This window comes from Microvirga sp. M2 (assembly GCF_047497095.1).
GTDB lineage: Bacteria > Pseudomonadota > Alphaproteobacteria > Rhizobiales > Beijerinckiaceae > Microvirga.
Window position 1 is genome coordinate 112,669 of sequence record NZ_CP134063.1, and the last position, 55,973, is coordinate 168,641.

At 66.0% G+C, this 55,973-nt stretch carries 53 protein-coding genes, 1 tRNA gene and 1 pseudogene; 25 read left to right on the forward strand and 30 right to left on the reverse strand.

Annotated elements, in window-relative coordinates; all coding sequences use genetic code 11:
• The first annotated feature begins 35 nt into the window (after positions 1-35).
• The 3 genes from RE429_RS00560 to RE429_RS00570 are packed head-to-tail and all read left to right on the forward strand — an operon-like array spanning position 36 to position 3,077.
• Positions 36-1,043 carry an NAD-dependent epimerase/dehydratase family protein gene (locus RE429_RS00560; protein WP_414472475.1) on the forward strand — a complete coding sequence of 336 codons (1,008 nt, stop codon included), beginning with the start codon at positions 36-38 and terminating at the stop codon, positions 1,041-1,043.
• 1 nt (position 1,044) lies between these two features.
• On the forward strand, positions 1,045-2,139 hold the full coding sequence (locus RE429_RS00565; RefSeq protein ID WP_414472476.1) for an MraY family glycosyltransferase: 1,095 nt from the start codon (positions 1,045-1,047) through the stop codon (positions 2,137-2,139).
• Positions 2,136-3,077: an NAD-dependent epimerase/dehydratase family protein gene (locus RE429_RS00570; RefSeq protein WP_414472477.1), complete on the forward strand. Its 942-nt coding sequence runs from the start codon at positions 2,136-2,138 to the stop codon at positions 3,075-3,077. The genes RE429_RS00565 and RE429_RS00570 overlap by 4 nt, the downstream gene beginning before the upstream one ends.
• Here the strand turns inward: RE429_RS00570 and RE429_RS00575 are convergent.
• From RE429_RS00575 to RE429_RS00585, 3 genes are all read right to left on the reverse strand, one after another.
• Positions 3,010-4,977, reverse strand: a complete 1,968-nt coding sequence (locus RE429_RS00575) for an SDR family NAD(P)-dependent oxidoreductase (RefSeq protein ID WP_414472478.1) — start codon at positions 4,975-4,977, stop codon at positions 3,010-3,012. The two genes, RE429_RS00570 and RE429_RS00575, sit on opposite strands and share 68 nt — an antisense overlap.
• 63 nt (positions 4,978-5,040) lie before the next feature.
• Complete coding sequence (locus RE429_RS00580) at positions 5,041-5,853, reverse strand: ABC transporter ATP-binding protein (protein WP_414472479.1); 813 nt, start codon at positions 5,851-5,853, stop codon at positions 5,041-5,043.
• Complete coding sequence (locus tag RE429_RS00585) at positions 5,850-6,854, reverse strand: FecCD family ABC transporter permease (protein WP_414472480.1); 1,005 nt, start codon at positions 6,852-6,854, stop codon at positions 5,850-5,852. Before RE429_RS00585 ends, RE429_RS00580 begins: the two co-directional genes overlap by 4 nt.
• A gap of 134 nt (positions 6,855-6,988) precedes the next feature.
• On the opposite strand from RE429_RS00585, the gene RE429_RS00590 reads away from it, so the two are divergent.
• The 3 genes from RE429_RS00590 (at position 6,989) to RE429_RS00600 (ending at position 10,174) form a co-directional block, all read left to right on the forward strand.
• Complete coding sequence (locus RE429_RS00590; RefSeq protein WP_414472481.1) at positions 6,989-8,143, forward strand: aminotransferase; 1,155 nt, start codon at positions 6,989-6,991, stop codon at positions 8,141-8,143.
• Positions 8,144-8,278: 135 nt separating this feature from the next.
• Positions 8,279-9,364 (forward strand): polyamine ABC transporter substrate-binding protein, encoded by a 1,086-nt coding sequence (locus RE429_RS00595; protein ID WP_414472482.1) that lies wholly within the window; start codon positions 8,279-8,281, stop codon positions 9,362-9,364.
• Positions 9,365-9,436: 72 nt separating this feature from the next.
• Positions 9,437-10,174, forward strand: coding sequence for an SIMPL domain-containing protein (locus tag RE429_RS00600; RefSeq protein WP_414472483.1), 738 nt, complete (start codon positions 9,437-9,439; stop codon positions 10,172-10,174).
• Positions 10,175-10,219: 45 nt separating this feature from the next.
• On the opposite strand, the gene RE429_RS00605 is transcribed toward RE429_RS00600, so the two are convergent.
• From RE429_RS00605 to RE429_RS00645, 9 genes are all read right to left on the reverse strand, one after another.
• Entirely contained in the window at positions 10,220-12,211 is a 1,992-nt protein-coding gene (locus tag RE429_RS00605) for a methyl-accepting chemotaxis protein (RefSeq protein WP_414472484.1), read from the reverse strand.
• A gap of 78 nt (positions 12,212-12,289) precedes the next feature.
• On the reverse strand, positions 12,290-12,748 hold the full coding sequence (ptsN, locus tag RE429_RS00610; protein WP_414472485.1) for a PTS IIA-like nitrogen regulatory protein PtsN: 459 nt from the start codon (positions 12,746-12,748) through the stop codon (positions 12,290-12,292).
• Positions 12,749-12,831: 83 nt separating this feature from the next.
• Positions 12,832-13,407, reverse strand: a complete 576-nt coding sequence (gene hpf, locus RE429_RS00615) for a ribosome hibernation-promoting factor, HPF/YfiA family (protein WP_414472486.1) — start codon at positions 13,405-13,407, stop codon at positions 12,832-12,834.
• A gap of 89 nt (positions 13,408-13,496) precedes the next feature.
• On the reverse strand, positions 13,497-14,921 hold the full coding sequence (gene rpoN, locus RE429_RS00620) for an RNA polymerase factor sigma-54 (RefSeq protein WP_414472487.1): 1,425 nt from the start codon (positions 14,919-14,921) through the stop codon (positions 13,497-13,499).
• A gap of 135 nt (positions 14,922-15,056) precedes the next feature.
• Positions 15,057-15,902 (reverse strand): LPS export ABC transporter ATP-binding protein, encoded by an 846-nt coding sequence (lptB, locus tag RE429_RS00625; RefSeq protein ID WP_414472488.1) that lies wholly within the window; start codon positions 15,900-15,902, stop codon positions 15,057-15,059.
• A 78-nt stretch (positions 15,903-15,980) separates the two neighbouring features.
• On the reverse strand, positions 15,981-16,586 hold the full coding sequence (locus tag RE429_RS00630; RefSeq protein WP_370439155.1) for an LptA/OstA family protein: 606 nt from the start codon (positions 16,584-16,586) through the stop codon (positions 15,981-15,983).
• Positions 16,583-17,329, reverse strand: a complete 747-nt coding sequence (lptC, locus tag RE429_RS00635) for an LPS export ABC transporter periplasmic protein LptC (protein WP_414472489.1) — start codon at positions 17,327-17,329, stop codon at positions 16,583-16,585. Before lptC ends, RE429_RS00630 begins: the two co-directional genes overlap by 4 nt.
• 126 nt (positions 17,330-17,455) lie before the next feature.
• Complete coding sequence (locus RE429_RS00640; RefSeq protein WP_414472490.1) at positions 17,456-18,070, reverse strand: ribonuclease D; 615 nt, start codon at positions 18,068-18,070, stop codon at positions 17,456-17,458.
• 309 nt (positions 18,071-18,379) lie between these two features.
• Positions 18,380-18,772 carry a response regulator gene (locus RE429_RS00645; protein WP_414472491.1) on the reverse strand — a complete coding sequence of 131 codons (393 nt, stop codon included), beginning with the start codon at positions 18,770-18,772 and terminating at the stop codon, positions 18,380-18,382.
• A 406-nt stretch (positions 18,773-19,178) separates the two neighbouring features.
• On the opposite strand from RE429_RS00645, the gene RE429_RS00650 reads away from it, so the two are divergent.
• Entirely contained in the window at positions 19,179-19,730 is a 552-nt protein-coding gene (locus RE429_RS00650; RefSeq protein ID WP_414474263.1) for a sigma-70 family RNA polymerase sigma factor, read from the forward strand.
• Positions 19,731-19,951: 221 nt separating this feature from the next.
• Here RE429_RS00650 and RE429_RS00655 read toward each other — a convergent pair whose 3' ends face one another.
• From RE429_RS00655 to RE429_RS00665, 3 genes are all read right to left on the reverse strand, one after another.
• Positions 19,952-20,416, reverse strand: coding sequence for an Hsp20 family protein (locus RE429_RS00655; RefSeq protein WP_414472492.1), 465 nt, complete (start codon positions 20,414-20,416; stop codon positions 19,952-19,954).
• Positions 20,417-20,570: 154 nt separating this feature from the next.
• The gene (locus RE429_RS00660; RefSeq protein WP_414472493.1) at positions 20,571-22,436 is read right to left on the reverse strand and encodes a PAS domain S-box protein; all 1,866 of its coding nucleotides are present in this window, start codon (positions 22,434-22,436) and stop codon (positions 20,571-20,573) included.
• 128 nt (positions 22,437-22,564) lie between these two features.
• Positions 22,565-23,308: a Crp/Fnr family transcriptional regulator gene (locus RE429_RS00665; protein WP_414472494.1), complete on the reverse strand. Its 744-nt coding sequence runs from the start codon at positions 23,306-23,308 to the stop codon at positions 22,565-22,567.
• A 137-nt stretch (positions 23,309-23,445) separates the two neighbouring features.
• Between RE429_RS00665 and RE429_RS00670 the strand changes: the two genes are divergently transcribed.
• Positions 23,446-23,832 carry a response regulator gene (locus tag RE429_RS00670; protein WP_414472495.1) on the forward strand — a complete coding sequence of 129 codons (387 nt, stop codon included), beginning with the start codon at positions 23,446-23,448 and terminating at the stop codon, positions 23,830-23,832.
• 101 nt (positions 23,833-23,933) lie between these two features.
• Here the strand turns inward: RE429_RS00670 and RE429_RS00675 are convergent, their stop codons facing one another.
• Both RE429_RS00675 and hutX read right to left on the reverse strand, forming a co-directional pair.
• Positions 23,934-24,674 (reverse strand): HugZ family protein, encoded by a 741-nt coding sequence (locus RE429_RS00675; RefSeq protein ID WP_414472496.1) that lies wholly within the window; start codon positions 24,672-24,674, stop codon positions 23,934-23,936.
• Positions 24,671-25,308 (reverse strand): annotated as a pseudogene (gene hutX, locus RE429_RS00680) (heme utilization cystosolic carrier protein HutX). The gene RE429_RS00675 and the pseudogene hutX overlap by 4 nt, the downstream one beginning before the upstream one ends.
• A gap of 47 nt (positions 25,309-25,355) precedes the next feature.
• On the opposite strand from hutX, the gene RE429_RS00685 reads away from it, so the two are divergent.
• From RE429_RS00685 to RE429_RS00695, 3 genes are all read left to right on the forward strand, one after another.
• Positions 25,356-25,997 (forward strand): AraC family transcriptional regulator, encoded by a 642-nt coding sequence (locus tag RE429_RS00685; protein WP_414472497.1) that lies wholly within the window; start codon positions 25,356-25,358, stop codon positions 25,995-25,997.
• On the forward strand, positions 25,994-26,794 hold the full coding sequence (locus RE429_RS00690; protein WP_414472498.1) for an aldo/keto reductase: 801 nt from the start codon (positions 25,994-25,996) through the stop codon (positions 26,792-26,794). Before RE429_RS00685 ends, RE429_RS00690 begins: the two co-directional genes overlap by 4 nt.
• Before the next feature lie 106 nt (positions 26,795-26,900).
• Positions 26,901-27,191 (forward strand): hypothetical protein, encoded by a 291-nt coding sequence (locus tag RE429_RS00695; RefSeq protein ID WP_414472499.1) that lies wholly within the window; start codon positions 26,901-26,903, stop codon positions 27,189-27,191.
• Between the two features lie 141 nt (positions 27,192-27,332).
• On the opposite strand, the gene RE429_RS00700 is transcribed toward RE429_RS00695, so the two are convergent.
• Entirely contained in the window at positions 27,333-27,578 is a 246-nt protein-coding gene (locus tag RE429_RS00700; RefSeq protein WP_414472500.1) for a hypothetical protein, read from the reverse strand.
• 274 nt (positions 27,579-27,852) lie between these two features.
• Between RE429_RS00700 and RE429_RS00705 the strand changes: the two genes are divergently transcribed.
• From RE429_RS00705 to RE429_RS00725, 5 genes are all read left to right on the forward strand, one after another.
• Positions 27,853-28,344 (forward strand): hypothetical protein, encoded by a 492-nt coding sequence (locus tag RE429_RS00705; RefSeq protein WP_414472501.1) that lies wholly within the window; start codon positions 27,853-27,855, stop codon positions 28,342-28,344.
• Positions 28,345-28,488: 144 nt separating this feature from the next.
• A complete protein-coding gene (locus tag RE429_RS00710) occupies positions 28,489-28,887 on the forward strand; it encodes a hypothetical protein (RefSeq protein WP_414472502.1) in 399 nt (132 codons plus the stop codon).
• Positions 28,888-28,927: 40 nt separating this feature from the next.
• A complete protein-coding gene (locus tag RE429_RS00715; protein WP_414472503.1) occupies positions 28,928-29,728 on the forward strand; it encodes a gluconate 2-dehydrogenase subunit 3 family protein in 801 nt (266 codons plus the stop codon).
• The gene (locus RE429_RS00720) at positions 29,721-31,493 is read left to right on the forward strand and encodes a GMC family oxidoreductase (RefSeq protein WP_414472504.1); all 1,773 of its coding nucleotides are present in this window, start codon (positions 29,721-29,723) and stop codon (positions 31,491-31,493) included. Before RE429_RS00715 ends, RE429_RS00720 begins: the two co-directional genes overlap by 8 nt.
• Positions 31,490-32,179, forward strand: a complete 690-nt coding sequence (locus RE429_RS00725) for a c-type cytochrome (protein WP_414472505.1) — start codon at positions 31,490-31,492, stop codon at positions 32,177-32,179. Before RE429_RS00720 ends, RE429_RS00725 begins: the two co-directional genes overlap by 4 nt.
• A gap of 77 nt (positions 32,180-32,256) precedes the next feature.
• Here RE429_RS00725 and RE429_RS00730 read toward each other — a convergent pair whose 3' ends face one another.
• Complete coding sequence (locus RE429_RS00730) at positions 32,257-33,477, reverse strand: glycoside hydrolase (protein WP_414472506.1); 1,221 nt, start codon at positions 33,475-33,477, stop codon at positions 32,257-32,259.
• 19 nt (positions 33,478-33,496) lie between these two features.
• The gene (locus RE429_RS00735; RefSeq protein WP_414472507.1) at positions 33,497-34,810 is read right to left on the reverse strand and encodes a family 1 glycosylhydrolase; all 1,314 of its coding nucleotides are present in this window, start codon (positions 34,808-34,810) and stop codon (positions 33,497-33,499) included.
• Between the two features lie 222 nt (positions 34,811-35,032).
• Between RE429_RS00735 and RE429_RS00740 the strand changes: the two genes are divergently transcribed.
• Positions 35,033-35,260 carry a hypothetical protein gene (locus tag RE429_RS00740; protein WP_414472508.1) on the forward strand — a complete coding sequence of 76 codons (228 nt, stop codon included), beginning with the start codon at positions 35,033-35,035 and terminating at the stop codon, positions 35,258-35,260.
• A 40-nt stretch (positions 35,261-35,300) separates the two neighbouring features.
• Positions 35,301-37,175, forward strand: coding sequence for a glycoside hydrolase family 2 protein (locus RE429_RS00745; RefSeq protein WP_414472509.1), 1,875 nt, complete (start codon positions 35,301-35,303; stop codon positions 37,173-37,175).
• Here the strand turns inward: RE429_RS00745 and RE429_RS00750 are convergent.
• The 3 genes from RE429_RS00750 to RE429_RS00760 form a co-directional block, all read right to left on the reverse strand.
• Positions 37,129-40,362 (reverse strand): multidrug efflux RND transporter permease subunit, encoded by a 3,234-nt coding sequence (locus RE429_RS00750; RefSeq protein ID WP_414472510.1) that lies wholly within the window; start codon positions 40,360-40,362, stop codon positions 37,129-37,131. The two genes, RE429_RS00745 and RE429_RS00750, sit on opposite strands and share 47 nt — an antisense overlap.
• An 11-nt stretch (positions 40,363-40,373) precedes the next feature.
• Positions 40,374-41,645 (reverse strand): efflux RND transporter periplasmic adaptor subunit, encoded by a 1,272-nt coding sequence (locus RE429_RS00755; RefSeq protein ID WP_414472511.1) that lies wholly within the window; start codon positions 41,643-41,645, stop codon positions 40,374-40,376.
• Positions 41,646-41,846: 201 nt separating this feature from the next.
• Positions 41,847-45,290, reverse strand: a complete 3,444-nt coding sequence (locus RE429_RS00760; RefSeq protein ID WP_414472512.1) for a PAS domain-containing protein — start codon at positions 45,288-45,290, stop codon at positions 41,847-41,849.
• Between the two features lie 216 nt (positions 45,291-45,506).
• Here RE429_RS00760 and RE429_RS00765 point away from each other — a divergent pair, with 216 nt between their 5' ends.
• The 3 genes from RE429_RS00765 (at position 45,507) to RE429_RS00775 (ending at position 47,092) form a co-directional block, all read left to right on the forward strand.
• Positions 45,507-45,683, forward strand: coding sequence for a hypothetical protein (locus tag RE429_RS00765; RefSeq protein WP_414472513.1), 177 nt, complete (start codon positions 45,507-45,509; stop codon positions 45,681-45,683).
• Positions 45,684-46,151: 468 nt separating this feature from the next.
• On the forward strand, positions 46,152-46,634 hold the full coding sequence (locus RE429_RS00770) for an N-acetyltransferase family protein (RefSeq protein ID WP_414474264.1): 483 nt from the start codon (positions 46,152-46,154) through the stop codon (positions 46,632-46,634).
• Positions 46,635-46,816: 182 nt separating this feature from the next.
• Positions 46,817-47,092 carry a hypothetical protein gene (locus RE429_RS00775; RefSeq protein ID WP_414472514.1) on the forward strand — a complete coding sequence of 92 codons (276 nt, stop codon included), beginning with the start codon at positions 46,817-46,819 and terminating at the stop codon, positions 47,090-47,092.
• A 734-nt stretch (positions 47,093-47,826) separates the two neighbouring features.
• Here the strand turns inward: RE429_RS00775 and RE429_RS00780 are convergent.
• Positions 47,827-47,911 (reverse strand) — tRNA-Leu (locus tag RE429_RS00780).
• A 212-nt stretch (positions 47,912-48,123) separates the two neighbouring features.
• Between RE429_RS00780 and RE429_RS00785 the strand changes: the two genes are divergently transcribed.
• Positions 48,124-49,227: a complex I NDUFA9 subunit family protein gene (locus RE429_RS00785; protein ID WP_414472515.1), complete on the forward strand. Its 1,104-nt coding sequence runs from the start codon at positions 48,124-48,126 to the stop codon at positions 49,225-49,227.
• On the opposite strand, the gene RE429_RS00790 is transcribed toward RE429_RS00785, so the two are convergent.
• Complete coding sequence (locus tag RE429_RS00790; protein ID WP_414472516.1) at positions 49,153-49,890, reverse strand: sulfate transporter family protein; 738 nt, start codon at positions 49,888-49,890, stop codon at positions 49,153-49,155. The two genes, RE429_RS00785 and RE429_RS00790, sit on opposite strands and share 75 nt — an antisense overlap.
• A 57-nt stretch (positions 49,891-49,947) precedes the next feature.
• On the opposite strand from RE429_RS00790, the gene RE429_RS00795 reads away from it, so the two are divergent.
• Positions 49,948-51,267 (forward strand): flavin monoamine oxidase family protein, encoded by a 1,320-nt coding sequence (locus RE429_RS00795; protein ID WP_414472517.1) that lies wholly within the window; start codon positions 49,948-49,950, stop codon positions 51,265-51,267.
• Here the strand turns inward: RE429_RS00795 and RE429_RS00800 are convergent.
• The 3 genes from RE429_RS00800 to RE429_RS00810 all read right to left on the reverse strand — a co-directional run bounded on the left by RE429_RS00800 (position 51,259) and on the right by RE429_RS00810 (position 53,367).
• Entirely contained in the window at positions 51,259-51,552 is a 294-nt protein-coding gene (locus tag RE429_RS00800) for a hypothetical protein (RefSeq protein WP_414472518.1), read from the reverse strand. The genes RE429_RS00795 and RE429_RS00800 overlap by 9 nt on opposite strands.
• Complete coding sequence (locus tag RE429_RS00805; protein WP_414472519.1) at positions 51,553-52,275, reverse strand: Crp/Fnr family transcriptional regulator; 723 nt, start codon at positions 52,273-52,275, stop codon at positions 51,553-51,555.
• A 99-nt stretch (positions 52,276-52,374) separates the two neighbouring features.
• The gene (locus RE429_RS00810; RefSeq protein WP_414472520.1) at positions 52,375-53,367 is read right to left on the reverse strand and encodes a 2-hydroxyacid dehydrogenase; all 993 of its coding nucleotides are present in this window, start codon (positions 53,365-53,367) and stop codon (positions 52,375-52,377) included.
• Positions 53,368-53,531: 164 nt separating this feature from the next.
• Here RE429_RS00810 and RE429_RS00815 point away from each other — a divergent pair, with 164 nt between their 5' ends.
• Positions 53,532-54,065, forward strand: coding sequence for an SH3 domain-containing protein (locus tag RE429_RS00815; protein ID WP_414472521.1), 534 nt, complete (start codon positions 53,532-53,534; stop codon positions 54,063-54,065).
• Positions 54,066-54,273: 208 nt separating this feature from the next.
• On the forward strand, positions 54,274-54,420 hold the full coding sequence (locus RE429_RS00820; RefSeq protein ID WP_414472522.1) for a DUF3096 domain-containing protein: 147 nt from the start codon (positions 54,274-54,276) through the stop codon (positions 54,418-54,420).
• A 7-nt stretch (positions 54,421-54,427) separates the two neighbouring features.
• Here the strand turns inward: RE429_RS00820 and RE429_RS00825 are convergent, their stop codons facing one another.
• Positions 54,428-55,306 carry an EamA family transporter gene (locus tag RE429_RS00825; protein ID WP_414472523.1) on the reverse strand — a complete coding sequence of 293 codons (879 nt, stop codon included), beginning with the start codon at positions 55,304-55,306 and terminating at the stop codon, positions 54,428-54,430.
• Between the two features lie 57 nt (positions 55,307-55,363).
• A complete protein-coding gene (gene irr, locus RE429_RS00830; RefSeq protein WP_414474265.1) occupies positions 55,364-55,834 on the reverse strand; it encodes a Fur family transcriptional regulator Irr in 471 nt (156 codons plus the stop codon).
• Positions 55,835-55,973 lie beyond the last annotated feature (139 nt).

Sequence of the window (55,973 nt, forward strand, 5' to 3'; positions counted from 1 at the left end):
GCTCACGAAGAGAGCGAGCATCGGACGGATTTGGCATGTCGACACCCATCCTCGTGACCGGAGCGGCCGGTTTCATCGGATATCACGTGGCCGAACGCCTGATGGCGCAGGGGCGTCGGGTGGTGGGCGTCGATTGCTTCACGCCCTATTACGATGTCGCCCTCAAGGAAGCCCGCTTCGCCCGGCTCACCCCCCACGGCCTCTTTTCGGGCGAAAGGGTCGATCTCTCCGATCCCCAGGCCGCGCGCGACCTGTTCCGGCGCCATCGCTTCGAGCGCGTGATCCATCTCGCGGCCCAGCCCGGCGTGCGTTTCGTCGATCCCATGCCCTATGCCTCGTCCAATCTCGTAGGCTTCATGAACATGCTCGAAGCCTGCCGCCATTCGGGCGTCGGGCACCTGGTCTACGCCTCGTCGAGTTCGGTCTACGGCGCGAACCGCACGCTGCCCTTCTCCGAGCACGAGAGCACCGAGCATCCGATCAGCCTCTATGCCGCCACCAAGAAGGCCAACGAGATGATGGCGCATTCCTATGCCTCGCTCTTCGGCCTGCCCGCGACCGGGCTTCGCTTCTTCACCGTCTACGGACCCTGGGGCAGGCCAGACATGGCCGTGTACAAGTTCACTCATGCGATCGCCGAGGGCCGCGAGATCCAGGTGGCCAATGCCGGCAGGGTCTGGCGCGATTTCACCTACGTGGACGACATCGTGGAAGGCATCGTGCGGCTGGTCGACAGGGCGCCCGCGGCCAATCCGGCCTGGGATGCGGAGCATCCGGACCCGGCCACGAGCGCGGCGCCCCACCGGGTCTACAACATCGGCAACGACAATCCGGAAGAGGTGAACGATCTGATCGCCCTGATCGAGGATGCCCTGGGCCGACGAGCGAACCGCGTGGACATAGCCCTGCCGCCCGGCGACGTTCCGGAGACTCGCGCCGACGTGACGGACCTGCGCCGGGACGTGGGCTTCGCACCCTCGACCTCGCTCGCGGATGGCGTCGGCCGCTTCGTCCGGTGGTATCGCGAGTACCACGGGGCGTAAGATGGTTTACATCACCAACTTGGTCGCGACCATTTTTGGGCCGCTTGAACGTGCGCAACTGCTCGTCGTGCTGCTGATTCTATCGGGATTGCTGTCATCGGCTTCGATCATCCTGCTGATGCCGCTCCTCAAACGCTATGCGCTCGCTCGTCCGAATGCGCGGTCAAGCCACCGGGTTCCAACGCCGCAAGGTGGCGGTATCGCGGTCGTCATCGCAACCTGCCTCCCGCTTATGTTGATCCTCCTGTTCTCAAAATCGGACTTTAAATATGCGTGGGGAAGCGGGATTGGACTTCGGTTTCTCTGGCTTACATTCGCGGCTGCCATTGGGCTGGCAATCGTTGGCGCCATCGATGACCTCCGTCCGCTCCCGGTCCTGCCACGTCTTCTGTTTCAGCTCCTCGCCGTCGTCGCCGTTGCCGCATCCGGATCTGCCGGCAACTTCCTTCCCGTGCCGGAATGGATCACGCTGATCATCGTATTCCTTGCCGGCCTTTGGTTCGTGAACCTTGTCAACTTCATGGACGGGCTCGACTGGATCACCGTCGCCGAAATGGTGCCGATCACAGCTTTCATCACGATCTTCGGCTGGTTCGGATTGGTCCCCCTCTCAAGCGCTCTCGTCGCGGCCAGTCTCTGCGGCGCCCTGCTCGGCTTCGCCCCCTACAACCGGCCCGCCGCACGCCTTTTCCTCGGCGACGTGGGCTCTCTGCCCATCGGCTTGCTCGTCGGCTGGATGCTGCTCGAGCTTGCCGGAACGCACGCGCTCGCGGCCGCGATCCTGCTGCCGCTCTACTATCTGATGGACGCCACCATCACCCTGTTCCGCCGCCTCGCGAAGCGCGAACGGGTGTGGGAGGCGCATCGCAGCCACTTCTACCAGCGCGCCACCGACAACGGCTTCAAGGTCATGGCGGTCGTGACGCATGTCTTCGTGCTCAACCTGGCGCTCGCCGCACTCGCGGCCGTGACACTTCTTTGGCCGACGGGCGTTGTGCAGGTGGCGGCCCTGGCTGCAGGAGCCGTTCTCGTCTGCCTGGTTCTCAGGCGCTTCTCTCAATCCCGCACGACGGCTCCCGTGGAGGTTTCCCGATGAACGCCCCCTTGATCGCTCTCACCGGCTCAACGGGCTTCGTCGGCCGCCATCTCCTGGCCGAGCTGCCGAAGCGCGGCTACCGCATCCGCGTGCTCCTGCGCCGCCCCTCGGAGGTGCCTGAGGGCGCATCGAGCGCCGTGATCGGCGACATCGCCTCGCCGCAGAACATGGCGGCGGCCCTGCGCGACGTGGACATGGTGGTCCATTCGGCGGGTCTCGCCCACGCCATGTCCGGTCACCCGGAAGACGATTACCGCGCCATCAACACGCAAGGAACGATCAGGCTCGCGAAGGCGGCCGAGCGGGCCGGCGTGAAGCGCTTCGTCTTTCTGTCCTCCATCCGGGCGCAGAGCGGCCCGGTCGCCGAAGGCGTTCTGACGGACGGCATGGAGCCGAGGCCCACGGACGCCTATGGCCGCTCGAAGCTGGAGGCGGAGAGAGGCCTTGCCGATCTCGGGCTGGACTGGGCGGCGCTTCGTCCGGTGCTCGTCTACGGGCCCGGCGTGAAGGGCAACATGGCGGCGCTCCTGAGCCTCGCCCGGTCGTCCTGGCCGCTACCCCTCGGCGGGTTGAGGGCCAGGCGCTCCCTGCTCTCCCTCGACAACCTGACGTCGGCCCTCGAGACCCTCATGAGGGCACAGGGCCCCCTGCGCCGTCCGTTCATCGCGGCGGATCCGGACCCCGTGACCGTGCCCGAGATCATCGCGGCCCTGCGCGAGGGGCTGGGGCGCGGCCCGGGCCTCGTTCCCGTGCCGTCCTTCGCGCTCGGCGCGGCGGCGGCGCTGATGGGGAAGACGGACGCCTATCGGCGCCTCGCCGGCTCGCTGGTCGCGAGCCCCGAAGCGCTGAGGAGCCTCGGCTGGCAGCCGGTCAACCGGACGCCAGACGGATTGGCTCGGCTGGCGCGGGAGGCTGGAGACCCTGCTGCCGGCGCTTGAATTCGGGGATGGCCTCCTCGAACACGCGCTCCGCGGCGGCCCGGTCGCCCTCGATGACGGCCTTGTCCAGGGCGTCGAGCCACTGATCGACCTTGGCGCGGTCCGCGAAGATGGGCTTGGCCGCCATGACGCCGTCGATGCCGATCTCGGCCATGGGCTCGTCGCGGGCGAACAGGATCTCGTGCAGGCGCTCGCCCGGACGGGTTCCCATGACGGCGATCTCGATGTCGTCTCCGGGCTCGTAGCCGGCAAGCCGGATCATGCGCTCGGCGAGCTCGTAGATGCGCACGGGCTGGCCCATCTTCAGCACGTAGACCGACGCGCGCTCGTAGGACAGCTTCGCACTGACCGGGATGTGCCTCCCGTCATCCGCGTGCGAGGCGGAGGTCAGCACCAGGTCGGCCGCCTCGCGGGTCGTCATGAAATAGCGCACCATGTCGGGATGCGTGACGGTGACGGGCCCGCCGCGGGCGATCTGCGCCTTGAATTTCGGCACCACCGACCCGACGGAGCCGAGCACGTTGCCAAAGCGCACGGCGATGAGGCGCGGCGCGCCGTGGCGGCTCCTGAATTCCGCGTCGAGGGCCTGGGCGTACATCTCGGCGAAGCGCTTGGTGACGCCGAGCATGGAGACGGGATCGATGGCCTTGTCGGTGGAGATGATCACGATCTCGCCGACGCCCGCTTCCACGGCGGCATCGGCCACGTTCACGGAGCCGAACACGTTGGTCTTCACGCCCTCGGTCCAGTTCCGCTCGAGATAGGGGACATGCTTGAGGGCGGCGGCGTGGAAGACCACGTCGGGGGCGAAATCGCGCATGATCCGGCGAACCCGGTCCCGGTCGCGCACATCGGCGATGACGCCGTCGACATGGGTGTCGCTGGAGAGGAGAGTCGGATTCTCCAGGATATGGTACAGGGAGGGCTCCGAGCTTTCCACGATCATGAGATCGCTCGCCCCGAAGGCCACCACGCGGGTGCAGATCTCCGAGCCGATGGAGCCTCCGCCGCCGGTGACGAGCACGCGCTTGCCGCGAATGAACTTCTCGAGGCGCCGCCGGTCGATCTGCACGGTCGGCCGCAGCAGGAGATCCTCGATCTCCAGAGGCGCCAGCTCCGCGTCCCGCATTCCCTCGCCCAGGCTCGTGACCCGGACGAGAGGCAGGCCGAGGCGGCGGGAGCGGGCCAGCAGCATGTCCGGATGGGCCTCGGGCGTCAGGGCGCTCGGGGTCGCTACGAGACGCCGGATGACCTCGCCGCGCTCCTGGAAATCCTGCACGACCTGATCGAGGTCGGCGAAGGTGCCGAGGACGGGCACGCCGCGGATGGTCTGCCCGAGATCGTCCTCCCGGTAGGACAGGATGCCCATCGGGCGCATTTTCTTGACCGTCCCCGTCTCGATGGCGCGCAGGATCATCTCGATGTCGGTGCCCCGGCCCAGAAGCAGGGTCGGCGTGTTCGCGTTGCGGTCGAGGGTGTGGCGGGAGCGGGCGTATTTGAAATAGCGGAATGCCAGGCGCGGTCCGCCGAGCAGGAACATCTGCACCAGCCAATAGAGGGCGATGGTGATCTTGCCGAAGAAGAAGGAACCGAAGAGCTGGGGCGAGAGAACGATGTAGTCGACGACCAGGAGCGCCAGCGCCAGGACGGCGGAAGCCCGGAAAATGTTGAAGAGATCCGGCAGGGAGGCGAAGCGCCACTTGGACCGGTAAAGATGGAAGAACCAATAGACGATGCTGGCGAAGACGATGAAGAACGGCAGGAAGGCGGGCAGATAGACCAGGCGGTCTCCCAGATGCGGCCCCTCGAAGCGGACGAAGAACGTCACGATGACCGCCACGCCCGTCATCACGAGGTCATGCACGACGATAAGCGCTTTCTTGAAACCCTGCCGATTCATTGTCCTGCCATCAGTTGAAGTGGGGGTATCATTCCAGCCCGTCCCTTTGTCAATGTAAGAATATCACGTTTTCTCCGGTCTCGGGTCCGCCTGCCCGGTTCCCGGAAGCGGACGGTCCGCCACCACGATGAGATGGCCTCCATCGTGAGAGACATGGGCCTGAATGCCGAAATGGGCGGCAAGTCCCTCCTCGGTCAGAACCTCCTCCGGCCGCCCCGAGGCGGCGACCTTCCCCCGGTTCAGGAGAATGATCTCATCTGCGAAGCGCGCGGCCAAGGTCAGATCGTGCATGATGACGGCGGCCGTTCGGCCGGCCCGCGCCTGGCCCTTCAGCACGTCCAGCACGACGAGCTGATGGCGCGGATCGAGCGCGGCGACCGGCTCGTCGGCCAGGAGCACCGGCGCCTGCGTGGCCAGAGCCCGGGCAAGAAGCACGCGCGCGCGCTCGCCGCCCGACAGTTCCGTCGCAGCCCGATCCTCGAAGCCTTCGAGGTCCACCGCATGAAGGGCGTCGGCGACCGCCGCGCGCCCGGGGGCGGACAGGCTGCCCGGCCTCTCGCCATGCGGCAGACGGCCGAGGGCGACCACTTCGGCGACGGGCAGCGGCCAGGCGACGCTGCCGCCCTGCGGCAGATAGGCGATCGAGCGCGCCCGCTCCCCGGCCTTCATGCGTGCGACCGGCCGCCCGTCGAGGGTCACCTGCCCGCCGCTAGGCTCCAGGAGGCCCGCGAGCGCGCGCATCAGGGTCGTCTTGCCCGCGCCGTTCGGGCCGACGATCACCGTGAGGCGGCCCGGGCGCAGGGTGAGATCGACGCCCGAGAGCGCACGGCGGCGGCCGAGATCGACGGAGAGGCTCCGGGCCTGAAGCTCGGTCATAGGGGCGTCTCCGCGAGTTCCGCCTTGCGGCGGGCGATGACCCAGAGGAAGAACGGCACCCCGAGAATGGCCGTGAGGACTCCGACCTTGACCTCCGTCTGCGAGGGGATGAGGCGCACGGCGCAATCGGCGGCGAGCAGGAGCGCCGCGCCCACGAGACCGGACGGCACGAGAGTCCGGGCCGGGTCGTATCCCACGAAGGGGCGAATCAGGTGAGGCGCGACGAGGCCCACGAAGCCGATCGATCCCGCCACCGCCACCGAGGCTCCCGTGCCGATGGCCGCTCCCGCCACCAGGAGAAGCCGCAGGCGCATCACGTCCGCGCCGAGGCTGCGCGCCGTCTCCTCCCCCAGGGCCAGCGCCCGCAGGCCGTTCGAGGCCGACAGGACGAGCGCCGAGGCCACGACGATGAAGGGCGCCGCGAGCCAGACATGGGTGATCGAACGGTCCTCGAAGGAGCCCAGGAGCCAGAACACGATCTCGGTGACCGCGAAGGGATTGGGCGAGAGGCTGATGGCGAGGGAGGTTCCCGCCCCCGCGAGGCTCCCGATCGCCAGGCCCGACAGGACGAGCACCGCCACGGTGGCCCGGCGCCCCGCGACCGCCACCACGAGCGCCACCGAGGCGAGCGCGCCCAGGATCGCCGCGAACGGCAGCGCCCAGGACAGGACGCCGACGAACCCGGAATAGATCACCAGCACCGCCCCGAAGGCGGCGGCCTGCGGCGCGCCGAACACGGCCGTATCGGCGATGGGATTGCGAAGCAGCCCCTGGAGCCCCGCTCCGGTAAGCCCGAAGATCCAGCCGATCAGGACGGCGAGCAGCATCCGCGGCAGGCGGATGTCGCGCACCACGATGGTCGCGCTGCCCTGATCGGAGACGAGCGCCGTCAGGGCCCGGACGGGCGAGATCGGGGCCGGCCCGATGACGAGGGAAGCGACGCTCAAGCCCGCGAGGAGGAGCATGAGGCCGAGAATGAGGGGCAGCCGGGACGGACGCATGAACGGATTGATGTTGTCCCGTCCGGGATAGCAACAGCGCCGCCGGGTGTCACCTGCATGTTACAGGTTCAATCCCGATGCTCTTCCGTGATACGAACGCATCCACATCATCGCGCATTGCTTGAGGGACCGGCATGAACCGTCTGTTCGCGAACCTGCCCACCACCGTCTTCGAAGTCATGTCGAGCCTCGCCCGGGAAACCGGCGCGATCAATCTCGGCCAGGGCTTCCCGGACGATCCGGGGCCGGAGGACGTGCGGCGCGCGGCCGCCGACGCGGTGCTCGACGGCTACAACCAATATCCCTCGATGATGGGAATTCCGGAGCTGCGCACCGCGATCGCGGCGCATTACCGGCACTGGCAGGGCCTGGACCTCGACGCCAATACGGAGGTGATGGTGACCTCGGGCGCCACCGAGGCGCTCGCCGGCGCGATCCTCGGGATCGTGGAGCCCGGCGACGAGGTGGTGCTCTTCGAGCCCATGTACGACGCCTATCTGCCGCTGGTGCGACTTGCCGGCGGCGTGCCGAAATTCGTCACGCTCCAGCCGCCGCATTTCCGGCTGACCGAGGAGGCCCTGTCGCGAGCCTTCTCGCCGAAGACCAAGGCGGTGGTGTTCAACAACCCGCTCAATCCCTCGGCGACCGTGTTTTCGGACGAGGACCTGGCGCTGCTGGCGCAGTTCTGCCGAAGGTATGACGCCATCGCGATCTCGGACGAGGTGTGGGAGCACGTGGTGTTCGATGGCATCCGGCACCGGCCGGTTCTGGGGCTCGACGGCATGCGCGAGCGTTCGGTGAAGATCGGCTCCGCGGGCAAGATCTTCAGCCTCACGGGCTGGAAGGTGGGCTTCGTGGCGGCGGCGCCCCACATCATGAAGGTGCTGGCGAAGTCCCATCAGTTCCTCACCTTCACGACCCCGCCGAACCTGCAAACCGCCGTGGCCTACGGCCTGGGCAAGGACGAGGCCTATTTCGAGGGGATGCGGGCGAATTTCACCCGCAGCCGCGACCGCTTCACGGCGGGGCTGAAGACCCTCGGCTTCGACGTGATCCCGAGCCAGGGCACCTATTTCGTCAATATCGACATCTCGGGCCTCGGCGAGACCGACGACGTGGCCTTCTGCCGCCGCCTCGTGCTGGAGCACGGCGTCGCGGCCATTCCGGTCTCGGCCTTCTATGCCGAGGGCGCGGTGAAGACCGTGGTGCGCTTCTGCTTCGCCAAGAAGGACACGACACTCGATGCGGGACTGGAGCGGTTGGAAAAGGCGGTCAAGCGGGCGGCGTAAGTCTTGCCCGGACGCTGTGGGCGCCCATCAACAGCCCATCCCGAACGGCCTTGACGCGGGGGACAATAGGACTTCAAGTAAGCGCCTAGCCAAGCACGGCTTTTTCCCGCTTTTCCTAAGGAGTTCCCTCCCCTGATGATCCGTCTTCTCGCTTCGGTTGCTCTGGGCCTCGGCCTTGTCACCGCCGCCGCCGCCCAAGAGCGTGTGGTCAACGTCTATAACTGGTCCGACTATGTGGATCCCAAGGCGCTGGACGAGTTTACGAAGGAAACCGGCATCAAGGTCGTCTACGACACCTACGACAACAACGAGATCGTCGAGACGAAGCTTCTCGCCGGCAAGTCGGGCTACGACATCGTCGTGCCGTCGGGCCCGTTCGTGCAGCGCCTGATCGGCGCCAAGGTGTTCCAGAAGCTCGACAAGTCGAAGCTGCCGAACCTGTCGAACCAGTGGCCGGAGATCACGAAGAACCTCGCCGTGTTCGATCCGGGCAATCAGTATGCCGTGACCTACATGTGGGGCACCACCGGCATCGGCCTGAACGTGAAGAAGGTGAAGGACATCCTCGGCGACATGCCGCTCAACACCTGGGATCTGGTGATGAAGCCGGAGATCGCCTCGAAGCTCAAGAGCTGCGGCATCTACATGCTGGACAGCCCCGAGGATCTCTTCCCCGGCGTGCTCGCCTATCTGGGGCTGAACCCCGATTCCAAGCGCGCCGAGGATCTGAACAAGGCCGGCGACGCCCTGTTCCGCGTCCGCGGCAACATCCAGAAATTCCACTCCTCCGAATACATCAACGCGCTCGCCAACGGCGACATCTGCGTGGCGGTGGGCTATTCGGGCGACATGATCCAGGCCAAGACCCGGGCCGAGGAAGCCAAGAACGGCGTCGAGGTCGCCTATGTGATCCCGCGCGAAGGCGCCCTGATGTGGTTCGACAGCTTCGTGATCCCGGCCGATGCCAAGAACGTGGCCGAGGCGCACGAATTCATCAACTTCATGATGCGGCCCGAGATCGCCGCCCTGAACACGAACTACGTGTCCTATGCCTCGGGCAACCTGGCGGCCAAGCAGCATGTCGATCCGGCGATCCTCGACAATCCCGGCATCTATCCGGACGACGCCACCATGAAGCGCCTCTTCACCAACACGGCCTATGACGAGCGCTCGCAGCGCACCGTCACCCGCCTCTGGACCCGGGTGAAGACGGGCCGTTAATCGCCCGCTCAGGTTTCCCCTGACACGATGGAATGCCCTTTCAACTCCGCCTTCGGGCGGAGTTGTCGTTTGATGATGAGGACATTCACCACCATGCGTCTTGCTCTCGCCGCCGCTTTCGCCATCGGCCTCGCCTCTGCCGCCCACGCCCAGACGCCCGCCGCGCGCCAGCCGACGATCAGCGTCACGGGAACCGGGGAAGCCGAGCTGAAGCCGGATTTCGCCACCATCCATGTCAGCGTGGAAACGACCGGGGACACGGTCGCCCAGGCCTCCAGCGCCAATCGCGCGGGCACGGAGCGCGTGCTGGCGCGCATCCAGGGGCTCGGGATCGGGAAGGACGACATCCAGACGGCGAACTTCCAGGTCTTCCAGACCCCGCCCCGGCTCGGCCCCGACGGACGGGAGATCAAGGTTCCGAAATTCTCGGCCAATCACCAGCTGCGCATCAAGACCCGCAACATCGACGGCGTCGGACAGCTCGCAGGCGAGATTCTCGCAAGCGGCGACATGACCTTCCAGTCCGTCTCGTTCGGCCTCGACCGCCAGGAGGAGGGCGGGGACAAGGCCCGGGAGGCGGCCGTGCGCGACGCCCGGCGCCAGGCCGAGGTCTATGCCGGCGCGGCGGGTGTGGCGCTTGGGCGCCTGATCGAGATCCGCGACGGCTCGGCCCAGCCCTTCGAGCCTCAGCCCATGATGCGCACGCAGATGGCCTTCAAGGCGGCGGATTCCATCCCGCTCGTGCCCCCGGCGACGATCCGCTACACCGCCAACGTGCAGCTCGTCTGGGAACTCGCCGAGCGTCCCTGAACCCGTTCACAGGGATGACGGGCTAGCGTGTCTGCGCAGGCAGCGTCAGGCGGCCCTGACGCTTCCGAGGAACCGGTGGATCTCGCGGCCGAGACGCTCGGCCTGGCTGTCCAGCGCGGCGGACAGATGCGCCACGGAGCGGGCGGCATCGAGGGAATGGACGGCCACGGTCTGCGTGGTTTCGATGGCCGAGGCCCCGTCCTGGGCTTCCGACGAGACCTGCGCGACGGAGCGCGCGATGTCGGAAACCGCCACCGTCTGCTGGCTCACGGTTCCGGCGACCGCGGACACGACGCCCGCGAGATCGTCCACGGAGGCCTGCACGGAGCCGAGCGCCACGAGCGTCTCGCGGGAGGCGGCCTGGACCGCCTCGATCTGCCGCGCGATCTCCTCCGTCGCCTTGGCGGTCTGGCCCGCCAGATCCTTCACCTCCGCGGCCACGACCGCGAAGCCCCTGCCGGCTTCGCCCGCGCGGGCCGCCTCGATCGTGGCGTTGAGCGCCAACAGGTTGGTCTGCGACGCGATGGAACGGATGAGATCGGCCACCTGCCCGATATGGGACGTCGCTTCCGCCAGGACCGTCATGCTGCCGGAGGCGCCCCGCGCCTCGGAGACGGCGCGCTGGGACGCTTCCGCCGATGCGCTCGTCCGGGTCGCCACCTCGGCGAGCGATGCATCCAGCTCCTCGGCGGCGCTCGCGACCGTGGCGATGTTCTGCGACGTGCGGGAGGAGACGCTGCCGGCGACCTGCGCCTGCTGGGTCACCTGGTGGGCCGAGCCCTCCAGCTGCCCGGACGCTGCGGCGAGATCGCCGGTCGCGCGGCGGACCTCTCCGAGGATCTCCTCCACGGAGGCGTCGAAGCTCGCGATCGCCTCGGCGATGGCCTGGGCGCGCCTGGTCTCGAAGGCGGCCTGTCCTTCCTGCTCCCGCGTGAGCCGCTCGCGCTCACGGGCATTGTCGCGGAAGACCAGCACCGTGCGGGCCATTGCGCCGATCTCGTCGGAAGCCCCCGTGGAGGGCACGTCGACACCGGCATCGCCGTCGGCCAGGCGCTGCATGGCCTGCTGGAGACGGGTCAGCGGCAGGGAGATGGATCGTCCGACGAGGAAGTTGAGCGCGAGCCCCAGCAGGAGTGTGACGCCCATCCCCCAGAGGATCAGCGTGAACGTGCGCTGCTGCGAAGCCGTGAGGGCCTCGGCGGTCCGCTCCGCCTCGCCATGGACCTTCGTGAGGAGCCGTTCGAGGAACGGCACGAGCAGATCGAACTGACCTTTCAGGCGCTCGCCCTGGCCGGAGACCTGCTGCTCCAGCCCGGACCAGGCGTTGAAGGCCGTCCGGTAGGCTTCGCCGGCCCGCTCGATGGATGCTTTCTCGGCGGCGGCTTCCGCGGGAAGCTGCGCCAGGGCGCGCGTGAAGCGGCCCTGGTCGACCTCGAAGGCGCCCAGAAGAGTCTCGTCCATGACGTGACGGACGCGGGCTTCCTGCCGGAACATGCCCAGCGTGGCGGCCCATAAACGAAAAGCGGCCGCTTCACCGTTTCCGGTCAGCGGCCTGACGAGCTTTTCGAGATCGTCCTCCGTGGAGAGAAGACGTCCAAGCGCTCCCTCGTTCACCCTGTAGCCGAGACTGCCGTAGAGCTTGTCGAGAGCCGCCCCCTGCTCGGCGAACTGGGCCGATTGCTGATCGAGCTCCTTGATCTCGTCCGCGATGAGCCCTGCCCCCGGAGCCGCGCCCATCGCCGCAAGCTCGGCGCCGAGCGCCTTCTGCTGATCGAAGAAGGCTTGGCCGTGATGGCCCTGCCGGGTCGCGATCCAATCCTGGGCGACCGCCTTCAACGCATCGGCGCGGCCGCGGAACTGATAGGCTTTTTCGGCCAGGGCGAAATAGGTCTGCTGCGTCGCGAGGGCTCTTTCCACCTCGCTTCGGCCGATCTGAAACACGGCGCCGATCACCGCGAAGCCCACCACCATGACGCCGCTCAGGGTTGCGACGCGCACCCTGACCGACGGCCAACGCAACCCAGCACGAGTCAGCATTGCCCGATTCTCCCCTCTTTTATTGGAGAGGACAATAATCCGGCTAGCTTGTGCGAAGTTGTCGTCGGTGCGAGGCGGTCAGGCGGCCTTCGGCAGCTCGGTCATGATGGCGTAGAGGGCCGCCGCATCCTTGGTGGCGCGCACCCGCTCGATGAGGCCGGGCTCGCGCAGCACCCGCGCCACGCGGGCCAGGGCCTTCAGATGGTCCGCCCCGGCACCCTCGGGCGCCAGGAGCAGGAAGAGCACGTCCACCTGCTGGCCGTCGAGCGCCTCGAAGTCGATCGGCTTCTCCAGCCGGGCGACCAGGCCGAAGATACGGGTCAGCCCCGGCAGCTTGCCGTGCGGGATGGCGATTCCCTCGCCGATCCCGGTTGAGCCGAGGCGCTCGCGCTGGAGAAGAGCCTCGTAGATGGCGCTCTCGGACACGTGCGTGAGCTTGGCCGCATGGGAGGCCAGCTCCTGCAGAGCCTGCTTTTTGCCGCTCACGCGCATGGCGGGCAGAACGGCCTGGGGGTCTAGGAAATCCAGCAAGGGCATCGATCACGCTGCGTTAAGGTGTGAAGCCATTAAGACCATCCACCGTTCCAGGCAAAAACCAGGCCAGGACGGAGTACTCCCCGTCAAGGCTGAGCGGGCGGCGGATCGACCCAACCGATCGCCCCGTCGCCGCGGCGGTATACGACGTTAACGCGGCCGGTGCTAGCATGGATGAACACGAGAGCCGCGGCCCCGGTCAGATCGAGCTGCATCACGGCGTCGCTGACCGAGAAACGGTGGAGCGGCTTCATGGTTTCCGCAATGACGACAGGATGATAGCCCTCCTCGTCGACGGCCTCGTCGGTGGGAGCCTCGAAGACGGCATAGGGGACTTCCAGACCGACATCGCGCTCGCTGCCCGGATTGGCGTGCTCTTTCAGCCGCTGTTTGTAGCGGCGCAGGCGCTTCTCGATGCGAATCGCCGACTGGTCGAAGCTCGCATAGGCGTCCGGAGCGGCTCCGGATGCCTCGATGGTGATGCCGGAGGTCAGATGCAGCACGCAATCGGTGCGAAATCCCGTGCCGTCCCGGGCGACCGTGACATGGCCGGAATAGCCGCCATCGAAATATTTCGACATGGCGCCCGCCATGCGCGCCTCTACCTGGGATCGGAGCGCCTCACCGATATCGAGATTCTTTCCCGAAACCCTCAGCGACATGGCGAACTCCCTCTGCAAAAGCCCATTTGGATGGGACTGATTAAGCGCATGATGATCCGAACCTGTGGCAAAGCAAGCACCTTCGAGCGTTACGACCTCCTGAAGCGGCTCCTCCTCCGGCGTTCGGCGGATGAGGGAATCCGCAGCAATTCCCGATATTTGGCAACCGTCCGCCGGGCCACGTCGATGCCTTCGGCCTTCAGGGTCCGGGCCAGCGCCTGATCCGAGAGCGCCCGATCGGGGGCCTCGGCCTCGATCAGCTGGCGGATGCGATGGCGCACGGCCCCGGCCGCGTGCTCTCCCTCGCCCGTCCCCGCATTGAAGAAGAACCTCATGGGATGCGTGATCCCGCCGGCCCCGATGGCCTTGTTGGCCGTGACCCGGGACACCGTGGATTCGTGCAGGCCGACGGCCTCGGCGACGCTTTTGAGGGTCATGGGGCGCAAGGCCGCGATGCCCTCGCGGAAGAACCTCTCCTGCTGCCGGACGATCTCGGTCGCCACGGTCAGAATGGTCCGGGCCCGCTGGTCGAGGCTGCGGGTGAGCCAGCTCGCGCTCTGCAGGCACTCGGACAGGAAAATCTTGTCCTCGCTTCTTCGCACGGCCTTCGCGACTTCGGCGTAATAGCTCCGGTCGAGCAGGATCCGCGGGTGCGTGTCGGGATTGAGCTCCACGACGAAGCTGCCGTCGGCGGCCGGCCGCACCAGCACGTCGGGCACGAGAACGTCGATGGGGGCCGCCGTGAAGGCAAGGCCGGGCTTGGGCTCCAGGCGGCGGATCTCGGCGAGCATGTCGGCGAGGTCCTCCCGGTCCACGCCGCAGAGCGTCTGAAGGGCCGCGAAGTCCTGCCGGGCCACGAGATCGAGGCGCGAAAGCAGGATCTGCATGGCGGGATCGAGCCGGTCGCGCTCCTTGAGCTGGATTTCCAGGCATTCCTTGAGGCTTCGCGCCCCGATCCCGGACGGTTCGAAGGCCTGGATGAGCCGCAAGGCGGCCTCGGCCCGCCCTAACGGAATGCCGAGCCTCTGTGCCATCTGCTCCAGATCTTCGGTGAGATATCCCGCCTCGTCGAGGGCATGGATCAGGTATCGGCCGATCTCGCGCAGGGAAGGATCGGCGGAGCCGAGATCGAGCTGAATTTCGAGGTGCTCGGTCAGGCTCTGGGCATGCGCCAGCGTCGCCTCGACCTCGGGCTTCAGCTCGCAATGGGAGGCGGAGCCGCGCGGGGAGGCTCCCGCCGCGCCCTCCCACCGGGCCGGCGGCGGCCCCGGGATCATCCGCCCCGCGGAATCGGCGTATTTCCGCTTCACGCGCAGGAAATCGGCGAGGCCCGGAGGCGGGGCATCCCCCTGCATCTCGGTCGCCTGCAGGAGGGGATTGCGTTCGAGCTCCGCTTCCACATAGGCGGCCATTTCCGCCTGGGAGAGCTGCAGCAGCTTGATGGATTGCACGAGCTGGGGAGTCATCGTCAGGGACTGGCCCTGGCGCAGCTCAAGCCGTTGGATCGAACTCATCACGGCACCCAGCATAGGACAGGCACGATTTTTGACTTGCCCGTCTCTTTTATCGCGAGAGGGGCCATACCGTCAAAAGGCAGTTCGCAAAAGGCAGTTCGTCCCGGTACGGCTCTTAATAGGTCCGGAGCGTCGTCAGAGCCGGAAATCCTCACCCAGATAGAGGCGGCGCACATCCTCGTTGGCCACGATGGCGTCGGGCGCTCCCTCCGTGAGCACGCGGCCGGAATGGATGATGTAGGCGCGGTCGATGAGGCCCAGCGTCTCGCGCACGTTGTGGTCGGTGATCAGCACGCCGAGGCCGCGGCGGGTCAGGTGGCGCACGAGGTTCTGGATGTCGCCGACCGCGATCGGGTCGATGCCCGCGAAGGGCTCGTCGAGGAGCATGAAGGTGGGCTCCCCCGCGAGAGCACGGGCGATCTCGCAGCGGCGGCGCTCGCCGCCCGACAACGCGATGGACGGCGCCTTGCGCAGGCGCGTGATGTTGAACTCGTCGAGCAGCGCATCGAGCTTGCGCTCGCGCTCCTTGCGGCTCGGCTCCACGATCTCGAGCACCGCCCGGATGTTGTCTTCCACGCTCAGGCCACGGAAGATCGAGGCCTCCTGCGGCAGATAGCCGATTCCGAGGCGGGCGCGGCGGTACATGGGAAGGCCCGTCACGTCGTGCCCGTCGAGGCTGATGAGGCCGCGATCCGCCTGCACGAGGCCGGTGATCATGTAGAAGATCGTGGTCTTGCCCGCGCCATTGGGGCCGAGCAGCCCCACCGCCTCGCCGGCGCGCACGTTCAGGCCCGCATCCTGCACCACCGTGCGGCCGCGATAGCTCTTCTGCAGACCTTTGACGGCCAGAATGCCCGGACCGCCGAAGGCGCCCTTGTCCTCCGCACCTCCTCGGACGTGCGGCGCCGGACTTGGCGATGGGCGGGCCAGGGTCGACGAATCCGCCGGTGCGGATGGAGCGCGGTTGAAAAGAGGTTTCACGAAAGATCCATCACCAGGAGGAGAAGGCCCGATTGGTTCCGGCCTGCCAGGAAATTACGGCTGAAATTACGGCTGAAATTACGGCTTAGGCTTGGCGTTGCCGGCCCCCGTGGGAGCCGGTCCGCCGCTGCCGGGGACGAACAGCGCCCGGACCCGGCCACCGGGCTTGGTGTCGATGCTCGCGACGCCTGTGTTGATGTCGTAGACGACCCGCTCGCCGCGGGTCACGTTGGGGCCATCGCTCAGGGCGGCGTTGCCGTTGAGCAGGATCTTATTGGCTCCCCGATCGAAAGTGGCGTTGTCGCCGGTGGCGACCTGCGTCTTGGACACGATGGTGACGGGCCCCTTGCAATCGATCTTCTTGATCGCGCTCTCGCTCGGCCCCTGGGCCTGGGCGGCAGCGGACGGCTGCGAGCCGCCTTCGCGGTTCTGCTCGTAGAACACGGTCATGGTGGTGCACTTCATGGTGCTCTCGCCCTGAACCGCCACCACGTCTCCGGAAAAGACCGCCCGGCCTTCCTTGTCGAACACGTCGAGCTTGTTGGCGTCGATCTTGATCGGCTCCTTGCTGGAACCGAAATTGCCGAAGCCCACCGCGCGCTCCTTCGAGGCTTGGGCCCAGGCGGCGGAAGCCGCCGGAACGAGAAGCGCAAGAGCAAGCGCGTGGCGTGCGAGACTCATCATGGACGAACACTTGTCGGTTGAGCCGCCGTGTGGCCGGCGGCGGGAGGAGAGACGGGAGCCGCGGGACCTGCCCCGGCCGGGGCCGGAGCCTCGGGCCCGGAGGACGACGACGGGGTGAAGGTGGTGCGGACCCGCCCCTTGAAGCTCAGAACCTTGCCGTTGTCGATGACCTTGAGCCCCTCGGCCTCGATCCGGCCGTTGTCGCCGAGGAGCACGGTCACGGGCTCGTTGGACGTCACTCCCCCGGACTTGAAGTCCACGAAAGCGGAGCGCATCTGAACCTGCTGGCCCGCATCCGTCGTCACACGGACGCTCTGCTGGAGATTCATCTGCTCCTTCTGGGTATCGAGCACGCCGATATCGGCCTCGAGCCGGGCGACGCTGCCCTTCTCGTCGGTGACGATGCGGGCCCTCAGATCCTTCAGTTCCACGAAATTGGGCTTGCGCACGTCCTGCGTGGCCGCGCTGGCCGTGACCTCGTACGGCCGGCTGTCGTTCTTGAACCCGGTGAGCCTGGGGGCTTCCATGGTCACATTCGTGCCGTTGACCCCGATATGGTCGAAGCTCAGGTTCTCGATCTGGGCGAAGGGCTCCAGATACGCGAGGAGAGCCACGGCCCCCATGGCCAGAACGGACCCTAAAGGGATAGCGATCTTGGCGAGGCGCACCCAGCGGGAATGGCGTCTGGCCTGGCGGAAGGCGCGCGCGCGCGCAGCCGGCCTCGAGGCCGGGCCACTCTGCATCGTGGTCCCCTGGATTCCCGCCACGTTTAATCCAATCCCTTCCGTCCCATCGCCCGGCGCCATGCCTATCGGTAATGGCGATGTTGTGACGGAGAAAGGTTTTATGCGGGAAAGTTTAAGTCTGCGTCAACTATGGGCGAAAATATCGGCATCGGGCCAGCCCAGCAGGTCGAGCTGGGCCCGGGTCGGCAGGAACGAGAAGCACTGATGGGCGATGCCGAGCCGGTTCTCCCGCTCCAGCCTCTGGTCGAGCTTTTCCTTGAGGGCATGGAGGTGCAGCACGTCGGAGGCCGCATAATCGAGCTGGGCCGGCGTGAGGGTGTCGCCCCCCCAGTCGGAGGATTGCTGCTGCTTGGACAATTCGACCCCGAGGAACTCCCGGACGAGATCCTTCAGGCCGTGCCGGTCCGTGTAGGTGCGCACCAGCCTCGAAGCCACCTTGGTGCAGTAAACCGGCCGCGGCATCACCCCGAAGGCGTGAAAGAGCACCGCCAGGTCGAAGCGGGCAAAATGGAAGATCTTGAGCACGCTCTCGTCCGCCAGGATGCGGATCAGAGTCTCGGGCGCCGGACCGTCCTTCAGGATCTGGACCACATCGGCATTCCCGTCGCCCTTCGAGATCTGCACCACGCAGAGCCGGTCCCGGTGCGGGTTGAGGCCGAGCGTTTCGGTGTCGATCGCGATCGCCGCGCCGGGCTGATAATCCGCGGGCAGGTCGCCGCGGTGAAAGCGTGTCGTCATGGAAGGTAAGCCATCTGAGAAAGCTGTCTGAATCCGGCTCTAAACCATCGCGTGACAAAGGGGAATCCGCTTTTGGGCTCACGCCGGCGCCCCCTTTTCAGCGAGCGCATCCTTCGCGGCGGCCGAGCTCGCCGTTTTTATGCCCCAAGCCCCTGTGGAAACGGGGGGCGGATGCATCGACGTGTCGCATGGCCGAGACAGGGTGCCCGAGCGCCGACCCGGGGGTCCAGCCCGAGCCAGCGCATCGTGCGAAAAACCGGACCCGGTTTTTCGCACGATGCGATTCGATGGTCTCTTCGATGGTCTGGCCTATCGTCCCAGGCCATCCGGCATGACGGGCAATTGCCGTTGGGACAGGACCTCATCGAGAGCAGCCGCCAGTGTCTCCCGGCTGACCGGCTTCTCGAGCCAGATCACGCCTTGCAATTCGGATGGGCCATAGCTGGCCGCAGGCAGGCCGGAATAGATCACGAAGGGAATTCCCCGGCTCTTCAAGGCGCGGGCGATCTCCACCGATGTGCCGTCCTTGAGCATGACGTCGAGAAGCGCGATATCCGGCGTCTCGGTCTCGAGCCAGCTCATGGCCTGAGCATTGCTCATGAACGGTCCTTCCACCCTGAAGCCGGCATCTTCGAGGAACGCCTCGAGCGACATGCCGATCAAGGCCTGGTCTTCAACGATCATGCAGCGGGTCAGCGTCATGGGGTCTGCATACCTGTCAGGCGTGTCACCGGGACCGCAACGGGCCCATAAGGCGATCGGCAAGGACCCGGATCGGGCGAATCATGGCTCCGCAGTCCGAGATCGAATTTCGGCGAACCGCGCCAAGATCTCATTCACTTATGTAATCTTCGGACTTGGCAAAAGCTTAACTCTTCAGAGGCAAAACTAAAGTCCGAATGGCGGCTGCAGCATGAAAATGACTTCACCACACCATGGGACATGCTATGCATGGAAGGACTTGGCATGTGAGGACTTGCCGCATTCTTCGGACCTATTCTCCGAATGCATGGCTTCCACCAGAATGCAGTTGCGCTTCACATAAGTTAATGCGCCGTCCATCCAGGAGACGTCTGCTGTTAAACTCTGAGATCGGAGGGAACGCATGATGGCGGCTGAGACCCCCATGAAGACACAGATGCTCGCCGCCATTCCGCATCTGCGCGCCTTCGCGATCTCGCTCTGCGGCAACATCGACCGTGCCGACGATCTGGTGCAGGGCGCTCTTCTGAAGGGCCTGAGCAACCTCGACAAATTCCAGCCCGGCACCAGCATGCAGGCTTGGCTTTTCACGATCCTGCGCAACGATTTTCTCACCCAGGCCCGCCGCAGGAAGCGCGAGGTCGAGGATCCGGAAGGCGCATGGGCCGAGAAGGTCGCCGTCATGCCCGAACAAGGGGCGCGTCTCGATTTCGCCGACATGCTGAAGGCGCTCAGCCAGCTCCCCCTCGATCAGCGCGAGGCGCTTCTGCTCGTGACGGCCGAGGGACTGACCTATGAGGACGCCGCGCGGATCTGCGGCACGAATATCGGGACGATCAAGAGCCGCATCAACCGCGCGCGCCGCCGGCTTACCGAATTGATGAACTTCGACGCGCAGGACGACCTCGGCCCCGACCGTCTCGTCAAGGCCGCGCTCTTCATGCATATATCGGCCTGACGCCGAACGCCCCCGCCGGCGGGGCGCCCGGCAAACCGAACGCCCTGCCGCTTGAGCATCATCGGGCGAGGGGATGACGGCACGCGAAGCGGCCGTCGGAGCACTCGCTGAAAGTCCAGAGCATCTTTTCACGCAAAACCGGTGCCCACTTTTGCGTTCGATGCTCTCCTTGCTCGAGCATCTTTTCACGCAAAACCGGTGCCACTTTTGCGTTCGATGCTCTAGGCGGCCTTGTGCTCGATCTGCTGCGGCTGAGCCTTGCTGCCCGTGGAGATCTCGATCCGCCGGGGCTTCAGGGCTTCGGGCACCTCACGCTTCAGATCGACGGTCAGCAGGCCGTTCTCGAGACTGGCGCCGATCACCTTCACATGATCCGCGAGGTTGAAGGTCTGCCTGAAGGCGCGGGTCGCGATGCCGTGATGCAGGTACTGCCTGCCCTCCTCCGAGCCCTTCTTCTGGCCCGACACGACAAGCTGGCTCTCTTTCTGGGTGATCTCGATCTCGTCGGTCGAGAAACCTGCGATGGCCATGGTGATGACATACTGGTCCTCGCCCTTTTTCTCGATGTTGTAGGGCGGCCAGTTGGTCATGGTCTCGATCTGCGAGGATTGGTCGAGCAGATTGAACAATCGGTCGAAGCCGACCGTGGAACGATAGAGGGGAGAAAAGTCGAAAGCCGTTCTCATAGCTACATCCTCCATATGAGCAACGTAACCACAAGGGCACCGGACACCGCCCGGCGCCCGTAGGACCAAGCCGGAAAGGCCTTGGCGATCATGATGCTGGGAATGCCGCTCGGGTTTTTCAAGAGGGGGCGCGGGCGCATTTTCCGACGGTGCGCTAATGAGCCTGTCGGCGGCTCTCCCGATCGAGAAGGAAGAGACGCATGTCCATGGGCAGAACGATGGTGCAGCGAAGACCGTTCGGAGTGAAATCCAGCTTCGCGTCGCCGCCGAGCTCATAGCCCAGGGTGCGCTCGATCAGCTCGGTCCCGAACCCGCGCCTCCGCGGCTGGTCGTTGGCAAGAGGCACCCCCGTCTCGATCCATTGGAAGACGAGCCGTGACTGGCCGCCCGATGAATCGATGATCCAGACGACCTCGATACGCCCCTGGGATGCGGCGAGCGCCCCGTATTTGACCGCGTTCGTGGCCAGCTCATGGATGGCGAGCGCCAGCGTCTCGGCGGCTTTCGGCTGAAGGCGCGTCCGTGGGCCGGAAATTCTCTTCACCTGCTCGCCCTCGTGGGCTGCAACGGCCCGCAGCTCGTCGGCCACGAGCATTTCCAGATCGAGGCCCGCCTCCGGATCGCGGGTGACGGCGGCCTGGACGCGGGCGAAGGCATCGATCCGGCCCTCGAGATGCATGGCGAAATCCTCCGCCGTCCCGCTGGTCGCCGCCGTCCGGCGCGCAATGGAGCGAATCACGCCGAGGGTATTTCTCACGCGGTGCTGGAGCTCCGCGAGCAGGAACTTCGTGTGCCGCTCGCTCGCCTTCAGGGCTTCCTCGTAAGCCCGGCGCTCGGTGACATCCTGGCCGATCTTGAGAAAGCCCTGCAGGCTGCCGTCCGGCCGTCGCAGGGCCGTGACGCTGCCTTCGATGAAGACCCTCCGTCCATCCTTGCGCAAGTGCCAGCGCCGGTCCGCGGCGGCGGCTCCCGTGCGGGCGACGGCGATCTCCTTTTCCGGCTCGCCCGCCTCGCGATCCTCGGGCGTGAAGATGAGGTCAGCGGGCCGGCCCAGGATTTCCTCGGCGCTCCAGCCGAAAACCGTCTCCGCGCCCGGGAACCAATCGGTGACCCGATCCTGCGGATCGGTAATGAAAATCGCATAATCGTGGGCATTCTCGACGATCAGGCGGAACCGCTCCTCGCTGTCGCGAAGCGCGGCCTCCGACCGGTTGCGCTCGGTGATGTTCGTGAAGAGCACCGCAACCCGCCGGCTTTCCGCTCCGCCGAGGCGGAAGACATTGAGGTCGAAGACGCGCCCGAGGGTCGCCTCGGTTTCCTCGAAACGCACCGGCGCTCCGGTCTCGACCACACGGCCGTACATCTCCGCCCAGCGTGGGTTGGGCGTACCCAGGATCTGCGTGGCCGTCCGCCCGACCGGATACGGCATTCCCGTATGCTTCATGAAGGCAGGGTTCACTTCCAGGAACAGGAAGTCGTTCCATCCTTTCGCGTCGTCGCGCAGGACCTCAACCACGGCATAGGCCTCGTCCATCGAGTTGAAGAGCGCGCGGTAGCGATGCTCGCTTTCACGCAACGCGCGCTCCGCGAGCACATGGCTTGTCATCTCGATCAACGTCACGAGCACACCGGCAATGGCGCCCGTTTCGTTCCGGACTGGGCTGTAGGTCAGCGTGAACCAGGCATCTTCGAACCGGCCCGAACGGGCAACCGGATGGAACCCGTTCTCAAAGGTGAGGGTCTCGCCGGCCCGGACCCGGCGGTAGATCGGTTCATCGTTGTGCCAGGCTTCGGGGCGCCATTCGCGGGCCGCCCGCCCCAATCCTTGCGGATGCTCGATGCCCATGAGGTCGCGATAGCCGTCGTTGTAGACCTGAATGAGCTGCGCCCCCCAGAGCACAACCATGGGAAACGCTCCCGACAGCAGAAGATCGACGGTCGTCCTCAGGCTCTGCGGCCACGCCTCGATCGGCCCCAGAGGGGTCGATGCCCAGTCATGACCGCGGATACGTTCTGCCATCTCGCCGGTGCCGGCGGGCCAAGGGGCTGCGGTTGGGGCTGCGGCTGGGGCGTGTCGAGGCTGTTCCATGCATTTATCTCGGCCGATGGTCGGAGCCGGGCCTCCATGCGGTCAGGCTCCGTCGCATCTCATTCATCGTTGGCATCCAGCTCGTATCCCTCACGATCGAGGTGCAGATAATTTCCGTTGAACAGGGCAACTTCCTGAAGGGCCTTCAGGTTCGGAATCGTGAGGGTCTTTCCCTTCAGGACGACGAGGTTGGACGCCCGCAGATCCTGCAGCGTACGGTTCACGTGCACCGTCGAGAGGCCGAGAGTCTCGCCGAGTTCCGCCTGCGTGACGGGCAATTCGCAGCTGTCGCCTCTTGTGAGCCCTACCATGCGAAGGCGGATGAAGAGTTCGCAGAACAGATGGGCCATGCGCTCCGCCGCCTGACGCTGGCTGTTGTTGACGATCCATTCCCGCGCGATCGCGTCCTCCACCAGCGAATTCCACCAGAAGGCCCGGCAGATGCGCGGGTAGGCATCGGTCAGTTCGACGATCCGGTCCTTCGGGATTTCCGACAGCGTCACCGCAGAAACCGCCCCGATGGAATGATCCATCTCTTTCAGGATGAAAATGTGCATGTTGCATACGTCGCCGGGGATCAGATAGCCCATGATCTGCCGCCGCCCGTCTTCGAGCACCTTGTAGCGGCAGGCCCAGCCTTCCAGGATCAGGTTCACCTGCGTCGGCCGGTCCCCCTCGTCGATGATGTCCTCGCTCGGGTTGAGCTGGCGCCGTTTCAAGGCAGCGGTCCGCTCGAGAGATAGCCTCTCGTCACCTGAGAACCTCGCGAAATGCTCCAGCTTGCGGATGAAGTAACCTGCCATGCCCGGGCGCCTCTTGCGGCCCGAAGCATAGAGGACCGGGAACGGTGCACGATTCAACTATGTTATTCGGAAAGCCCCGCAGGAGATTTATTCAAGAAAGCGGAAGCTCCCGCGATTTCGAACGAGGAGGAATGGGCATGACGGATCGTTCCGACAAAGGAGCACTCGCCCGTTGCCGGGTTCTCGTGGTGGAGGACGAGTATTTCATCGCCGACGACATGGCGAAGGCGCTCGAAAAGCTCGGCGCGGAGGTCGTCGGCCCGGTGCCGAAGCCGGACAAGGCTCTCATGCTGCTCTCTTCGGGCGAAGGCATCGATGCCGCCGTTCTCGACATCAACCTGCGCGGCGAGGAGGTCTTCCCCGTCGCCGATGCCCTCGCGGAGCGCGGCATCCCGTTCGTCTTCGCGACCGGTTACGACCCGTCCTCGGTGCCTGTCGCCTATGCGGACGTGCCGCGCTGGGAAAAACCCTTCAATCCGGACGCGCTGGCCCAGGCCCTGCCGGGAATCGTGCGGTGCGCATGAGGCCGCCCCACTCGGAGCGCCTCATCCGTCGCGACCCGCATCGTTGTCCGTGATCGGCGGCAGAGCTTATGGGCGCGCCTCGGCGGGCGCACCCCGGCTTCCTACGATCGCGCGAGCGCCACGAGCATGGGGCGAAGCTCATCCGGCCCCTGCAGCGGCTGCGGGAATGTCAGCCGCAGCAAGTCGTCGCCCAAAGCCAGCTGCAATCCCTCGGGATCGATGCCGACCAGCCGCCACGCGCCTTCGCGGGCGCCGCAGAGCTTCGTGGCATAATGGGCCACGGCTTCGGCGTGATCCTCGTTCATGTGCTCCACGGCGCCTGCTTCCAGCTCCGCGAATCCGGGAAAGGCGGAAAGGTCGGTGAGCAGATCCTCCTTCGCCATGCGGTAGGCGCGGCCGAAACCGCCGTTGAGGCTGCCCGACGCGACGTTCAGGCGCCAGAAGGCGAAGTCGGGGAAGTCGACGTAAAGCGCGGCCTTGGGATGCTGCAGCAGGTAGCGGCGGCGGGTCTGCTGCGCCTTGTCCGAGCCGGGCTCGATCCGCTCGGCCCGGGCGAGCAGGGTGAGGCGCGGATGTGCCAGCGGGTCGCCCTTGCCGATCGCGGAGAGCAGCAGGGAGCAGCGCCCGTCCGCCGCGAGCAGGCGGGTGTGGATCGAGAGCTGGGAGGTGAGGATCACGGGCGAGCCGTCGAGATCGGTGCCCATCGCCACGAGGCTGGCGAAAGGCATTCCCTCCTCGGCGCCGTTCGTGGCGAGAGCGCCCGAACGCGCGGTGCGCATCAGCTTCTTGGCGAGATGCCGTGCCTCGTCGTCCACCGGCAGGGTCGGATCTTTCTGCGTCATGCCCATGATCCTAGGCCCTGCTCCCGTTCGAGACAACCGGCGCGCAGCGCCTCGAACCGGACGAGCTGGTCTTTCTTGAGCGTGCGGTCCCCGTTGCGGCCGACGAAGATCTTGAACATCACCCCGCCCTCTTCGTTCACGAACTGCACGGAGCAGGAGCGCTGGCCGAAAAACGGGCGGTCGACGACATAGATCGCGCGGCAGCGATCCATGCGCAGATGCCCGCCGATGGGGCTGTCGCCGTGGATGTTGAAATAGCCGCGGCCGGACGTCCCCGGCGGAACGCGGCCTTGCACTCGAACACGCCGTCGCGGGTGTGCACCACGAAGGTGATGTCGCCCCAGGTGGTCAGATCCTCCCAGATCCTTTCGAAAAGCTCGCCCGGAACACGCGCGGCCGCCTCCCGTCCGAGGCAATCGAGAACCCGCTGGAGCGGCACGCCGCGCGTCCCGGCGATCGTTTCGAGAACCCCGTCGGGCCGCACCGTCGAGACGCGGCTGCTGCTGTTTCTCGACGAGCCCCCGGACGCTTGCACTCCCTCAGGCTTGCACTCCGTCAGGAATGAGCGACAGCCTGCCGGACGTGAGCGGCTGAACCCGCTTGCGGCTGCGGCGCTTTCGCGCCTTAAACTCACGTGCGTCCCGGAACTCTGCGAGGGAATGCGAAGGGAATGCGAAGGGAATGATGGAGCTTCAACCGAGCGTAATCACGAGGATCGACGAGGCGCGCCACGCCCTCGGGCTTCTCGCTCTCGAGGCCGTGCTGGCCCTGGCGGAGCGCGGCAACGTCATCCTGGATCCATTCTCCACCCTGATTGCCGCGCATGCGCGGATCGGCACGGGAAACGTGTTCTATCCCTGCGTGACCCTTCATGGCGCGGTCCCCGGCGCACTTCTCATCGGAGACGGCAACACGTTTCACTCGGGCACGTGGCTTGCCGCCGAAACCGGCACGATCGCGATCGGCGACGGCAATCTGTTCGGAGAAGGCGGAGGCTTCACGGCGAAGGCCAACCGCCCGGGCGGGCGCATCGTCATCGGGGATCACGGCCGCTATCAGGGCGGCGCGTCGGTCTTCGGCGAGACCACCCTGGGATCGGGCAGCCAGCTCCTCGGCGCGATCACGGTCGACACCTGCTCTCTCGCCGCCGGCGGATCGTTCCGCGATCCCGATCCGGACCGCCGCGGCGCTCTCCTGAAAGGTCACGGCACCGCCCGCGGTCTCCGCCTCGACACCGGACAGGTCATCGCCGGGAACGGAATTTTCCGGATGGAGGACGCAAGGCCGCAATCCTCCTTCCATCCGAAAGTCGCCCATCCATGAACGGCATCGCAGCCAATGTCTCCGTCAGCCTGGGTCTCGGCCTCGTCTCCATCGGCCGGGCATGGGGTTATCGCGAGGGTCTTCCGCCGACGGAGGAGGACGCGCTCGCGCTTCTCCATCATGCGGTCTCGCAAGGAATCACGTTCTTCGACACGGCTCCCGCCTATGGCGACAGCGAACGGATTTTCGGAACCTTCCTGAAGCGTCAGGGAGCGAAGGCGTCGCGCCTCACCGTCAGCACGAAGATGGGGGAGCACTGGAACGCGGCGGAGCAAAGCGCCTTCACGGATCATTCCTATGATGCCCTGTGCCGGAGCCTCGACCGGAGCCTGGAGCGGCTCGGACCCATCGATCTCCTCCAGATTCACAAGGCGAGCGCCGCCGCGCTCGCCTCGAAGGAGGTGGAGCGGGCCATCGCCTATGCGCGCTCCAACGGCATCGACACCTTCGGCGCCAGCGTCAGCGATCTCGACGCGGCGCGTCTTGCCTGCACATCGGGGGCCTATGCCGTCATCCAGCTTCCCTATCACAGGCTGTTCCCATCCATGGCGCCCGCCTTCGCGATGGCGCGGGACGCAGGCATGGGCGTGCTGGTCAATCGCCCCTTCGGCATGGGCCGGCTGATCCCGGACGAGGCCGGCGACAAGGCCTGCCGTCTGAAGGAGGCCCTGGCCTTCATTCTGGAGCAGCCCTTTAAGGGCGTCATTCTGACGGGAACGCGATCGCCCCGGCATCTCGACGAATCCCTCGCGGCCTTCCGGGCGGCCCGCGATGGCGAAAGCCTCGGAACAGGGTGAGCGATCAGGCAATGAACGGAGCCCTCTGCGGTCCCGCATGAGGGAACAGCCGGGAATCGGGGCGTGTTTCCTTCATCTCAGGAAGAACCCGTCAGGACCCTGACCCATGAAACCCCTTCTTGTCTCCCTTGTCGCCGCCAGTCTGTCGAGCAGCGTCATGGCACAGCCGGCCGCCACGACGCTGAGCATGACATGCAACCAAGCGAGGCAGCTCGTCGCGGCTCAAGGAGCGGTCGTCCTGCATACGGGGCCCACGACCTACGACCGCTATGTTCGCGATTCCAGCTTCTGCCTCCGTCCGTTCGTGGTCCGGCCCGCGTGGGTCAGAACCGCAGATGTCGCCCAGTGCCCCATCGGGGGAGTCTGCCGCTCGACGGACACCGATTCCGGGAAGTAGCAACCGGGAAGGTCCCACCGCGAATCTCGGCTGACGCGACGTTCGCGATGGCGCGCGCGCCCGGCCGGTCCCTGCGCCGGCCCCGTCATGAACCTTTTCGGCCGGCTCAGGAAGCGACATGGCGGATGATCGTTCGTCCCGTCAGATATCCGACATGAAGGGGATGAGGGCCAGTCCGCAGACGAACATGATCGATCCGAGCCAAAGGGGAACGGCCTCGATAATGAGAAGAGCCCGTGCCCATATCAGGCTCCATCCCGCGACGGTGAGCAGGATGGCGAGGGCCGTCACCCGATCGATCCGTCCGAACCGGGACAGGCACCAGAGCCACAAAGCTCCCGGACCGGGGCGGCTGGCGCGGGCGGTCACTTCTTCGGCCTCGGGCATGATCGACCGCTCCTTCCCTCCAAGGGTTTCCGCGTTCTGCTGCCAGGGCCGATGTATGGGGTAAACGCCAAGCGCGGGTCCTCCCGCGGCCCACTCCCACGCTTTGAAAATAAACCTTGGGGCAGGAGCATTGTTCCTGTCGAAAACGGATGAGCGGAGAGCCGAGGCTCGGCCCAGGCCTCTGCATCTTCGTCCGCACAAGGCCTTCCATGCGTTCTGCCGTCTCTTGACCCAGGCCGTTCCTTGTCCAGATCCCTGCCGGGAGGTGCGGTCAATGAGCGTTGCCGTGTTCGGACGTCTCCTGCCGATGGCCTGCGCGATTCACGCGTCGGTCCTGGTCCTGATCCTGACCCTGTGGTTTGCGTGCGCCTCGGCGCAGGCCGGCGAAGGGGGGCGCCCCACCGTCGTGCAGGACCTCGAGAAGGGGTATGGCGGCTTCTTCGTTTTCACGACGGCCGATGGCCGGAACTACGACATCTTTCAGCGGATCGAGAGCAGCCAGGGACTTTCGGCCGACGCCAATATCGTCTGCATGATGAAAGAGTGTCTTCTCGAAATCGCCGCGATGCCCCAATCCGCCGTTGCCCGATACAGCGACCAAACCAGCAATATCGGTGGGTTGCGCCAGCGTCTGAGCGGCATCCGCGATGCCTACTCGGCGATGCGAATGGCCTTGCCCGACAACCGGCCCGCCGCCATCGATGCCTGGCACGAAGCCCTGATGCGCCTGACGCTTTGTCTCAACACCGCCGAGGAGTGCCGGTGATCCGGGCGACGTCACTCCGGCCGTTCTCCCCTCCCCCATGCGGCTTAAGAGAAAGCGGGATCTATCGGGCGGCTCGATCGTTCTAGCCAGAGGATCACTCCGGCCCGCGGAACCATTGTCGTCGCCGCGCACGGGGAGCCCCTCATGACTGCCGTGCCCATCTCCCGGTCTTCAGGCCCACGGCCAAGGTCCATCGTGCTGCCGGTGCTCGCCGGATGGCTCTTCGCGATCGCATGGGGCGGCGCCGCCTTCGCCCAGGGACAGGAAAGCACCACCTCGACCCAGGCCCCGCACACGAGTCCGCATCCCGTTCCTCTTCTTTCCACGGAGGATGTGACTTCGGTGCCGTCCGGAAATCCCATTCAGGGCCAGCCGCTGCCGCAGCAGATGCGTCCGCGCGCGCCGGACGCTCTCGGCATGACGGGTCCCGTGACGATCCCGCAGGTCCAGCTCGCCTGCAATGCCATTCGGGACGAAACGGCGCGGAGCCGATGCGAGGGCCGCACCAGTCCCGCCGCGCCGCCGAAAGGGTTTTTCGAGTAGGGCACATCGACGTCCAGGCCGTTCCGACACGGAGCCGAGCATGAGCGATATTTCCCGCCGCAACCTCTTCCGCGCAGCCGGCGCGCTCGGCGCTAGCGCCGCCCTTCCGGCGCAGCTTCGGGCCGAGGCCCGGCAAAGCGGGCCTCCCCCTCCGGCGCGACAGCAGGCACAGCCCAAGCCTGCCGCGCGCGCTCCATACCGGTTCTTCAACACCCTCGAGGCGACTTTCATCGAGGCCGCCGTCGACAGGCTGATTCCGCCCGATTCCCGATGGACCGGCGCCGTGGGAGCGGGCGTGCCGGGCTATATCGATCTTCAGCTTGCCGGTGCTTACGGGCAGGGTGCGCGCCTCTACCGGTCGGGCCCGTGGGATACGGGCCTGCCGAGCCAGGGCTATCAGCTCGCGCTGACGCCGGCGCAGCTCTACCGCACCGCCATCGCGAGCCTGGATCGGCAACTGACGACGCGTGTCTCCTCCGGGCCGAAGAACGCGCCCGCTTTCGCCCGCCTCGGCCCCGACGATCAGGACGGCGTGCTGCGCGATCTCGAAGCCGGCAAGATGGATCTGTCCGGCATTCCATCGGCCGTGTTCTTCGAGACTCTTCTCGCCAACACGATCGAGGGCTTCTTTTCCGATCCCATGTATGGCGGCAACCGCGACATGGTGGGCTGGCGCATGATCGGCTTCCCGGGCGCCTATGCCACCTATCTCGGCATCTACACCAATCATGGCGAGCGCTTCACGCGCGAGCCGATGTCGATCGCGCAATCGCCGCAAGAGCATCACCCCATGCCCGGAGGATTGCCTCCGTTCGACAGCGGAGTGCGACGCCGTGGCTAGAACCCTTCCTTCCGTCGATGTGGTGTTCGTCGGCATGGGCTTTACGGCCGCCATCATCGCCCGCGAACTCAAGGACAGCAGCGTCAAGATGGTGGGCTTGGAGCGGGGCCGGGCGCGCAACACCGTCCCGGACTTTCAAAGCCCGGCCATGCACGACGAACTCGCCTTCGCGGTGCGCCACGGTCTCATGCAGGATCTCTCCCAGGAGACCGTGACCTTCAGGAACACGCCGGACCAGAAGGCTCTGCCCATGCGCCAGCTCGGCTCGTTCCTGCCCGGAACCGATCTCGGCGGCGCGGGCGTGCACTGGAACGGGCAGACATTCCGGTTCCAGCCGGAAGACTTCCGGATGCGCAGCCACCATGAGGAGCGCTACGGCCGCGATATCATCGCGGAGGAGCTGACGATCCAGGACTGGGGCCTCACCTACGAGGATCTCGAGCGGCATTACGACCGGTTCGAATATCTGCTCGGGGTCGGAGGCTATGCGGGCAATGTCGGCGGCGAGATCAGGCCCGGGGGCAATCCCTTCGAGGCCAAACGCAGCCGCGACTATCCGAATCCGCCGACGGCCCCGGCCTATCTCGGCGTGCTCTTCGCAAAAGCCGCGATGGAGCTCGGCTACACCCCCTATCAGGTGCCCAGCTCCAACATGACGCGCGCCTACACCAACCCCGAAGGCGTGCGGCTCGAGCCCTGCATGGTGTGCGGTTATTGCGAGCGTTTCGGCTGCGAGCACTTCGCGAAATCGAGCCCCCAGACGACGCTGCTGCCGGTGGTGCTGCAGCAGGCGAATTTCGCGCTGCGCACGAACGCGCATGTGACGCGGGTCAACCTCACGCCGGACGGCAAGCATGCGACGGGCGTCACCTATATCGATCTCGCGACCGGGCAGGAAACCATCCAGCCCGCCGAGCTCGTGGTGCTGTCGGCCTTCGCCTTCCACAATCCGCGGCTGATGCTGCTCTCCGGCATCGGCAAGTCTTACGACCCGTCCACGGGCGAGGGCAATGTCGGGCGCAACTACGCCTATCAGACCATGGGGTCCGTGTCGCTCTTCTACGACGAGGATGTCGCGCTCAACCAGTTCATGGGCGCGGGTGCGTTGGGCACCGTGATCTCCGACTACGCGGGCGACAATTTCGATCACTCGAAACTCGGCTTCATCGGCGGCGCCTATATCTGCGCCTACACCACGGGTGCGAGGCCGATCGAGTATCATCCCGTTCCGCCCGGAACGCCGCGATGGGGGCTTCCCTGGAAGCAGGCCGTCGCCCGGTACTACAATCATACGGGAGGCCTGCAGGTGCACGGGCAATCCTGCGCGCGGCGGACGAACTACGTCGATCTCGACCCCACCTACAAGGATGCGTTCGGCCAGCCGCTCCTGCGGATCACGTTCGATTTTCCCGAGAACGATCTGCGCATGTCCCATTATGTGACGGACCGCGCGGGGGAGATCGCCGAGCGCATGGGCGCGCCCCAGATCGTCGTCAATCCGCGCACCGCACCCTATTCGGTGGTGCCCTATCAAACCACCCACAACACGGGCGGAGCGATCATGGGAGCGGACCCGAAGACGAGCGCCTGCAACCGCTACGGACAAAGCTGGGACGTGCCGAACGTGTTCGTGACCGGCACGGCCCTGTTCCCGCAGAACGCATCCTACAATCCGACGGATACGGTCGGGGCTCTCGCCTATTGGACGGCCGATGCGATCAAGACCCGCTATCTCTCCTCCCCGGCTCCGCTGGTGCAGCCATGAGAGCAGCGCTCCTTTCCATCGCCGCCGCGACGGCCTGCCTATCGGTCGCGAGCGGTGCCCGCGCCCAGGCTCCGTCGGCTCCGGACCCGCAGCGCGGCGCCGCTCTGGCCGCTCAAGGCAATCCGAACGGGGCTGCGCCCTGCAGCCAATGCCACGGTCAGTCCGGCGAAGGCAATCCGACCGGACCGTTCCCGCGGCTGACCGGCCAGTCGGCCGCCTATCTCTACAAACAGCTGCAGGACTATACCGACGGATCGCGGCCCAGCGATATCATGACGCCGATCGCACAGGCGCTCTCCGAACAGGAAAGACTGGATGCCGCGGCCTATTATGCGGGGCTCCGGAGTCGATGGGCGGCTCAGAGCGAGCTGCGCCCCGAAGTGGCAAGGCGGGGCCGCGATCTGGCGCTGAGGGGCATTCCCTCCATCGGAAATGGCGAAGTCGGCGTGCAGGCCTGCGGCAATTGTCATGGACCGAACGGCGTCGGGGAAACGCCCGTCTATCCCGAACTCGGCGGCCAATGGGCCGGGTATGCCTCGGGACAGCTCTCGGCCTTCAAGTCGGGAATACGCAAGAACGACCTGTCCGCCGTCATGCGGGAGATCGCCGGCAAACTCACCTCCGACGACATCGACGCGGTGTCGCGCTACTACGAAAGCATCCGGCCGCGCGAGACCGCGCGTTGATCCGTCGCTCGTGAGAAAAGGCCTTTGCATCGGCCAGGAGCTTGTCTGCCCCGGATCTCCGTTGGGCGATCCGGGATCTATTCGGCCGCCACCGGCCGGCTTGCGCGCCGTCCGTTCCTGTCCGCACCGGACAGGACGGCATGGTGCAGCCGGTCGAGGTGACGCACGGATTGCAGCGCCTCCAGCATGGGTCCGCAGATCAGCCGCTCTCCGCAGGGGTCGCGGTGGCACACCGGATCCCAGAGGCCCATCGGCGTCCAGATGTCGGGATCGTGCCATTCCGGCATGCCCAGGATGGGATAAAGGCATACGCCCCGGATCGGAATGCGTTCGCGCAGAAGCGCTTCCGATTCCTTCGCGACTTCGTGCAGCCACCGGCCGCGATTGTCACCGATATGGCTGGTTTCCGTGATCATCATCTCTCCCCCGTAACGGTCGGAGACCGAACGGACGAGATCGCCCAAGGACCAGCGCCGAAGATCGTCGTCGGCGAGCGGAGGATTCACGCCGTCCTCTCGCGCGAGACCACCCCATTCCCACTGGTTGGTCCAATAATAATTGATGCCCACGACATCGAGATGCGCGCGGCTGCCGCCGAGCTCGGGCAGGAGCGTCCCGCACAGCATGTCCCAGCTCTGGAACACGAGACGCTCGTTGAAGTCGCGCACCTCGTCCTTGAGCTGCGGACGGCCGGGAGGGCAGGCCACCCGGCACAGGGGATCGACATTGACCATGCGGGCCCCGGGGCACGCGGCCCACAGGGCATCGATGCCCTCGATCGCGGCGCGCGCGAGCGCGACCTTCAGGTCCCACCCGCGCCCCGTCACGTGAGGAGCAAAAAGCCCCTTCTCGCCCCCGGCATAGGCCATGAACGAGGGTTCGTTCACCGGCGTGAAGGCGCAGACGCCCTCCGTCCGTTCGGCGACGTAGCGGCCGATGGCGTAGCAGTAATCGGCGAAACGCCCCGGAAAGTCCTTGCCCAGGGGATCGAGCCCCTGCGGGTAGCCGTAATGGAAGAGATCCCAGATCACCTCGACGCCATGGCGGCGCGCCGCCTCGACGAAGGGCTCGACCGTCGAAAAGTCGTATCGTCCGGTGCCCCGATATCCTTTGCCGCGATCGACCAGTGGCCACCGGATGGTTTCGCGCGCGCCATGAAGGCCGAGCGCCGAGAGCTGCCGGTAATCCTCGTCGACGGTTTTGTCGTGCCCCGTCGCGACGACCTGATCGAACCAGTGTCCGTGACGGTTGTAGCCGGTCGATCCCTCGAAGCCGGCCAGAAAGAAGCTGCGAAACACCCTGCCGTCCCCCTTTTCCTCATCCCGACGCGGCGACGGGAGCCGAAGCGGAAGCCAGCATGCCGACGGCATCCGGCCCGCCCCTCGCGAGATTGCGATAGGCCACCATTGCGGGCGTCGGCACCCGGCGCAGAGGATCCTCCTCGTCCGGAACGATGTCCCACAATCCCATCGGGGCCAGATGGTCCGTCACCGGGCGGCGCCCTTGGCGATAAGCCCAGGTGACGAGGGAAAACATCGGCCACCAGGTATATCCCACGAGCGGAATGCCCTCCGCGCGCAGCTGCCGCGTGGCCGCGACCGAACGCTCGAGCCAGTCGAGCCGACGGCGCAGGGAGCCCATGGATGCGGTCTCCGAGATCATCAGCGGGACCCCGTAACGCTCATGGTAGAGACGGCCGAGGCGGGTGATGAGATCGGCGCCCGCGTAGGGCATGCGGATGCGAAAGCGCCCCCCGGCATCCCGCAGCAGCTTTTTCTGCGTGAACATCGGATAGAGATTCATGCCGACGACCGGTAGCGGGACGGCGCGATCGCGAAACCAGGCGAGTTCGGTCTCGCGCGCGCCGTTCTTCAGGAGCCAGGACCACAGCGGATGATGCTCGTCGATCCGGCCCGAGACGAGGTCGAGGGCCAGGAAGACGATCTCCTGCCGAAGCCGGGCCTCGTTCTCGAAGACGGGATCGTCCGTGTCGAAGAGGTCGGTGGCGTCGACGAAATAGGGAACGATCTCCGGATCGACATCCTGCAGCGCCCTCACGGTCTCGACCATTCCCTTGGCGATCGCCAGCATCAGCGCCACGAAGCCGGGCCAGCTGCGCCGGAACGGCGGCCACCAGCCGAGCCGTCCGCAATACCAGCCCGTGATGCGGGGCTCGTTGAGCGGCGTGTACCAGGTGATCCGCCCGCGGAAGCGCTCCGCGAGGCGGGCCGCGTATTCGGCGACAAGCTTCGGATAATCGGGATGGAGAAACGCCCCCTCGATCCAGGACGGCAGACCGTAATGGACGAGGTCGACCTGAGGCGCGATCCCAAGCTCGAGCAATCGCTCCAGGGTCTCGTCCGGAAACGACCAGTCCCAGACCTCCGGCCGGGGCTGGATGCGATGCCAGGGAACCCCGTAGCGGGCGCACGGCACGCCGAGTTCGGCCACGAGGCCGAGATCGTCGCGCCATCGCTCGTAATGGCCGGTCAGTTCGTATTCGTCGAGCGTCCTGCCGGTGACGGGATGCGGCGCCGTGATGAAGGTGTCCTCGATCCCGGTCGACCACCAGAATGCATCGGGCGCGGTCAAGCGGCGGATTTGAGATCGTGACGGGAGCGCTTGGGTCATGCCGAGGCCGTCCCTTGGGCGTCAGTGCTTCCACTGCAGCACAGCGGTTGGGCCGCGGACGAACCTCGGCCGCATGTGATCCAGCTTTGGAAACGACTCCGGCGCGGGAAAGTTGCACCCGGTCCGCCGTTCGCGAACCTCCCTCACCCTTGCGCGTTGGTGGGCGACAGGTAGCCGTTCCCGGCGTTCCGCCGCAGGGGCCAACCGCAGGCGAGGCAAGCCATGCCGAACCGGACTGTTTCCTCCCAACCGGCGCAGCGGGCCGGTGCCGACCGGGAAGCCCCCGGCGGGGAGGATCGCAACAAGGGAACGGGGGACGGGACCGTGTTGGCGCGCAAGACGGGCGCTGCTCACGATGGGGCGGACCCGCAAGCGCCGCAGCCTGAGCCGCGCCGCCTGAATTTGACCACGCCCCCGGCCGACCATCGCATCATGAAGGGCCGGTACTGACGGCCCTCGGAAAGACCCACCAGACGAGATGGCAGACGAGATGACTGAGACGATCTCCCCGGCCGATCTTCATCCCCGCCCGCACCTGCGCCGTGATCGCTGGACCGACCTGTGCGGCCCGTGGGGCTTTGCCTTCGACGATGCCGATCGCGGGCTTTTCGAGCACTGGTTCGACCGGGCCGAGCCCTTCGACCGCGAGATCATGGTGCCCTTCCCGCCCGAGAGCGAGCGATCCGGCATCCACGAGACGGGATTCCACCGGGTGGTCTGGTACCGTCGCGACATCCGCCTTGACGACGATGTCCGTCGCGGCCGTCTCCTGCTCCACTTCGGAGCCGTCGACTTCAGGGCCATCGTCTGGGTCAACGGCCGCATGGCGGTCGAGCATGCCGGCGGGCAGACGCCGTTCTCGGCGGATATCACCCCGCTGCTCGTTCCCGGAGAGGTCCAGGTGATCGTCGTGCGCGCGGAAGACGAGCCGCGCGACCTGCAGCAGCCGCGCGGCAAGCAATACTGGGAGGAAGAGCCCGGCTATATCTGGTATCACCGCACGACCGGCATCTGGCAGCCGGTCTGGCTCGAACCGGTGCCGAAGGTGGCGATCGCGGAGATTCGCTGGACGCCCGATGTCGACCGGTTCGGCGTGAGGATGGTTCTCAGGCTGGACGGTTCGCCTCCCGAAGGCTGGCGCGTCCGCGTGCGGCTGAGAGGCGATCTGCCGACGCGCACGCTGGCCGACGACACGTGCCTTCTGTCAGGCCGTGAACTCCGGCGCGATCTCCTCCTCGACATCAACGACGCGGCGATCCGCCGGCGCCGCACGCTGCTCTGGGCGCCGGAACATCCCAATCTCATCGAGGCTACAATCGAGCTTCTTGACGATAGCGGCGCCGTCGTCGACCGGGTCGAAAGCTATTTCGGCCTGCGCCGGATCGAGGCCCGCGACGGCCGTTTCATCATCAACGGCATCCCGATCTTTCTGCGGCTGGTGCTGGCGCAGAACTACTGGCCCAGCTCCCTTCTCGCGGCTCCCGACGCGAATGCGCTCAAGCGCGAGGTGGAGCTTGCTCAATCGCTGGGCTTCAACGGCATCCGGATTCACCAGAAGATCGAGGATCCCCGGTTCCTCTACTGGTGCGACAGGCTCGGCATGCTGGTCTGGAGCGAGGCCGCCAACGCCTATGTCTATTCGGATCGCGCGGCCGAGATGCTGACGCGCGAGTGGCTCGAAGCCGTGAGGCGCGACTACAACCATCCCTCCATCATCACCTGGGTTCCCTTGAACGAGAGCTGGGGCGTACCCGATCTCGACCGCTCGGCCCAGCAGCGCGACTTCGTGCGGGCGCTCTATCACCTCACCCGGGCGCTCGACCCGACGCGCCCCGTAATCGGCAATGACGGCTGGCAGCATGCCGTCGGCGACGTGTTCGGCGTGCACGATTATGCGCCCACGGGCGAGATGCTGCGCGAACGCTACGCGGATCATGAAACCATCGAGCGCACGTTCCGCCATGTGCGTCCGCATCACCATTCCCTGCTCGGGGAAGGGGCCGAGATGACCGACGAACCGATCGTCATCAGCGAATTCGGCGGCCTCGGATTCGTGCCTCAGGCGAGCGAGGACTGGTTCGGCTACGGCCAGTTCGCCAGCCCCGAGGCGCTGCTCGAGCGCTACGAGGAGCTCGTCGATGCTCTCCTCGCGTCCACCGCCCTCGCGGGCTTCTGCTACACTCAGCTGACCGACACCGCCCAGGAGACCAACGGCCTGCTCACCGTCGACCGCGAGCCGAAATTCGATTCCGAGCGCCTGCGCGCCATCAACAGCCGTCCCTCGAAGGCGGTGCCGAGTGAAATCCTGGACATGCTGATCAAGCACGAGGTGGAGCGGCGTCGGCGCGCACGCGGCCAGAAATGATCCGCACGCCGCCGGGGCGCGCCGCGGTTTCCATCTGCGCCGGTGCAGGCTCCGCCGCCGGAGCCCTTTTGAACGCATGCGTCAGCCAGGTGGAGAACCGGTCGAGATAGAGATAGATCACCGGCGTCGTGAACAGCGTCAGAGCCTGGCTGACCACCAGGCCGCCGACCATGGCGTATCCGAGCGGCTGCCGGATCTCGGCGCCGGTGCCTGCGCCGATCATCAGCGGCAGGCCGCTCAGGATGGCCGCCATCGTGGTCATCATGATGGGGCGAAACCGTAAGATGCAGGCCTTGCGGATCGCCTCTCTTGGCGAGAGCCCTTCCGCCCGTTCGGCTTCGATGGCGAAGTCGACGAGCATGATGCCGTTCTTCTTCACGATGCCGATCAGCAGAATGACGCCGATCAGCGCGATCAGGCTGAAGTCGATGTGGAAGAGCATCAGCGTTGCCAGTGCGCCGAGGCCCGCGGAGGGCAAGGTGGACAGGATCGTCAGGGGGTGGATGTAGCTCTCGTACAGGACGCCCAGAATGACGTAGATGACCACGAGCGCGGCCGCGATCAGATACGGCGTGGACTGGGTTGATTGCTGAAAAGCCTGGGCGTTCCCCTGGAAATTTCCGACCAGCGCGCCCGGCGTTCCCAGCTCCTGACGAGCCCGGTCGATCGCCGCCGTCGCCTGCCCCAGGGCAACTCCCGGCGCCAGGTTGAAACTGAGGGTGACGGCCGGGAACTGACCCTGGTGGCTGACCGAGAGAGGAGCGACCGGACGCGTGGTCCACCGCGCCAGAACGGAGAGCGGCACCTGGTGGCCCGTCAGCGGCGAGCGCAGATAGATCTGCTCCAGCGTGTCCGGATTGCTCTGCAGCTCGGGCAGGACCTCCAGGATGACGTGATAGGAGTTGAGCTGCGTGAAGTACTGCGTCACCTGCCGCTGACCGAAGGCATCGTAGATCGTGTCGTCGATCAATTGCGGATCGAAGCCGAAGCGGGATGCCTGATCCCTGTCGATCTCGAGGGTCAGCGTGCCTCCGTTCGTCTGCTGATCCGTCGCGACGTCCTGCAGCTCCGGCAGCTGCTTGAGCTTTTCGAGGAGCTTGGGAGCCCACTCGTCGAGTTCCGCGAGATTGGCGTCCTGGATCGTATACTGGTATTGGGTTCGCGTCGCGCGCCCGCCGACGTTGATGTCCTGAGCCGCCTGCAGGAACAGGGCCCCACCCTGGACTTTCGCAAGCTGCGGACGCAGGCGGCCGATGATCTCCGCGGCGGAAGACTTCCGCTCGGGACGGGGCTTGAGTGCGATGAAGACGCGGCCGTTGTTGAGGCTTTGCCCGCCTCCCGAGCCGACGAACATGGCGACGGTCGCCACGTCGGGGTCCTGGGCGATGATTCCGCCGAACGTCTGCTGGATCTGCGACATCTCACGGAAGGACACGTTCTGGCTGGCCTCGGAAATGCCCGTGATGAGGCCGGTATCCTGCTGAGGGAAGAAGCCTTTCGGGATGATGACGTAGAGATAGACCGAGGCCGCCACCGTCGCGAAGAAGACGAGCACCGTCAGGAAGGAATGTTTGAGAACCCAATCGAGCCCTCGCTCGTAGGCGCGCAGGATGCCGTCGAACATCGCCTCCATCAGCATGTAGAGGCGGCCGTGGCGCACGTGCTTCTCGTCCTTCAGGAAGCGCGAGGCCAGCATCGGCGCAAGTGTCAGGGACACCAGAGCCGAGATGGCGATGGTCATCGTCACCGTCACGGAGAATTCGCGGAACAGGCGTCCGATCACGCCTCCCATGAGCAGGAGCGGGATGAAGACGGCCACGAGCGACAGGCTGATCGAGATGATCGTGAATCCGATCTCCCCGGCGCCCGTGAGCGCCGCCTGCATGGGCGTCATCCCGCCTTCCAGATGGCGGACGATGTTCTCCGTCATGACGATCGCGTCATCGACCACGAAGCCGACCGCGATCGTGAGCGCCATCAGGGACAGGTTGTCGAGGCTGTAGCCCAGGACATACATCGTCGCGGCCGTTCCGAGGAGGGCCAGCGGGACCGTCACGCTTGGAATGATGGTCGCCCACAGGCTCCTGAGGAACAGGAAGATCACCGTCACCACGAGGGCGATCGTCAAAAGAAGCGTCATCTGCACGTCCGACACCGAGGCGCGGATCGTCTGCGTGCGGTCGCTCAGGATATCGACCTTGATGCTCGGCGGCAGCGCGGCCTGAAGGTGCGGCAGCGCGGCCTTGACGCGGTCGACGGTGTCGATGACGTTGGCCCCCGGCTGCTTGAACACGACCAGGAGAACCGCGCGGCGTCCGTTCGACCACGCCGCTTTCAGGGTATCCTCCGGACCGTCCACGGCCTGTCCGATGTCACGGATCCGGATCGGCGCGCCGTTGCGATACGCCACGATGACGTCGTTCCACTGGGCCGCAGCGGTCAGCTGATCGTTGGTGTAGATCGTAAAGGACCGCGTCTGGCCGTTGATGCTGCCCTTGGGGCTGTCGACGGTGGATACGGCGATCTTGTCCCGCACATCCTCGAGGGAGAGCCCCTTCGCGGCCAGGCGGGCAGGATCGATCTGAACGCGAACGGCCGGCTTCTGCTCGCCTCCGATATTGACCTGCGCGATCCCCGGCATCTGGCTGATCTGCTGGGCCAGCTTCGTATCCGCATTGTCGTCGACCTCGGAGAGGGGCAGCGTGTCCGAACCGACGCCGATGATGAGAATGGGCGCATCGGCAGGATTGACCTTGCGATAGACGGGGGCGTTCGGCAGGTCCTTCGGAAGCTGGCCGCTGGCCGCGTTGATCCCGGCCTGAATATCCTGCGCGGCCGCATCGATATTGCGCTCGAGCTCGAACTGAACGGTGATCGCGGTCGTTCCGAGCGTGCTCGTCGAGGTGATCTGCGTCACGCCCGGAATCTGCGAGAATTGCCGTTCGAGAGGCTGCGCGACCGAGGACGCCATGGTTTGCGGGCTGGCCCCGGGAAGGGCCGCGCTCACCTGAATGGTGGGGAAATCCACCTGCGGCAACGGCGCAACCGGCAGGAAGGGATAGGCGACGGCTCCCACGAAGAGAAGGCCCAGCATGAGAAGCGACGTCCCGATCGGCCTGCGGATGAAGGGGCCGGATATGCCGCCTTGGCTGCGCGAGACGTCCATTGGACCAGGGCCATGCGCCATGGGTAGCTTCCCTATTCGGTGGAGACGCTCTGAGTTTTCCCGCTACCGGCGGAACCTTGGCCGGCGGGGCCTTGGCCGGCAGGACCTGGCCCGGCGGGACCCGGCCCGGCGGAACCCGGCGCCTGCGGCGGCTGGCCTTCGGTCTTGCGGATCTTCGTTCCGGGCTGGAGGCGGTACTGACCCGACGTCACGACCTGATCGCCCTCGGAAAGGCCGCTTTCGATGACCGCAACGCCCTGCGTGATCGGGCCGACCTCGACCCGTCGAAACTCAGCCGTGTCGTCGGGCCGCACCACATAGACGGCGAGCCCCTGCTGAGTCCGCTGAACGGCGTCGGCCGGTACGGTGAGCGCATCCATGGTCTCGAGAAGGGTCCGCATGGTCACGGATTGTCCGGGCCAGAGGGCCCGGTCCTTGTTCTCGAAGGAAGCCTTCAGCTTGATCGTGCCGCTCTCCTGATCGATTTCGTTGTTGATCAGCGTCAGCGTGCCCTGCGCCAGGACGGACTTGCTCCCTTGCGCCAGGGCCCGCACCGTCACCGGCCCCGCTGCCTGGGCCTTCTGAAGCGCCGGCAGCGTCTGCTCAGGCAAGGTGTAGAGAACCGAAATCGGCTGGATCTGCGCGACGGTCACGATGCCGCCGGGATCCGTCGCTCGGACGATGTTTCCCTGGTCGACGAGACGCAGGCCCGTGCGTCCGGCGATGGGGGACCGGATCGTGGTGTAGCCGAGCTCCGTCCTGGCGCTGTCGATCTGAGCCTGATCGCCTTGGATCTGGGCCGTGAACTGGTTGACGGTGGCCTGCTGCGTGTCGACCTGCTGCTTGGACGCGAAGCTGCGCGTCGCCAGTTCGTTGTACCGGGCCAGATCGAGCTTGGCGTTGGCCAGTTGCGCTTCATCCTGCGCCTTCTTGGCGATCGCCTGGTCGAGCATGGCCTGAAAGGGCCGAGGGTCGATCTGGGCGAGCAGGTCGCCCTCTTTCACCATCTGCCCCTCCTCGAAGGCGATCTTCTGAACCTCCCCGTCGACGCGCGAGCGGACCGTGACGGTGTTGTAGGCCTGCACCGAGCCGAGACCGGTGGCGTAGATGGGCACTTTGGAGCGGACCGCAGCGGCGACCTGGACGGGCACGGGGGGCAGATCCTGCCGCGCCGTATTCTGGCGCGATTGCGTTCGGTTGACGGCGATCCAGATTCCGTACGCACCGGCGAGCAGAACACAGACGATGAGGAGGCGGATCGCTCCGCCAAAAAACTTGGACCGGCGCTGTAAAGGCTTCGTCATGCGCATATCCAACCACGCTGCCCGGCCTCAAGCCCAGCGCCGAACGGCACCTCTGAGAGAGCATCCTCGAACGAGGGCATATAGATTGTGGGCTGGATGCTACCAGGGAAGGAGGATCACACCTGCGTGACTCTCCCGCCGACGGCCGGTCCGCGATGTCGCGCCCGGCCGCGAGCACGGTCGCACATGGGGATGCGGCGATTATTCCGCCGCATCCGAGCGCGCTCTGGACATGGCGGCGGTCAGAGCCTGCGCCAGATCCTGCTCGGTATAAGGCTTGACCAGAAGCACCGCGCGCGCCGAACCCGGTTCGGCCGGCATGGCTTCGTCTCCGGTCGCGAAGACCAGGCCCAGACCCGGACGGGCATCCGATGCCCGCTGAGCCAGCTCGGTCCCGGACAGGTCGGGAAGACCGACATCGGCGACCAGGAGGTCGACGGATCGGGTTTCGAGCGTCTTCAGGGCCGACGCCGCATCCCGGGCCAGCAGCACCTCATGGCCGAGCCCGGTCAGCATCTCGGCCGTGCTGCTCCGGATCAGCTCATCGTCCTCGACCAGCAGAACGGTCCAGCCCGTGGCGTTCCCGGCCATTCTCGCCTGGACCCCGGCCTGAGACGAGCGCGGCGATGCGGCACGGTTGCGCTGCTGCTGGTTGGCCAGGACATGCCGGATCTTGCGGGCGAGGTCCTCGCGCGAATACGGCTTCGGCAGAAGCTCAACGCCGGGATCGAGGCGACCGCCGTGCACGATCGCGTTCTCCGTGTAGCCCGAGGTGAACAGCACGGCGATGTGCGGCAGGCGCAGCCGCGCCTTGCGGGCCAGTTCGGGACTGCGCAACGGTCCCGGCATGACCACGTCCGTGAACAGGAGATCGATGTCCAGCCCGCTCTCGATCACGTTCAGGGCGCTTGTCGCGTCCCGCGCCTTGAGCACGCGATAGCCGAGATCCGACAGGAGCGCGACACCGGTCTCGCGGACCTCGTCGTCATCTTCCACCACCAGAATGGTCTCGGTTCCGCCCTGGACCGGCACGGTGCGAAGATCGGTGAGCACATCCTCCTGGCCATGCACCCGTGGCAGATAGATCTTCACGGTCGTGCCCTGGCCGACCTCGCTGTAGAGCTTGATGTGCCCGCCGGACTGCTTGACGAAACCGTAGACCATCGACAGGCCCAGGCCGGTGCCTTTTCCTTCCGGCTTGGTGCTGAAGAAGGGATCGAACACCCGGTCCAGGATTCCGGGCGCAATGCCGCTTCCGGTATCGGTCACCGCGAGCATCACGTATTGGCCGGCCTCCACCTCGTGCTGCAGGGCATAGCGATCGTCGAGCAGGGCATTGCCGGCCTCGATGGTCAGGCGTCCGCGGCCCCCCATGGCGTCCCGGGCATTGATGGCCAGGTTCAGGATGGCGTTCTCGATCTGGCCCGGATCGACCTGCGTGTTCCACAGCCCTCCCGAGACCACCGTCTCGATCTCGATCTCCTCGCCCAGCGCCCGGCGCAACATGTCGTCCATGCCCTTGATGAAGCGACCGACATTGACGACCTTGGGCTCCAGCGGCTGGCGCCGGCCGAAGGCCAGGAGCTGGGCGGCGAGCTTGGAGCCGCGCGACACGCCGGCGAGCGCATTCTGGACCCGCGCTTCGGCGCGGGTATTGCCTGCGATATCCTTGATCAGGAGCTGCAGATTGCCGCTGATCACCTGGAGCAGATTGTTGAAGTCGTGCGCCACGCCGCCGGTGAGCTGGCCCAGCGCCTCCATCTTCTGCGAGTTGCGCAGGTGCTCCTCGAGCTGCTTGCGTTCGGTGATGTCGCGGCCCGCCGCGTAGAACTGATCGCCTTCCGGCACGCAGAACCAGCTGAACCAGCGGTAGGCGCCGTCCTGCCTGCGGATGCGGATGTCGAAGTCGCGAACGATCCGGCCCTCCGCGAGGCGGTCGAACTGCGTTTCGAGGACTCCCCAATCGTCCGGGTGAACGAGAGCGTCGAACCGCATGCCGACGAGCTCTTCGGTCTGATAGCCGAGCGCCTCCGCCCATGCCGGATTCAGGCTGCGGTAGTGGCCGTCGAAGCCGCAGAGCACGAAGAGGTCCTGGCTCATGCGCCAGACGAGGTCGCGTTCGTAGGTGCGCTCCTTGACCTGCTGCTCAAGGGTTTCGTTCAGCTGACGCAGAGCCTGTTCGGCGCGCATCTGGTGCGTGACGTCATGTCCCTCGGCGAAGATCCCCGAGACGGATCCATCGGCCTCGACGATCGGCTGGTACACCAGGTTCACGAATCGCTTTTCCAGGGGGCCGCCGGGCTCGCGCTGGATATGGACCGGCATGTTGCGGCCGACGAAAGGCTCGCCTGTCCGATAGACCTCGTCGAGAAGCTCGAAAAATCCCTGGCCCTCGATTTCGGGCAGCGCCGCTCGGATCGGAAGACCCGTGAGGTCGCGGCTTCCGACGAGCAGCTGGTAGGACTCGTTCATGAACTCGAAGACGAGCTCCGGTCCCTGCAGGACGCACATGAAACCGGGGGCGCGCTGGAAGAGCGCGCGCATGCGGTCGCGTTCGGCCGTCCGGAGCTCGACCTCGGATTCGAGCCGCGCATTGATGTCCTCGAGAGCCTTGGCGGCCTGCTGACGCATGCCCAGGGCCTCGGCCAGGGCCACGGCCCGCCGGTGCTCCGCCTCGTAGGCATCGGCGCTGGCGAGGCTCGACGAGACCTGCCCGGCCATGAGCTGCAGGAAGCCGAGATACTCGGCATCGAACAACCGATGGGGATTGAGGCCGACGACCATGGCCCCGATCGGCGCCTCCTTGCCCTGTCCGACCAGCGGCACGATCACCGCCTGGGCCGGAGAACGGTTCCAGGGCCCCATGGGCAGATCCGCGAAGCCGGACAGGTCGACCAAGGCTTCGGGCCGATTGAGCGGCCAAAGGCTCGAGGCGGCCGGATCGAGAGAGCGGGGCGCGGCCGGGTGTCCGCCGGAGAAGCCGGTCGTGAAGGCGAGCTCGGCCGTGCCGTCGTCCTCGAAAAGATAGGTCAGGGTGAAGGGAAGATCCCACGAATTGGCCGCGAGGCCGGCCTGTGCGGCCTGGAGGACCGCCTTGCGGCTGTCGGCGGCCGCCAAGCCGCTCGCGAGCACGCGCAGCGATCCGAGCCGGCGCTCGCTGATGATGCGGTCGGTGTCTTCGGACACGGCGCAGAACACGCCGCCGACCCGTCCGTCCTCATTGAGCACGGGGCTGTAGGAGAAGGTGTGATAGGTCTCCTCCGGATAACCGTTGCGCTCCAGGATCAGCAGCAGGGCACGATCGAATGTCGCCTCGCCGCGCTCATAGACCTCGCGCAGCCGGGGGGCGATATCCTCCCAGATCTCGGCCCAGAGCTCGCGGGTCGGCTTGGCCAGAGACTCCGGATGCTTGAGGCCGAGCGTGGGGCGATAGGCATCGTTATAGAGAAAGGCGATCTCCGGACCCCAGCCGAGCCACATCTCGAACCGCGACGTCAGCAGGATCCGCGTTGCGACCTTGAGGGCCTCCGGCCATTGCTCCGGCGGGCCCAGGGGCGTCCGGCTCCAATCCTTCGCCCGCATCAGTGTGGCCATCTCGCCATGGCCGACGAAGATTTCTGGAGTCCCGGACATGGACTTCGACAAGGGCGACCCCTCCGTAATTCACAAGGCGCAGCGATATAAGAACCGAAAGCCTTCCGATCTAGGGTAAATATTCGCCCTGCCCAGAGCAGGCCCGGTCACAGGAGCGCGGCGGAGACGGCGGGTCGCGACGGCCATCGCGGCCGGGACGATACGCGGCCATACAGATTCCGTTCAGGAACGCCACGATAGATAGCTGTCTCGGCCATGGAGGTGAGCATGATGATCTGGGCGGCCGTTCCCATCCTGGTTCTCTCGGTCCTTGCCAGCGGACCCTTTCGCGACAGCCTCCCGGTCGTCGTCGAGAACATCGCCCAACTGACGGCGGTTCTCAGCCTCTTCGTTCTCGTCTGCCTGTTCGAGGACAGGGGGCACAACCGCGACAACAGCCAATAAGGCGGCCGTCGGCCCGCCGGTCGGCGACATTCCGGTTCAGACCCGATCGAAGATCTCGAGACGTTCGGCCGTCGGGCGAACCCGCCTGGGATGAGCAAGACCGGGGGCCGGAGGCCCGATATGTCGAGTCTCCCGGAGTGCCCGAAGGACGGTCCGAACCGCGCCGAGCCCTCCGTTCCGATGGCTGGGGCACAGCCCTTCAGGACATCCTCTGCCGCTTCATCGCCTTGAGGATTCCAAAAGCAAAAGGGCCCGACCCATGCTTCGCCCGTGCATCACACGGGCGCCATCGCAACGGACCTCAAACACGGATGTCAAACACTCATTCCTGAAAGGAATCGTGCCCAGGAAAGAACTCGTCCTCGGCTAGGTAAGTGTCTGATTGACCGATAGCATCAATCCGTCCCTGAACGGGCAGGCTCGGATATGCGGGTGACCCAGACGCCAAGAACGATTAATGTTGCGGCCATGCTCATTCGCACGGTCCGCCCCGAAGACGCTCCCGCCGTCTGGTCAATCATCGAGCCGGTCATTCGCGCTGGCGAGACCTATACGCTTGACCGGGACATGACCGAGACGGACGCGCTGGCTTACTGGCTTGGCCCGGACAAGGAAACGTTCATAGCCGAGGAAGACGGAACGATCCTCGGCACCTACTACATCCGCCCGAACCAAGCAGGTGGTGGCGGTCACGTCTGCAACTGTGGCTTCATGACGAGTGCGGATGCTACGGGGCGTGGGGTGGCGCGGCGGATGTGCGAGCACGCCTTGGCGCACGCCCGGTCGCGCGGTTACCAGGGTATGCAGTTCAACTTCGTGGTGAGCACCAACGAGCGGGCGGTGCGCCTCTGGCAAAAGCTCGGCTTCGAGATCGTCGGTCGGCTCCCCTTGGCCTTTCACCATCCGGTCCACGGCTACGTCGATGCGTTGGTGATGTTCCAGGCGCTTTGAGACCGCTCCGCGCGCCTGAAGCCCCGTCTCGCGCAACCATCCATCGCTGAACCCCAGGACAAGGGGTGCGAACCGCTTAAAGCACCGGTCTCAAGGTCACGCTGACGAGCCGGCAGGCGGCTTCGGCAGGGTGTGGAGCTGATGTTCTCCTGCTATCATACCAGTCCCATCGGAGACATGTCGTGCTTTCAGGCATCGCCTTAGACCTTCTCGCGATCTCGGCTGGTACTCTTGGAATGCTGTGCCTGCTGGTTGCGCTGTTCGGTCGGACGCTGCCGATCGTACCCTTTCAGGAACCGTTCGAGGCCGATGAGGCGGATGCCGCAGGCAGTGACCCGAGGCCGCCGTTCATCCCCATGCCGACCGATCTCAACACGCATGCCGAGATGGTCTCTTGGATGACGCGGGATCTTCCCGGCTTGATCGAAGAAGCGTCGAGGCGACCCCACGACCACTGAACGGCCCGCACTTCCTTGGCCAGCTCAATGCGTGAAAGAATGCAGATCGGGAGAACCCGCTGACGGTTGCGGTGGAACTCCGTCGAGGGACGGCCTCCGGTGCGTTCTCCCCGGCGAGGATCAGTTCGCGGGTCTTGTCGATGGTCGCCATCCCAAGCGGCCCGGCCAGAGCCGTATCGAGGACGCGGGGTTCGTTGTCGATGGTCGTGAGGGTCAGGGCGTTTATGTCCCGTCTGCGGGCTATCCCGTGGACGCCCAGGCGGCACGCCCGCAGTGGATAGGCGCCCACGTCGAAGGGGGTCCAGGCTCGTTCCGCCGAAGCGGGGTGAGTTCACCATGAACAAGGCCGGAGAGGGCGATGATTTGCCGCCGGGAGAGGCTGATGGGCCCGTTACGGTGGGCTTCTCAGAACCGCTTGAGGGCAGCGTCAGCGATGGCGTGAATGCGCTCGGCCTCGTTTGGATCCCGCGTCCGGAGCGACATCGGGACCATGTCACCCACCTCCACCGAGACAAGCTCGTCCGCGAGGGGGGCGTAACCATCGAACCTTTGAGGTGACTGAGCAGGGCTCGGGGGGCGCCGTCGGAGATGCAGGATACCGGACTTCGGATGCTTCCAAGGACAGGCCGTCGAGAGCGCCGTGTGTGAGATCCCCGTGTGAGAATAGGGACCGTGCAAGAGCCTTGAAAACGAAGGATGTGTCGGTCTGTACGGAGTTGCGCCAACTGAAAAGTTGGTGCCCAGGAGAGGACTCGAACCTCCACGGCTTTCACCACTGGTACCTGAAACCAGCGCGTCTACCAATTCCGCCACCTGGGCATGCCTGTTCGGCGAGGGTTCGTTTACGGTGCTTCTCGGAGTTCGTCAATCACTGAAAATGCATCCGATGCGCTTTCTTGGCGCGACGCCCCTTCACAGGGGGACGGCGTTTGACTAGAGACATGGCTCAATTCATGGCCAAGTCATTGATTGGCATATTCTTGACTGGCCCGCCCCTTGAGCGGTCAGACGCTTGTGACCAGGAGGATCTCATGATCGGCGCCCTTCGCACGCCTGAGCAGCAAACTGTCACGGTCTTCGGCGGATCGGGCTTTCTCGGCCGCTTCGTGGTCAGCCTCCTGGCCAAGCGCGGCTACCGCGTGCTGATTCCCACCCGTCACCCGAATCTCGCGAACTTCCTGCCCATGGGCAAGGTCGGGCAGGTTCACCCGATCCAGGCCAATATCCGCAATCCCGATTCGATCCGCCATGCGGTGATGCGGGCCGATCACGTGGTCAATCTCACCGGCATCCTGCAGGAAGGCGGCCACCAGACCTTCGAGTCGGTCCACGTGCAGGCTCCGCGCCTCATCGCCGAGGCCGCCGAGAAGGCGGTGTCCTTCACCCATGTCTCGGCCCTCGGCGCCGATGCCCATTCCGAATCGGCCTATGCCCGCTCAAAGGCTGCCGGCGAGGAGAACCTCCTGAAGGTCCGGCCGGACGCGGTGATTCTACGTCCCTCCCTCCTGTTCGGACCGGGCGACAGCTCCTTCAACCGCTTCGCGTCGCTCGCCCGCATGCTGCCCGTGCTGCCGCTGCCGGGTGCCGACACCCGCTTCCAGCCGGTCTATGCGGGCGACGTGGCCGAGGCCATCGTGCGCGCGGTGGACGGCGCCGTGAAGCCGGGCACCTACGAGCTCGGCGGCCCCGAGATCCGCACGCTTCGCCAGATCATGGAGTTCGTCTGCACGGTGACCGAGCGCAAGCGCGCCATCGTCCCGGTCTCCAACGCGGCCGCCCGCTTCCAGGGCACGGTCATGGGCGCGCTCGACATGGTCACCCTCGGCCTTCTGCCGGACGAGTTCGTCACCACCCGCGATCAGGCGATCCTGCTCGAAACGGACAACGTGGTGTCCCAGGCCGCCATCGCGGAAGGCCGCACCCTCGAAGGCATGGGCGTGACGCCCACCACCATCGAGGCGATCGTGCCGTCCTATCTCGTGCGCTTCCGCAAGACCGGTCAGTTCGACCTCAAGCGCAATGCCGCCGCCTCCACGACGCCCGATCTTCTCGCGCCCCGATCAGGAGGCGCGGCGTCCGACGTCCACCCGGAGCGGACCTCCGGCCCGGCCGTCGGCCAGCCGTCGAGCCATTAGGGCCTTGTGCAGATGGACCATCATCGCCACGCCGAAGATCGGGGTGATGAGGTTCAGAACCGGCACAAGAACGAGACCCGCCAGAACGACGCCCGCGCCGAGCACCGTCCCCCTGTGCTCGGCGCGCAGGCGCTTCACGTCCTCCGAGCCCCAGAAGCGCCCTGCCGCCAGCTCGAAATATTCCCGGCTCAGCAGATAGGCGTTGACGGCGAAGAACACGCCGATATTGACCCCAGGCACGAACAGCAGCAGCAGGGCGACGAGGTTGACCGCCAGCGACAGGGCGGCAAAGCGCAGGCCGTAGAGAAGGGCCTTGCCGAAAGGCAGCGGCCGCCCCGGCGGATCGGCCGGGTAGCTCCCGCGCTCCACCACCTCGGCCACGTCGTCGAGGAAATAGCCCGCCACGAGGGCGGACACGGCAGGAAGCAGATAAGCGAACGCGATGAAGAGGCCGAAGCCCGCCAGGAAGACCGCAAGGGTATCGAGAAACGGATAAGCCTCGCTCAGGTGGTGGCCGGCCAGAAAGACGTCGAGAAGGCGCGTCAGGCCGAGCCAGACCAGCGCCAGCAGCGCGACGGTCAGGCCGATGGACTTCCACAGGATGCGCCGGAGCGCCGGGGAGAACACATCGCGGGCCGCCGCGAAAACCGTCTGAATCAGCATGTCTCTGTTCGTCTTTCCTGAAGAGTCGCCTCGCAGGACGAGGCGTGGCCTTTACTTATGAACGGACCTCTCGGATCGCGAGAGGGCGCAGGAGAATGGAAACGATCCGTGCCGACCGATAGTCCCTCCCCGTCTCATGCCCCGCTGGAGCCCGATGTGGTGATCGTCGGGGCAGGCAGCGCCGGCATCGCCGCCGCGCGGCGCCTGCTCGCCTCGGGCCTCACCGTCGTGGTGCTGGAGGCCCGGGACCGGATCGGCGGACGCGCCGTCACGCGCGCGTTCCGGGGACACCCTGTCGATTTGGGTGCCCACTGGCTTCACGCCGGGCCGATCAACCCGCTCGTCGAGCTTGGCGTCCGGCGGGGCGAACCCCTGCGCCGCGCCCCGACGGACGGGCATTTCTACGTGCGCGGAAAGCCCGCGGGCAGCCGGTCCGCGGCCCTCGACCGCGCCTTCGCCATGGCCGACCGCGCCATGACCCAAGCCGCGAAGGGCCCGGAGGATCAGGCCGCCGCGAAGGCCCTGCCGCCCGGCATGGGCCCGCAGGGCCGGCGCGTCTTCGATATCCACGGCCTGGTCTCCGGACGGCCGCTCGACGAGGTGAGCCTGCACGACTTCCCGAGCATGGACTATGCCGACAACCTGTTCATCGCGGGCGGCCTCGGGGGCTATGTGGCGCGGCTCGGGCGGGATCTGCCGGTCCGCCTGCGAACCCCGGTTCACGCCATCGGCTGGTCGGGCCATGGCGTGCGGGTCGAGACGCCTGACGGATCTCTTCGGGCGAAAGCCGTCATCGTCACCACGCCCATGGCCGTGCTGCAGGCAGGCCTGATCCGGTTCGCGCCCGCCCTGCCGCACGGGATCGAGGAGGCGATCCACGGATTCCGTCAGGGCGTCTACGAGCACGTGATCCTGCACTGGCCGGATACGCCCTTCAAAGGCCCGGACCGGCTCGCGACGCTGACCGGCACACGCCGCACACCGCCGGGCCTTCTTACCCGGATCGACGGTACGCCGTTTCATTTCTTCGAGCTCGATCAGCCCCATGCGGCGCGCTTCGACGGGCGCGACGCCGATGCGCCCGCGCGCTTCGCCAGGGACGTGCTGGCCGAGCATTTCGGCCCCCGCGCCATCCGCAATCTCAGCGTCCCGCATGCCACCGCCTGGCACAACGATCCCTGGGCGCGCGCCTCCTGGGCCGTGGTGCCGCCGGGGCTCGCACCCATCCGGGAGGCCCTGAAGGCTCCCGTGGCCGAGCGGATCTGGTTCACGGGCGAGGCGCTGTCGCGCGCCCAATGGGGCACGGCGGGAGGGGCCTGGGAAGAGGGCGAGAGGGCTGCCGGCGAGATCGCAGGGCGGCTCAAGACCTCACGATGACGGCAATCCCGTATCCAGGCGCTCGCGCACCCAGGCGAGAGCCTCCTCCAGGGTCGGGAAGACGGACGGCCGGGACGTCATGAGGATGCTGCAGGGGCCGAAGCCCGCCTCCAGGAACCAGCCGCCGGTGCGCCGGAGGCTGCCCGCATTCTCCTCCGCCGAGACCCTGGCGAAGACGGCCACGAGATCGTCGTCGGAAAAGACGAGCCGCCCCTCGTGACCGCCGCCGTCGCTCAGGACGGAGACGGGCTCGAGGCGGAGATTCGGTGCGGATGGTCCCGGCATCTATCGATGATCGTATCGAAGGTTGAGATAGGTCGGCGTGAACTCGCCCACCGCTTCCAGCCGCTCCCAATCGAGAATCGTCAGGGCGTCGCCCTGCCACCGGATGAGGCCTTCCTTGCGCAGCTCCTGCAGCACGCGGTTCACGTGTACGGTGGAAAGTCCCAGGGTGTCGCCGAGTTCCGCCTGGGTGAGGGGCAGCTGGATCGTATCGCCGTCCGTGCGGCCGACGGCCTTGAGCCGCAGGAAGAGCTCGCACATGAAATGCGCCATGTGGGCCGTGGCCGAAAGGCGCCCCATGGTGGTGAGCCATTCCCGGTGGATGGCGCCGTCGATGAGCGTGTTGAGCCACAACAGCCGCGTGAGATGCGGATGATCGTCGGTGATTCTCTCGAGCGCCGCATGAGGCACCACCGCGACGCGGCAGGGAGTGAGCGCCAGCACGCCGTGATCCATGGCTTTCAGGAGGAAACTGTGGAGGTCGACGAAATCGCCGGCGACGTGGATGGCCGTGATCTGGCGCCGCCCGTTGGAGAAGATCTTGTAGCGGGCGGCAAATCCGTCGAGGAGCAGGTTGCTCTCGGACGGCGTGGCCCCCTCATGCACGATGTCCTCGTCGGCCTCGACCACCCGAACGCGCGAAATAGAGTTTTCGAGAACCCGCTTCTCGTCGTCCGAGAGCCGGTCGCGCTGTTCGAGTTTGAGGACGAAGGGATTGGTGTTCATGAAGACTTTTCAGAAGGAATGAATGTTCCTTCTGGCCGCTTCCGGCCAAGTCCCGCACTCACATATGTTATATGACGGAGGCTTCTCGGCGGTCCTCTGTCACAGCATGCTCGGCAGCACCCGATCGGGCGGCCTGTGGCCGTCGATGAAAGCCTTGATGTTGACGATCACCTTCTCGCCCATGGCGATGCGGCCCTCGACGGTGGCCGAACCCATATGGGGCAGCAGCACCACCTTGCCCTGCCTGGCGAGCCGCACGAGGCGGGGATTGACGGCGGGCTCCTCCTCGAACACGTCGAGGCCCGCGCCCGCGATGGCGCCCGATTCGATGAGCTTGGTGAGCGCACCCTCGTCGATGATCTCGCCGCGCGCCGTGTTCACGAGAATGGCGTCGGGCTTCATCAGCTTGAGGCGCCGCGCGGAGAGCAGGTGGTAGGTGGCGGGCGTGTGCGGGCAATTGACGGACACGATGTCCATGCGCGCCAGCATCTGGTCGAGGGATTCCCAATAGGTCGCCTCGAGCTCCGCCTCGATCTTGGGCGGCACGTGGCGGCGGTTGTGATAGTGGATCGAGAGGCCGAAGGCCCGGGCCCTGCGGGCGAGCGCCTGGCCGATGCGGCCCATGCCGACGATGCCGAGCCGCTTGCCGGTGATGCGCCGGCCCAGCATCCAGGTCGGCGACCAGCCGGCCCATTCCCCGTCGGGGATCACCCTCGCGCCTTCCGGGATGCGGCGGGCCACGGCCAGGATGAGCGCCATGGTCATGTCCGCCGTGTCTTCCGTGAGCACCCCGGGCGTATTGGTGACGGTGATGCCCTTCGAGACGGCCGCCGGCACGTCGATATTGTCGACGCCGTTCCCGAAATTGGCGATCAGCTTGAGATGGGGCCCTGCCTGCTCCAGCAGCGCGGCGTCGATCTCGTCCGTGATGGTGGGCACGAGCACGTCCGCCGTGCGGATCGCCTCGGTCAGCTCCTCGCGGGAGAGAGGCTTGTCCTCGAGATTGAGGCGGGTGTCGAACAATTCGCGCAGCCGCGTTTCGACGACGTCCGGAAGGCGGCGGGTGACGACGACGACAGGTCTCTTTTTCATCGCTCCAGCAATCTCCCGCATCGGAACGGCCCGGTTTTCAGGCGGGTTTTCACGGTCCCTTAACCCTGCTCCGGCCACAAAAGCGACGAGCCGCCGCGTGGCGGCTCAGGCCAAGCCTCTCTATCAGAGGCTTGGACAGACACAAAGTCGCCGAGAGAGTTCCCATGCGCAAGATCGCCGCCGTCATTGCCGCTTTCCTTCTCAGCGCAGTGGCGGCCCAGGCGCAGCAGCCGCCCGGCGGACGCCTCGGCACCGGCCTGCCGGTGCCGCGATTCGTGAGCCTGAAGACCGACCGCGTGAACCTGCGCGAGGGCCCCTCCAAGGATCACCGGACCGCCTGGGTATTCCAGCGCGCGGGCCTGCCCGTCGAGATCGTGGCCGAATACGAGACCTGGCGGCGGATCCGCGATTCGGAGGGCACCGAAGGCTGGGTGCTGCACTCCCTTCTGTCCGGGCGGCGCACGGCCCTCGTCATGCCCTGGGCCAAGAAGGGCGAGGCGCCGGTCGGCCTTCTCGACCGGCCGGACGACAAGGGGGGTGTCGTCGCCCAGATGCAGCCCGGCGTGATCACCAACGTGAAGGCCTGCGACGGCAAATGGTGCCGCGTCATGATCAGCATGGATCGCGCGCGGGACCTCGACGGCTATGTGCGGCAGGAGAAGCTCTGGGGCGTCTATCCCAACGAGCAGATCGAATAGGCCTCGCGGCGGCGGGCCTGGAGCATCGGACCCAAAAGTGGGATCCACTTTTGGGATCGAATCCGATGCTTATTCTTAGAACATCGCATCGTTCTTGCGAAAAACCGGGTCCACTTTTTCGCACGATGCGGAGACGCCTTTTCCGATTTATCAAGAATTCCCTGTTTTTAGTAACAAAGTATCCTCTTTCGTCTCCGGATCCCGATTCATGTCCGTCAACTTAGGCTTCAAGCTCCTGCCGATCCTAGCGGCTGTCCTCGGCGTCGCCTCTCTCGTGGTGCCGCGTTTTCTCAATATCTTCGTGGCGGTCTTCCTGATCGCCTATGCGCTGGTCCAGTACGGCTTCATCCGCTGAAGGAGCCTCAAAGGGCCTTCGGGCGCGCAAGCATACGTCCTCCGAACACGTTGAGCGCTAGGCCCGCCAGGATCACCGCGCCGCCGACGGCCTCGACGGGCTGCATCGCCTCGCCCAGGACGAGGGCGGAGCCGAGAATGCCCGCCACCGGCACGAGCAGGGCGAAGGGCGTCACGGTCGCGGCCGGGTGCCGGGAGAGCAGATAGGCCCAGACCCCGAAGGCGAAGACCGTGGTGGGATAGGCGAGATAGGCCACGGCTCCCCAGGTGCCCAGGCTCATGGCTGTCAGGGCGGAGGCGACCTGCGCGGGCCCGTCGAGCAGAAGCGACAGCCCCAGCAGCGGCAGGGGCGCGACGAGGCTCGCCCAGACGATGTAGCCGAGCATGTCGACCCGCCCCGCGCGCTTCGACACGATGTTCGCGACGCCCCAGGCGGCCGCGGCCGTCACCGTCATGAGAAACGGCCCGGCCCCGCTGCCGGACAGGCGCGGCATGGCGATGACGATCAGGCCGCAGAAGCCCATGAGGCCGCCCGCGATCTGGTGAAGCCCGGGCCGCTCGTTCATGACGAGGGCCGCGAAGAGGATCGTGAAGAAGACCTGCGCCTGCATGACGAGGGAGGCGAGGCTCGCCGGCATGCCGAAGGCGATGGCGGCAAAAAGCAGCCCGAACTGCGCGATGCCGAGGAAAAAGCCGTAGGCCACCACGTTCCAGGGGGACGCCTTGGGGCGCGGAACGAAGAAGACGGCCGGAACGGCCGCGAAGAAGAAGCGCAGGGCGCAGAGCAGCAGGGGCGGCATCGCGCCCACGCCGAGCTTGATCACGACGAAGCTCAGCCCCCAGATGATGGCGACGAGAATGGCGGCAAGGCTATGAACAGGCGGCATGGCAGGAACTCCGGGCCGCCGCTCATATACCCTGCGCGAATGCTTTTCGAGCGCTTTTTAGGACGTTTTGCGGCGAAGCCGCACGATGACCTCGACGCCGGCCACTTCCATCCCCTCCGGGGGTTCGGGCAGGTCGGCCACGCTCACGCCGGAGGTGGGCATGTCCACGAGCTCGCCTTCATCCTCGAGGAAGAAATGGTGATGCTCGGTGGGGTTGGTGTCGAAATAGGCCTTCGACCCGTCGACGGCCAGCTGGCGCAGGAGGCCGGCTTCCGTGAACTGGTGCAGGGTGTTGTAGACGGTGGCCAGGGACACGGGCACGCGGGCGCGGCTCGCCTCCTCGAAGAGGATCTCGGCCGTGATGTGCCGGTCGCCCTTACCGAACAGAAGCCAGCCCAGCGAGACCCGCTGGCGGGTGGGCCGCAGACCGACGCGGCGAAGCTTGTCGCGCAGCTCGGACAGGGGGCAACCCCTCCGGTGGGCCGGAGCCGTCGTGGACTCGATATAGGCGGACAAAGGATCGGTCATCATCGGAACTGTTTGCGGGAACGGGCGCTTCTATCATTACAATCATAGGAAAGCGAGGGGGGCGCCGCAAGGTGCTCCGCGGTCGCGCTTAAGGAATGATCCTTAAGACCCGCGTGGCAAAAGAATTGCCGCGTGGCGT

Bases quoted from the DNA above. Each gene is read 5' to 3' on its own strand.
- RE429_RS00560 (WP_414472475.1), top strand. From the start codon at position 36: ATGTCGACACCCATCCTCGTGACCGGAGCGGCCGGTTTCATCGGATAT.
- RE429_RS00565 (WP_414472476.1), top strand. From the start codon at position 1,045: ATGGTTTACATCACCAACTTGGTCGCGACCATTTTTGGGCCGCTTGAA.
- RE429_RS00570 (WP_414472477.1), top strand. From the start codon at position 2,136: ATGAACGCCCCCTTGATCGCTCTCACCGGCTCAACGGGCTTCGTCGGC.
- RE429_RS00575 (WP_414472478.1), bottom strand. From the start codon at position 4,977: ATGAATCGGCAGGGTTTCAAGAAAGCGCTTATCGTCGTGCATGACCTC.
- RE429_RS00580 (WP_414472479.1), bottom strand. From the start codon at position 5,853: ATGACCGAGCTTCAGGCCCGGAGCCTCTCCGTCGATCTCGGCCGCCGC.
- RE429_RS00585 (WP_414472480.1), bottom strand. From the start codon at position 6,854: ATGCGTCCGTCCCGGCTGCCCCTCATTCTCGGCCTCATGCTCCTCCTC.
- RE429_RS00590 (WP_414472481.1), top strand. From the start codon at position 6,989: ATGAACCGTCTGTTCGCGAACCTGCCCACCACCGTCTTCGAAGTCATG.
- RE429_RS00595 (WP_414472482.1), top strand. From the start codon at position 8,279: ATGATCCGTCTTCTCGCTTCGGTTGCTCTGGGCCTCGGCCTTGTCACC.
- RE429_RS00600 (WP_414472483.1), top strand. From the start codon at position 9,437: ATGATGAGGACATTCACCACCATGCGTCTTGCTCTCGCCGCCGCTTTC.
- RE429_RS00605 (WP_414472484.1), bottom strand. From the start codon at position 12,211: ATGCTGACTCGTGCTGGGTTGCGTTGGCCGTCGGTCAGGGTGCGCGTC.
- ptsN (WP_414472485.1), bottom strand. From the start codon at position 12,748: ATGCCCTTGCTGGATTTCCTAGACCCCCAGGCCGTTCTGCCCGCCATG.
- hpf (WP_414472486.1), bottom strand. From the start codon at position 13,407: ATGTCGCTGAGGGTTTCGGGAAAGAATCTCGATATCGGTGAGGCGCTC.
- rpoN (WP_414472487.1), bottom strand. From the start codon at position 14,921: ATGAGTTCGATCCAACGGCTTGAGCTGCGCCAGGGCCAGTCCCTGACG.
- RE429_RS00630 (WP_370439155.1), bottom strand. From the start codon at position 16,586: ATGATGAGTCTCGCACGCCACGCGCTTGCTCTTGCGCTTCTCGTTCCG.
- lptC (WP_414472489.1), bottom strand. From the start codon at position 17,329: ATGCAGAGTGGCCCGGCCTCGAGGCCGGCTGCGCGCGCGCGCGCCTTC.
- RE429_RS00640 (WP_414472490.1), bottom strand. From the start codon at position 18,070: ATGACGACACGCTTTCACCGCGGCGACCTGCCCGCGGATTATCAGCCC.
- RE429_RS00645 (WP_414472491.1), bottom strand. From the start codon at position 18,772: ATGACGCTGACCCGCTGCATGATCGTTGAAGACCAGGCCTTGATCGGC.
- RE429_RS00650 (WP_414474263.1), top strand. From the start codon at position 19,179: ATGGCGGCTGAGACCCCCATGAAGACACAGATGCTCGCCGCCATTCCG.
- RE429_RS00655 (WP_414472492.1), bottom strand. From the start codon at position 20,416: ATGAGAACGGCTTTCGACTTTTCTCCCCTCTATCGTTCCACGGTCGGC.
- RE429_RS00660 (WP_414472493.1), bottom strand. From the start codon at position 22,436: ATGGCAGAACGTATCCGCGGTCATGACTGGGCATCGACCCCTCTGGGG.
- RE429_RS00665 (WP_414472494.1), bottom strand. From the start codon at position 23,308: ATGGCAGGTTACTTCATCCGCAAGCTGGAGCATTTCGCGAGGTTCTCA.
- RE429_RS00670 (WP_414472495.1), top strand. From the start codon at position 23,446: ATGACGGATCGTTCCGACAAAGGAGCACTCGCCCGTTGCCGGGTTCTC.
- RE429_RS00675 (WP_414472496.1), bottom strand. From the start codon at position 24,674: ATGACGCAGAAAGATCCGACCCTGCCGGTGGACGACGAGGCACGGCAT.
- RE429_RS00685 (WP_414472497.1), top strand. From the start codon at position 25,356: ATGATGGAGCTTCAACCGAGCGTAATCACGAGGATCGACGAGGCGCGC.
- RE429_RS00690 (WP_414472498.1), top strand. From the start codon at position 25,994: ATGAACGGCATCGCAGCCAATGTCTCCGTCAGCCTGGGTCTCGGCCTC.
- RE429_RS00695 (WP_414472499.1), top strand. From the start codon at position 26,901: ATGAAACCCCTTCTTGTCTCCCTTGTCGCCGCCAGTCTGTCGAGCAGC.
- RE429_RS00700 (WP_414472500.1), bottom strand. From the start codon at position 27,578: ATGCCCGAGGCCGAAGAAGTGACCGCCCGCGCCAGCCGCCCCGGTCCG.
- RE429_RS00705 (WP_414472501.1), top strand. From the start codon at position 27,853: ATGAGCGTTGCCGTGTTCGGACGTCTCCTGCCGATGGCCTGCGCGATT.
- RE429_RS00710 (WP_414472502.1), top strand. From the start codon at position 28,489: ATGACTGCCGTGCCCATCTCCCGGTCTTCAGGCCCACGGCCAAGGTCC.
- RE429_RS00715 (WP_414472503.1), top strand. From the start codon at position 28,928: ATGAGCGATATTTCCCGCCGCAACCTCTTCCGCGCAGCCGGCGCGCTC.
- RE429_RS00725 (WP_414472505.1), top strand. From the start codon at position 31,490: ATGAGAGCAGCGCTCCTTTCCATCGCCGCCGCGACGGCCTGCCTATCG.
- RE429_RS00735 (WP_414472507.1), bottom strand. From the start codon at position 34,810: ATGACCCAAGCGCTCCCGTCACGATCTCAAATCCGCCGCTTGACCGCG.
- RE429_RS00740 (WP_414472508.1), top strand. From the start codon at position 35,033: ATGCCGAACCGGACTGTTTCCTCCCAACCGGCGCAGCGGGCCGGTGCC.
- RE429_RS00745 (WP_414472509.1), top strand. From the start codon at position 35,301: ATGACTGAGACGATCTCCCCGGCCGATCTTCATCCCCGCCCGCACCTG.
- RE429_RS00750 (WP_414472510.1), bottom strand. From the start codon at position 40,362: ATGGCGCATGGCCCTGGTCCAATGGACGTCTCGCGCAGCCAAGGCGGC.
- RE429_RS00755 (WP_414472511.1), bottom strand. From the start codon at position 41,645: ATGACGAAGCCTTTACAGCGCCGGTCCAAGTTTTTTGGCGGAGCGATC.
- RE429_RS00765 (WP_414472513.1), top strand. From the start codon at position 45,507: ATGATGATCTGGGCGGCCGTTCCCATCCTGGTTCTCTCGGTCCTTGCC.
- RE429_RS00770 (WP_414474264.1), top strand. From the start codon at position 46,152: ATGCTCATTCGCACGGTCCGCCCCGAAGACGCTCCCGCCGTCTGGTCA.
- RE429_RS00785 (WP_414472515.1), top strand. From the start codon at position 48,124: ATGATCGGCGCCCTTCGCACGCCTGAGCAGCAAACTGTCACGGTCTTC.
- RE429_RS00790 (WP_414472516.1), bottom strand. From the start codon at position 49,890: ATGCTGATTCAGACGGTTTTCGCGGCGGCCCGCGATGTGTTCTCCCCG.
- RE429_RS00795 (WP_414472517.1), top strand. From the start codon at position 49,948: ATGAACGGACCTCTCGGATCGCGAGAGGGCGCAGGAGAATGGAAACGA.
- RE429_RS00800 (WP_414472518.1), bottom strand. From the start codon at position 51,552: ATGCCGGGACCATCCGCACCGAATCTCCGCCTCGAGCCCGTCTCCGTC.
- RE429_RS00805 (WP_414472519.1), bottom strand. From the start codon at position 52,275: ATGAACACCAATCCCTTCGTCCTCAAACTCGAACAGCGCGACCGGCTC.
- RE429_RS00810 (WP_414472520.1), bottom strand. From the start codon at position 53,367: ATGAAAAAGAGACCTGTCGTCGTCGTCACCCGCCGCCTTCCGGACGTC.
- RE429_RS00815 (WP_414472521.1), top strand. From the start codon at position 53,532: ATGCGCAAGATCGCCGCCGTCATTGCCGCTTTCCTTCTCAGCGCAGTG.
- RE429_RS00820 (WP_414472522.1), top strand. From the start codon at position 54,274: ATGTCCGTCAACTTAGGCTTCAAGCTCCTGCCGATCCTAGCGGCTGTC.
- RE429_RS00825 (WP_414472523.1), bottom strand. From the start codon at position 55,306: ATGCCGCCTGTTCATAGCCTTGCCGCCATTCTCGTCGCCATCATCTGG.
- irr (WP_414474265.1), bottom strand. From the start codon at position 55,834: ATGACCGATCCTTTGTCCGCCTATATCGAGTCCACGACGGCTCCGGCC.